Here is a 57,671-nt window from a genome sequence, read left to right on the forward strand (position 1 = left end):
CAGGTGTGTAAGTGCTGCGAGGCATTGAGCTAACTGATACTAATTGCCCGTGAGGCTTAACCATACAACACCCAAGGGGTTTTTCTTCTCTAAAGAGAAGAGACGGACTCTACAAACGCTTGAATGAAGTGTTGAGAATAAACTAGTTAGATAATTTCCAGATTTAGTGTTAGGTCACATCGCTCCTTGCCATCCATGGCATTGCGATATTAGTGAATCCTTTCACGTCGAATTTGCTTGGCGACCATAGCGTTATGGACCCACCTGATCCCATGTCGAACTCAGTAGTGAAACGTAATAGCGCCGATGGTAGTGTGGGGTCTCCCCATGTGAGAGTAGGACATCGCCAGGCTTCAATTTCGTTTTTATCTTTTTATAAAGGTAGAGACAACAAGTTGCATTTATGCTGAATAGACACTGCGGAGTGGTAGTTCAGTTGGTTAGAATACCGGCCTGTCACGCCGGGGGTCGCGGGTTCGAATCCCGTCCACTCCGCCATTATTGAAGAAACCTGAATCGAAAGATTCAGGTTTTTTTTCGTCTGTAGGAAATGGTAACGATAGCGTAGTAGTTCAGTTGGCTAACTTTCTATTGGAGATCTTAGCGGCCTGTCATGCCTATTATTTGATGGAAAATGGACGCGCTGATGCTTTGGTTGCAATGTTAGCGATGGCAAGTCCCGCGTCCACTTCACATTATTGAAGAAACCTGAATCGAAAGATTCGGGTTTTTTTTCGTCTGTAGGAAATGGTAACGATCGTGTAGGTTATTATCCGTCATCTCGGAAGGGAGGTACGAGCTATCCGCGATCTACTTATCACGTGTTTGAGCATTAAAGACACCAATAAAAAATCGGTTAAAACAGCAGTAAAAATAATCATTCTACAAGGTTCTGATCTCGCTCGTAACCTCACTCTATAAAATGATGGCAGAGGCGTTAAATTAAGCTCTGTGGACTATTTAGCAGGTGTTTATTATCAGCGTATTTTAAAATTTTTACTTTAAAAGTAACCAGTTAGGGAAGGTGATTTTTTTAATCACGATATACATTCTTAAAATAATAATAAAGCTAATACTGGTTAGAGTGGCAATGTTTGGATTGATTGAAAATTTGGCTTGAAGAATATAAAGGTAGCAACCAATAATGACCGGGCTGGCATAAAATTCAGTGTTATTGAACATCGTTGGTCGAGCAAGAATGACATCTCGCAGTACACCCCCAAAAATAGCGGTGATCATTCCCATAGTAACGGCAACATAGCCTGCATAATGTTCAGCAACCATATTTTTAGTCACTAGAACGGAAAACATCGCAATACCGATAGCATCGAGGACAACGATTAAACGTTCGGCTTTTAGTTGTCGTAAATGTGGGGCAAGGAAAAAGCCAAAAAAAGAAGCAAGAAGTGCGGTCCAAAAATAAGAGGGATCTCTGATCCAAAAGACTTGATCCGTTGAGAGAATAATATCTCGCACTGTTCCGCCGCCTAACGCTGTGATCCACCCTAACACCATGACACTAACGATATCTTTGCCTATATTAGCTTCACTGATGACGGCACTTAATGCAAAGGCGACGATACAGATAATTTCAATGGTGTGAATTAGCATAAATAAGCCTATAACATATTAATATTAAGGGATAAATTTTATATTTATACTAACATGTCGTGGTATTTGTACGAGAGCGTAAAAATGGTCATAGTGTTTTCAAAAATAAAAAAAGGCCGGAAATCCGACCTTTATTATAATTTTCATGTGACAATATTAGAAATATTATCGGCCGCTATGATCAAATGTTTTTACGTCTTCAGCTATACATTGAGAAGCTGCATGTGAAGTAAGAAATTCAATCGAACGTGTAAAGTCAGCAATTAATAGATTAGCAAGATCAATGGTTAGACCTTGTTTAACTAAAATACGTTGAACGATAATTTCCTTAGCATTTGCAGGCAATGTATATGCAGGCACTAACCAACCACGGGTACGTAAACGATCAGCAAGATCGTAAAGTGAGAAGGATACATTCGCATCGGCTTTTAAACGCCATGAAATTGCAGGGATCCCTTTTTCACGATTACCATCAAAGATAAATTCAAACATATTAAATTTATTAAGCTCTTTGACTAAATATTCGCACACATCGTAACTTGCATTATGAATACGTTGGTAACCTTCAAAGCCTAAACGAAGGAAGTTATAGTATTGAGATATAATTTGACCTGCAGGGCGAGAGAAGTTTAGTGCGAAGGTCGGCATGTCACCACCAAGGTAGTTAACATGGAAAATCAAACCTTCAGGTAAATCTTCTTTGCTACGCCATACGACCCAGCCCACACCTAGTGGTGCTAAACCAAATTTATGACCTGAAGTACTGATTGACTTCACACGTTCTAGACGGAAGTCCCAACGCTCAATATCAGGCGCACAGAATGGTGCCAGCATAGCGCCGCTTGCACCATCAACGTGAATGTCGATAGAGTTACCAGTATCATGTTCATAAGTATCAAGAGCATCTGATAATGGTTTTACTGTTTCGTATAAGCCTGTGAAAGTTTGACCAAATGTTGGAACAACCATAATAGTGTTAGCATCAACTAACTCTAACATATCTTCTGGGGTCATAAAGTAATGACCGTCGTCCATTTTGGTTTCACGCATTTCTACGTCCCAGTAGCGGGCAAATTTTTCCCAACAAACTTGAACTGGACCACAAACCATATTGGGTTTATCGGTTGGTTGACCAAGCGCACGACGCTCTTCACGCCAACGCCATAATGCAGCCAAACCACCTAACATACAGGCTTCACTTGAACCTGTTGTTGAAGTACCAACGGTTGTTACTGACTCAGGTGAATTCCATAAATCCGCTAACATATGGACACAACGTCCTTCAATTTCAGCAGATTGAGGGTATTCATCTTTATCGATCATGTTCTTATCAATGGAAAGATCCATTAATTTATGAACTTCATCTTCTTCCCATGTTTGGCAAAAAGTGGCTAGGTTTTGACGAGAATTACCATCAAGGTAAAGTTCGTCACGGATCATTTGATAGATTACGTTTGGTGCTTGTTCTTGCTGTGGTAGCTTGGTAGTTGCCGCAACGTGATTAATCGCTTCTGAACCAAAGATTGGATCGTTTTCTGATTGACGGTTTACTTCATGAAGAGCCATAATTTTCTTCCTACCTTAATGTTGCGTACTGCTAAATAGGTTCCAAGCCATTGCTTGAGTAACATGCTTGATCATTTGTTGACCACGGATACTATTACCAAATGGGTCTAGTCGTGGTGAAAATGCTGCGAGTGCGCCAATGTTGGGTATTACTGTTAATAAACCGCCACCAACACCACTTTTACCTGGTAGACCAACATCATAGGCCCAATCGCCAGAGGTATCGTAAAGGCCTTCCATCGCCATTTCTGCAAGAATATGGGGAATGTTTTGGGTTTGAATTAACTGCTTACCTGAACATGGATTTTTACCACCATTAGCAAGTGTTGCACCCACTGTTGCTAGTTCTACCGTATTAAATAGGGTAGAACATTGGCGAGTATAAACATCACAAGCTTCAAGAGGCTCTGAGTACATACGACCTGATGACTCTAATAACAATGCAATGGCACGGTTATGAGTATTGGTGGTTTGTTCAGACTGATTCACTTCATCAGAAAGCGTAATCGCACTGTTTGCTAGCAGAGATTGGAAATTTAAAATCTGCTGCCAACGTTGTTCTTTATCTGTTGCTTTAACTAAACTCACTGTTGCCATTGCACCCGCATTGACGAGTGGCGTTAAGGGCTTACCTTGATGTAGTTCAAGCGCAAGCACTGAATTAAATGGCATACCTGTAGGTTCAGTACCGACTTTACTGTGCAGCGCATCAGCACCTGATTGTTCAAGTACTAATCCGAGTGTCATAATTTTTGAAATTGACTCAATCGCAAATTTATAATCAGTATCTTGTAATTGGATAATTTCACCAGTAACAGAAACAAAGGCTAGGCCAGTCAGTTCTGATGGCACTGAGGCTAGAAACGGAATATATGAGGCATTTTCACCGTCCATATTTGTTTTAGCTTCATCTAGCGCTTGCTGCATAACAACAGCAAGCTTTTCATTTAGTTGTGACATTAACGCATCCTTAACTCTTATTGGTTTAATGTATGAGTTACTTTGTCTGATGGGTTGATAATACCAGGGTGAACTTTTTCAATTTCCCAAGTAAAGGGCGCAAAGTCAGTGACCGCTGGATCTTTCCAGTGAGGTTGACGGGCTTTGTAAATGAATAATGGTACAGATACGAAAATGATGGTTAATACGACTAAGAAGCCAATGTATTCTTCAGGACTACCCACAGAAATTTGACTTGGTGGAATGAAAGAGAAGATAAATGCTAATAGTGACCCAGAGAAACCGACACCTGCGATGATCCACATACCCATATCACCACCAGGGATTTTGTATGGACGAGGACGATTAGGTTGGGTGTAACGTAAGTGAATGGCTGCAGCGAACATTAATAAATACATGATGAGGTAAAGTACAACCGTTAATTGGCTCAAGATTTGGTAAGCTGCTTGAACGGAAGGTAATACCACAAACACGGTTGAAATCATGGTTACTAAGAAGGCTTGCGCCATCATGATATGGGTTGCCATACCATTTTTGTTGGTGTATTGCCAAAAACGAGGTAGATAACCACCTTTAGCGACCACAAGTAATGCAGATGAAGGACCTGCAACCCAACCAACAACCCCAGCAAGTACACCAAGTGCTAAACATGCTGCCATAATCGGTGCTGCCCAACTGATACCAGCCCAAGCAAACATATCATCGTAAGCAACTAACAAGCTTTGAGTTAAGTTGATATCTTTTTGAGGAATAATAAAAGCGATAGCTAATGTACCAAGTACAAATACACATACAGTACCAATGGCGGCAATGGCAATTGCTAATGGGTAGTTACGTGGCGCGTCATCAACTTCTTTAACGTGAATAGCGTTCATTTCCATACCAGCATAGAACAAGAAAATACTTGCGGCTAAAACAACGTTATTAAAGTTAGAGAAGTCAGGAATAACATCATGCCAAGATAGTTGAACTTGTGGTGCGTGACCTGAGAAGAATAGATAAGAAAAGCCTAGTATAATTAATATAATACCAGGGATAACCGTACCTACTAAACCACCCCATTTTGCAACTTTTGAAAAGGTGGCCGTACCACGAAGGGCTATGATAGTTGCTAGCCAATAAATACCTAGCACAATGCCAAGAACAAAGAATTTATTTTGTGATAACGCCTGATCCCATGATTGATCTGGGCCAACAAACGCAAGTGAAACTGAACCAAAAGTCAGTGCGGTTGGGAACCACACGGTAACTTCAATCCATAACATAAAAATAGCAACTAATGCTAAACGTGGGCCAAATGCTTCACCTACCCAGCGGAATACCCCACCTTTTTCAGACCAACCCGTTGCCAGTTCAGCGGCAACTAATGAAACTGGAACCAAAAAGACTACGGCGGCAAAAATATAATAAAAAATGGAACTTAAACCGTATTCAGCTTCTGCTGGAAGACCTCGCAAACTCACAACTGCAACGATATTTAACATTGCTAATGCGAATATGCTGATCCCCCCTTTTTTTGCTTTATTTGTACTAGTCATCATTAACCAACTTAATCATTAAATAGATTTCAATTTTTATTGTTAGATTTATGGATGAAAAACAGAACATTTTGTGCTGTTTTTATACATTCATTATATAAAAATAACACTGGCATATATGTATTCACACGTATAAAAAGTGTTGTTAAGGTTGCATATATATCGCTTGAGTATTTTTTATATTATGTTGTTTATTTGTGTATTTAATCGAAAATATTAAATGCTATTTGTTAAAATTGAAGCATTCCTTATTTTTGATAATATTATTACGATAAAAATTATGTAAAAATGAAATTCAATAGATTGATTTTAGGGAACAACCAGTGAAATTTTTTTTCCAGCGTAATGAAATGGATTCAGAGATTAGAATTGAATTAAAAACAGCATCGTTTTATTTATTAGTTGCGATGATTGTAGGTTGGATGGCGATCAGTTTTATTTTGCAGTCAAATGAGGCTGGCTCAGTATTTTTACCGATTTTAATTGGCTTTATGATGTTACGTTTCTTTGCTTTAGTTAAAGTACAAAAAGAAGTGTTAGTGGCAATGCGAGACAAGCGCTTAACCACTCAGGGGAGTAAATTTTCATTTACCAATCCCTTTATTTATATTATCAAGAAAAAGTTACAACCTGAGCCTGAAGCATAATTAAAAACGGCCGCGATGCTATTTGCTATTTGCTATATCAATATATAGCAGCATTGCGGCCGTTTGCGATCATTGAGTAGCAGACACTAATTAGTTATTGCTGTGAAGCTCGCTGTTTAATTCAATTGCTGTTTTATTGGTTAAACATTCAATTTGGCCTGTCATTGAGTTACGACGGAACAATAAGTCAGCTTTACCCGCAAGATCACGTGCTTTAGCGACTTCAACTGGCTTCCCTGAGGCATCCAGCATTTGTACTTTTGAGCCCGCAGTGACATATAAACCTGATTCGATAGTACAACGATCACCCAGTGGGAAACCAAGACCGGCGTTTGCACCTAAAAGGCTATTTTCACCAATTGATACTACGACTTTACCGCCACCTGATAGTGTACCCATAATTGAAGCACCACCACCGATATCAGAACCATTACCGACCATAACGCCTGCTGAAATACGACCTTCAACCATGCTGACACCCGTTGTACCAGCATTGAAGTTAATGAAGCCTTCATGCATAACAGTTGTACCTTCACCAACATGTGCGCCTAAACGAACGCGTGAAGTATCTGCAATACGAACGCCTGTTGGTACGATATAGTCTACCATTTTAGGGAATTTATCGACGCAATCAACGGTGATAGTTTCGCCGTTAAGACGTGCATCCATTTGGCGCTCAGCAAGTTCTGGTAAATCGATAGGGCCTTGGTTTGTCCACGCAATGTTGTGCAGTAAACCAAAAATACCGTCAAGTACTAGACCGTGTGGTTTTACTAAACGGTGAGAGATAAGTTGTAGTTTTAAGAAACCTTCAGCAACCGATACGGGTGAGATATCAGTTTTCAGCATAACCATAACTAGCGGCTGTGAAGACAATGTCGCTTTTGCTGCAAATTGTGCGCTTATTTCATCGTTAGCATCTTCAAATGCAGATGCAATTGCAGCACATTGTTCTGGTGTAACATCGATAGCTTGGTTACCACCGTGGTAATCAACAATTGCAGCAATGTCTTTTACTAGTTGCTCTGATGGATGTAGCGTTGGGGTTGGAAAAAACGCTTCAATAATTTTTCCATCACAGTTTTTAGTTGCAGTACCTAGGGCAAGTGAAAAGCTAGACATGATTACCTGTTCTCCATTTCAAATAAAATAATACGATGCGGTAATTAAAATAATGTAATCACCAATAACCAACGTCAGTGATTGCCTATTGAGTTAATCGATGATTTTCCGCTAATTTATCTATCATAAAGACAGTTACAAAAATAAAGAAGAGCTGAACTGATAATCAGAGCAAAATGATAGTTTATTGACGAAAAACGGACAGAATACAATTCATTTTGGTACTTATATTTGTTCATAATGACATTGAGAGCGGAACATTTGAGGGGAATATATAATAGATGAAAAAAAACCTCCATCAGGAGGCTTTCGACGACAAACTGAATAATCTAAAAATTATGCGGCGTCTTGCTGCTGCTCATCGGCAACAACTTCAGGTTTTACTGTTTTTGGTGCTGGTTTGGCTTTTTTTGCGCCTAAAGCAACCAAGACTTCTTCACGATTTTGCGCCAAGAACATTGATAGTTCTTCTTGCTTAGTTTCATCTTCGAATAAGTCACTTTCACTTAATAAAGCAAACATCTCATCTGCCATATCAAGCATTTTGTCATATGCGTCGGCTTCGGATTTAGAGGTAAAAGTCATCTTTTCTTCCCCGTTGCGCTCTACCACATATTTGACGATAACTGCCATGGTCACCCTCTCCTGAAAATTATTTACTGGACGCTTATACAGTAGTATGGTGAATGAGTCTAGTGCTAAGCGTGTGAATGTGATGACTCAAGAAAAATTTAACCAAATATATCATCGTGCTACAGAAAGAAAAGGCGGTGAATTAAATTTAGAACAACGACTAACAATTCCGTTGAATAATAAGCAATTAACCTTAATTCCAGATCATCGTTGGTTAGCTGAATTTACTCAAAAAGTGTTTCAATGTGGTATTCGATGGCAAGTAGTACGTAATAAATGGCCTGCATTTGAGGCGGCGTTTTTTGAGTTTGATATTGAAAAAATGGGCTTAATGCCAACTGAAATGTGGGAGCGAAAAGCGCAAGATGCGACCATTATTCGAGATTTAAAAAAGGTAATGACGATCCCTGAGAATGCCAATATGATCCATCGCGCGGCATTGGAATATGGATCATTCTCAGCAATGGTAGCCGATTGGCCAGAGCAGAATATCATTGGTTTGTGGTTGTATTTAAAAAAACAAGGATGTCGCTTAGGCGGTAAAACGGGCGCTTATAGTTTGCGCGGGCTTGGTAAAGATACCTTTTTGCTGACACCCGATATTGAGGCTTATTTACGCCATACTCATATTATTGATGGCGGCCGTGATACGTTAAAATCGTTACACGCAGCGCAGAATGCATTCAATGATTGGCAGCAACAATCAGGCCGATCATTAACTCAGATCAGCCAAATTATTGCATTTAGTGTGGGTGATAATCGGGTTTAATCAAACTGCCATTGTTGGCAAAAGGTCAAAAATAGTTTTAATAGTGGGCTTTGATATTTTTCTTGGTGATATAACAGCCAATATTGACGGTTCATATCAAGGGGTATCGTTAATATGGCAACGCGCTGTTCTTCAACGGCATGGGTGATTGCACGTTGAGAAATACAGGTAATACCTAAGTCGGCACTAACACAATTAATGATCGCCTCGGTAGTATTTAACTCAAATGAGGTGGTCCACTTTTCTAATTGAGGTGAAATTCGATTAAGAAAAAACTCTCGCGTACCTGAACCTATTTCTCGTAGTACCCATTCTGAATTTTCGAGATCGGATAACTGTAAGTTTTTTATTTTAGTTAATGGGTGCTGTGGATGACAAGCGATCACCATTTGATCACTTAACCACGGTTGAACAACAAGGTCGGAATGTTGGATCTTTCCTTCAACTAAACCAATATCTAATTCAAATTCTGTTAATTTATGGCAGATCTGAGCCGTATTTGAGATAAATAATGTTTGATCACGATGTTGGGTCTCAAGTCTAAAATCACGCAATAAAAAGGGGGTTACCTGATTACCTACTGTATCACTTGATCCTATCTTTAATTTACCTGTCAGTGGACCCGCTTGATCAAATAAATTTTCAATCGCATTTGAACGAGCTAAAAGTTCATCCGCAAGAGGTAACAATCGTTTACCTTGTTCATTGATTATTAAGCGATTATTGTTGCGATCAAACAGTTTGTGATCAAGTTGTTTTTCAAGTTCAGAGAGCGCCATGCTAACAGCAGGTTTGGATAAAAATAATTTTCCAGCCGCAGCGGTAATTGTTTTTTCTTGTGCCACGGTCACAAAAACGTTGAGTTGTTTTAACGCTATATTCATCATTACCTCATTAAAAGACGCAAGGCGAATCTGGTCACCTTGTTGTTAAGATAATTTTAACACTGTTTTAAATATATTCAATTATTATAAACGAAGGTAAACATGTATACTGTAGTCAACAAAACAATAATTCGCTATTGCTATCCTCTAAGCGGAGAAAAATATGATTACAGCAACAAAAAGAAAATTAGCCAGCGCACCGACACCGATGGCGGGGTTAGCGTTAGGTATTGGCAGTATTTTATGGTGTTGGGAGAGTGGTGCTCAACTTCACGGTTACGGACAGATAACAGGCGCAGTTATTGCAGCATTGATGCTACTCATTTTAATCGCTAAATTTTTAGTGCATCCAAAGTTGTTATGGAATGATTTATCACATCACGTTGTTGGCAGTGTAGTACCGACATTTGCAATGGCATTAATGGTGGTATCTAAAGCGATTAGTGTTTACGGCTCAATCACTGTTGGTGTGTATGTTTGGTTATTTGCGGTTGGATTGCATGTTATTTTTTTAGCTTTATTCTTATTTCATCGTGGCCGTGATTTTCATTTACATCACATGGTGCCAAGTTGGTTTGTACCGCCAATTGGTATTATTGTTGCAGACGTTTCATTTCCAGGTATTGCTGCGTTACATCCATTAGCTTATGCATTACAAATGTTCGGTATGATGGCTTATGCCGTGATGTTACCGATGATGATTTATCGATTTATGTTCCGTGATGAAGTGCCTGATGGCGCTAAACCAACCATTGCGATTATGGCAGCGCCTGCAAGTCTGTCTTTGGCGGGTTATCTAACCATTACCGCTACACCGTCGCCAGTGATAGTCGCTTTACTTGGAGGTATTGCCGTATTAATGACAGCGGTTATCTATTTAGCTTTTTTCCGTTTATTACGCTTAGATTTTAGTCCCGGTTATGCCGCATTTACTTTCCCAATGGCAATTGGTGCAACCGCTTTATTTAAAACAGTCGCTTGGATGCAGAGCTATGGCTTTGATGCGCATTATGTCGCTCAAGTTCATGGTTTAGCGACAATTGAATTATATGTAGCGAGTATCATTATTGGTTATGTATCCATTCGATATTTAGCTTTTTATCGTCCTGTGAGTCGATTATTTCAACGCAATGAAATCTGTCCACACAACATTTGATAGCAATGGTGCAGTAATTTCACGAATGTGTTGTTGTACCTATAAATGTTGAGTGTGTTGCCCAGTCAATTTGGCTGGGCTTTTTTATGGGCGTTTATGTTACTTCTGGGCATAAATTGTGATGCTTTGGGGTGTTTTTAAACTGTATTTATTTACAGTATCTCAGTGATGGTAGACAATTTGATTATCTATTTTTCTGCTGTGGAATATCTGCGTGTTCACTGTCTATCATTCAAATCAGCTTGATCTGCTTAAATCATTATTAGTTGAGTTGATCCGCTTACAGCCATTAGCGAATCCGTTTGAAAAAGAGCAAATTCTGGTACAAAGCCCAGGTATGTCACAATGGCTAAAAATGGAATTGGCGACCTCATTTGGGGTCGCGGCCAATATAGAATTTCCATTACCTGCGACTTTTATTTGGAAAATGTTTACTCAAGTCTTGGCGGATGTGCCCGAGCGAAGTGCATTTAATAAAGAGGCGATGACATGGAAATTAATGCAGGTATTGCCACAACAGTTTGATCAACCTGAATTTGAACCATTACAACGTTATTTAGATAACGACAGTGATTCTCTCAAGTGTTACCAACTGTCTGAAAAAATAGCCGATATTTTTGACCAATATTTAGTGTATCGCCCCGAATGGATCCAGCAATGGGAAGCGGGCGAAACCGTTGCAGAGCTTAATGATGAGCATCCGTGGCAGCCGATCTTATGGCAAGCGCTTTACGATCAAACCTTAGCGTTAGAACAATCACCGTATCATCGTGCTAATTTGTACGATCACTTTATTGAAACGCTGAACAATTATTCCGGTAATGAAGGGAAGGCGGCGTTACTGGCGGCGGGGTTACCGCAACGATTGTTTGTGTTTGGTATTTCTTCATTACCCCCTCGCTATTTAGATGCGTTAGCCGCGATTGGTGAACATATTGATGTTCATTTAATGTTTACTAACCCTTGTAAATATTACTGGGGTGATATTCGCGATCGTAAACATCTGGCACGTTTAGCGGCGAGACAGCGAGTACAGCTACAAAATATCGCCACGACGGATGATGTTGATGCGTTATTGTCAGTGCTTAAAGACAGCGATCAAAATAATTATGACGATGACATGCACAATGACGTTGTTGGTAATAGCTTATTAGCATCGATGGGGAAACTCGGACGAGATAATATTTATCTGTTATCGGCAATGGAAGTTAACGAAGTCGATGCCGGCTTTGTTGATATTGAAGCGGATACGCTATTGCATGCCATTCAAGCAGATATTTTACATCTTCAAGATCGTCAAGACGATACTCAACTCGATTCCAGTGAACACAAATTTCCGATTGCTGCTGATGATCATTCGGTCACCATTCACGCTTGTCATAGCCCAATGCGTGAAGTGGAAGTGCTGCATGATAAATTGCTAGCGATGTTTGAAGCGGATTCTAAGCTAAAACCGCGTGATGTGATTGTAATGGTGGCTGACATTAATGCTTACAGTGCTGCAATTCAATCAGTATTTGGTAATGCGCCGGGTAATCGTTATATTCCATTCTCTATTTCTGACCGTACAGCTGAGCAAGAAAACCCGATTTTATTGGCATTTTTGCGCTTACTCACCTTGCCTGAAAGTCGCTGTCATGCCTCTGAGTTATTGGAGTTGCTAGAAGTACCCGCGGTGATGGAAAAGTTTGGTTTTGATAGCATTAGCTTTGAAAAAATCAAACAATGGATTGAAGAAGCGGGTATTCGATGGGGACTTGATCAACATACCGCCAGTCAGTTTGATTTACCCGAACAACTGCAAAATACATGGTTGTTTGGTATTCACCGAATGCTGCTGGGTTATGCAATGCCGCATGATACCGGTTTATTTGTTGGGATCTCTGCTTATGATCAAGTACAAGGATTAGATGCTGAATTAGCAGGACAATTAGCAGGATTTATCGATAGCTTAATTGAATATCGCAGTGCTTTGGCACAATCACAAACCGTTAATCAATGGGCTGAGTTATTACATCAGTTACTGGATGATTTCTTTGTGGTTGAGTTGGAAGGCGAGTTAATTTTAAAATCGATTCGCGATAACTTGCAGCGGTTGCACCAACAATTACAAGATGCGGGTTATCAAGGGCAAATCACGCCAGCGGTACTGACACAATACTTGCAAGATAAGCTCTCTGGTGAGCGTGTTAGCCAGCGTTTCTTAGCCGGACAAGTCAACTTTTGTACCTTGATGCCGATGCGTTCTATTCCTTTTAATGTGGTGTGTTTATTGGGAATGAACGATGGTGCTTATCCGCGTAACATCGCCCCTGAAGGGTTTGATCTTATGAATGGTCGTACCAAAGCGGGGGATCGTTCCCGTCGAGATGATGACCGTTATTTATTTTTAGAAGCGTTGTTATCCGCTCAACAAACATTATATATCAGCTATGTTGGCCGTTCGATTCAAGATAACGCTCAAAAAGTGCCATCAGTGTTAGTCAGTGAGCTGGTGGAGTATTGTCAACAAGGCTATTGCTGCGCGGGCGATCAACCGTTAGCGGTAGATGTCTCTGCAAACAATATCAAACAACAGTTAATTCAACATCACCCGTTAGTGCCATTTAGCCCCAGTGCGTTTATTGGCGATCACGCCAGTTTTGCGATTGAATGGTTACCTGCGGCTAACCGTGATGGGCAGGCAAGTGCGCCATTTCAGCTTAATGCATTAATGGCTGAACCGATGGCAGATGATCACAGCATGGTTTTAGAACTGGCTGAATTACAGCGTTTTTGGCGTTTACCGGTGCGTTACTTTTTTAACCGTCGTCTCAAAGTGTATTTTGAAGCGCCAATGGGGCTATTAGAAGACGATGAGCCGTTTGTTCTTAACGGGTTGGAAAGCTATTTAATTCGCGATCAATTGCTGGAATTATTATTAGATGCCAAGCTGAAAAATGCGGATCCTGATGTAATTTATAACCAGTTTGCAGCAGAGCAGCGTGCCGCAGGTAATTTACCTGTCGCGGCATTTGGTGAGCTTGATTTAGCGGCTAGTCGCCAAGCGGTGGCGAATTTAACCGATGTGATTGAGCCATTAATTCATGCACCATTAGCGGATCAAGAAGTGGCGATCACCGTGATGATTAAGGGGCATAACGTCTCTTTACAAGGCTGGCTCAAGCAGCGTTATCAGTCTGGTCTTTTACGTTACCGTACTGGAAAAATTCGCCCTCAAGATTTTTTAACGGCTTGGCTTGATCATTTATGTTTGGCTATATCGGTGCCTGAAACCCAACAAGTTACCCATATTATTGGTACTGATAAGCAGTTTGAATTACAAACGATTGAACCACAGCAAGCACTGGCTTATTTACAGCAATTGATTGAACTGTATTACCAAGGTTTAAATCAACCTTTAGCGTATTTCCCTAAAACTGCGATGGCAGCCATACAAGCCCATATCGGCCGTGATGGTAGCTGGAAGAGTGATGAAGAAACCGAACAAAAAGCCCTGACAAAAATGGCAGAATGTTTTAACGATGGTTACTTGTTTGCTGGGGAAGGCAGTGATGATTACATTCAGCGAGTATGGCCGCAATGGAATGACGATGTGGCACAAGATGCGAATCAATTAGCAGCATTGGTGCTACAAGCGGTAGTGGTGAATAGTAAAGAAATTAAGCCAGAATAACGCGGTAGTGAAGTAGTGTGGCCGCCAGCAAATCATTGTTAGTTGTAGGGTGTTCGCTGTGCGGCCACAGGTCCAGAGGTGACCAAGTTTCTGGCGCTGATACTAACTAACCACTGTCGTATAAACCGTGAGTAAGTTCTCACATTATAGGAACACAATAGAATATTAGGTGCCAATATTTACTTATAAGTGTTGGGTCACATAATAACTAGCCCGATCACTGACATTAAAAATTATCGGGCTGGTGCTGTTGTTACATATAGCAACCATGGGATGAGTGACATAATGGCGACTGAAGTACTAACAACGGATGACGTACTAACGAATATTCTGCAACCAATGACGTTTCCATTGCATGGCACGCGTTTGATCGAGGCGTCAGCGGGCACCGGTAAGACATTTACTATCGCGAGTTTGTATTTACGGTTATTGCTAGCGCACGGTAATGAGGACACTCGTCATCAACAGCAGTTGACGGTTGATCAAATTTTAGTTGTAACCTTTACTGAAGCGGCGACGGCAGAATTACGCGATCGTATTCGTGCCCGTATTCATGATGCGCGGTTAGCGTTTAGTCGTGGTATTAGTCACGATCCTGTTATTGAGCCGTTATTAAATGAATATCCAGATCATAAATTAGCCGCAACCCTTTTATTGCAAGCCGAACGGCAGATGGATGAAGCGGCGATTTATACTATCCATGGTTTCTGTCAGCGAATGCTTACTCAAAATGCGTTTGAATCGGGTAGCCGTTTTAATAATGAATTTGTGACCGATGAAAGCCAGCTTAAAAATATTGTGGTGGCGGATTATTGGCGTAGTAGTTTTTATCATTTACCGCCAGCGTTAGCCCATGAAGTGCGTGAAATTTGGTCATCGCCCACGGCATTATTGAAAGAAATTGGCAATAGTTTAACCGGTGCGCCAGTACGATTGTCAGTGGCTGCGATGACCGAATCGTTAGAACAATTACACCAGCAAAATATTGTGCGGATTGATGAAGTAAAAGCGTTGTGGCGTCAGCATCAAGCGGATCTTGAAGCCTTAATTGCCAATTCTGGAATCAATAAACGCAGTTATACAAAAAAAAGTTTACCCAATTGGATTGAGCAAGTCAGTGCATGGGCAGCGCAATCCACCGTTGGTTATGAATTGCCTGATAATTTGATTCGCTTCCATCAGCAGACATTAATTGAAAAAACCGCCAAAGGTGATGCGCCTGAGCATGCGGTTTTTAATGCCATTGCTGAATTATTAGATCATCCTGCTAATTTACGTGAACCATTATTAGCCCATGCGATTGAGCATTGTCGTCAATTATTGGCTGACGCTAAAGCGCGTAAAGGATGGTTATCGTTTGATGACTTGCTGACGCAGTTAGGCGCTGCGATTGATAATGATGTTGATGATCTACTCGCAAGTAAAATTCGTGCTCAATATCCAGTGGCGATGATTGATGAATTCCAAGATACCGATCCACTGCAATACGGTATTTTTAGTGATGTTTATCGTCATCACCCTGAATGCGGCTTGTTTATGATCGGTGATCCTAAGCAGGCTATTTATGCGTTCCGTGGCGCTGATATTTTTACGTATATTCAAGCGCGTCGCCAAGTCGCCGATCACTATACATTAGCCACTAACTGGCGCTCGACAGCTAATATGATTGCAGCCGTTAACGCGGTATTCCAACGACCGCAAAGCCCATTTATTTATGATCAAGATATTGAATTTTTAGCGGTTGATCATAGCCCTAACGCCGCTCAACGTAGCTGGTGGTTAGAGGGTGAGGCACAACATGCATTGACGTTTTGGTTACAAGATAGCCTAGATGGTAAGCCGATAACCAAAGGTAATTATCAAGCGACAATGGCTGCTTCCACTGCGGCACAAATTCAACATATTTTGACTCAATCGCAGCAACAACAAGCGTATTTCTTAGATAAAGAACAACAGCATAGTATTGAAGCGGGAGATATAGCGGTGTTGGTGCGTACGGGTACTGAAGGGCGCTTAGTCCGTGAAGCATTATCTAAACAAGGCATTGCCAGTGTTTATTTATCTAACCGTGACAGTGTGTTTTCAACCCCAGAAGCGGCCGATATTCAGCGTTTATTACAAGCAGTATTAACCCCTGAAGATGATCGTATATTACGCGCGGCGTTAGCCTCAGGGCTGTTTGCGCGCACTGCAATTGAACTTGATCAACTCAATAATGATGAGAATGAGTGGGAAATTGCAGTTAATAGTTTTAAGCAATATCGCCAACAGTGGCAAAAACGCGGTGTGATGCCGATGTTGCGCAGTGTGATGGCAAAAAATCAAATTGCAGAGCGATTATTAGCCGAAGATGGCGGTGAGCGTAAGTTGACTGATTTGCTGCATATTGGTGAATTACTGCAACAGGCGAGTCAAACATTAGACAGTGATTATGCACTGTTGCGCTGGTTAGCTGAACATGTTGCTGAGCCAAACGGCAATGCCGATGATCAAGTGATGCGGTTAGAATCAGAACGTAATTTGGTGAAGATCGTTACTATCCATAAATCAAAAGGCTTGGAATATAATTTAGTCTTTATGCCGTTTGTGTGCAGTTACCGTGAGGTCGATAGTAAAGGTGAAGTTAAATATCACGATGAAGTGGATAACATCACGGTACTTGATATTGCTAAACAAGCGCCCGCAATCGAAAAAGCCGATCTAGAACGATTAGCCGAAGATCTACGCTTAATTTATGTGGCGCTAACCCGTGCTGTTTATGGTTGTTATGTTGGTATGGCTCCGATTCGTAATGGCCGTAGCACCAAAGAGCCAACTGGCTTACATCGCTCAGCAATGGGACATTTAATACAGAATGGTGAGGCGGGCGGTGTCGCTGCACTTGAATTAGCCTTAGTTAAATTGTGTGAGGCGCAAGGGGCAATCACTGTGACTGAACCGCCGCAATTAAGTGATGTGCCATGGCAACCACCGGTGGAAGTAACTGAAGCCTTGGTTAAACGGTCGTTCTCTGCCTCATTAGAGCGTAATTGGTGGATGACCAGTTATTCTAATTTGGTTAAGCAAGGTCATCAAACGGCTCATGATAGCAGTCTAGATTTACCCGGGTTTGATATTGATTCGGTGCAAAATGTGACAGAAGACATCGATGATAATGAGTTGGAATTAGAGCCACAATACTCGATTTATACTTTTCCTCGTGGTGCGCGTCCCGGTACCTTTTTGCATACCGTGTTTGAAGAAATTGATTTTACCGCTGCGGTTGATTGCCCTGAAACGGTCGCGAAATTAACGGAATTATTGCAATTAGAAAATTATGAATTAGCGTGGTTACCTGTGTTGCAGCAGCTAATTCAGGATGTATTAACTTGTGCGCTTGATGGTGATGCATTGCGGTTGGTGGATAAAACAGCGTCGCAACGATTAACGGAAATGGAATTTTTATTGCCGATTGAGATCCTACAAGCAGTGGCACTCAACAAGGTGATTGCAAAACATGATCCGTTGTCAGCTAAAGCGGGTGAGTTAGGCTTTGCAACCGTGAGTGGAATGCTAAAAGGTTTTATCGATTTAGTGTTTGAGCATCAAGGTAAATATTACGTTTTAGACTGGAAATCAAATTATTTAGGTGATGATCCACAAGTGTATCGAGGTGAGCAATTGAAAACCGCGATGCGTGAACACCGTTATGATTTGCAATATCAAATCTATGCTCTGGCATTACAACGTTTTCTGCGCAGTCGTATACCTAATTACAGCTATGAGACCCATTTTGGTGGGGTGTATTACTTGTTTTTACGCGGTATTCAGGCGGGGAGTGATAGTGGTATTTTTTATGCGCGCCCAAGTGAACAATTACTTGATGAATTGGATTTACTCATGAAAGGAGTGTTATCACATGCTTAAGCGTTTACAAACACTGACTAAACAAGGTGGCTTACGTCAGCTTGATTATCAGTTTGCTAAATTTGTGGCGCTACACAGTCCGCAATCGCAACAGGATTTGGCAGCACTAATGGCTGCATTAGTGAGTTATGAATTAGGCAAAGGCCATGTTTGTATTCAATTAGATCAATTGCGCGTGCAGCACTTATTTGGTTTATCAAGCCGATTATCGGTAGCGTTAGTTGATGGCTTACCTGAATTAACCCAATGGGCACCATTATTATCACAATTTGATGTGGTAGCTAATGTTCAATCACAAGGTTTACAAGCGAGTCCTTTGGTGTTTGATCATGGTCGTTTATACCTCAATCGTTATTGGCAATTTGAACAAACGGTTGCAAAGCGGATTGTGGATATGGCGACTAATTACGGCCAAGTCACCCAGTGGCAAGACCAACAATTGAGTTTGATGCATCAAGCGTTGAATGATTTGTTTCAGCCAAGCTATGGGCATTTATACCATGCGCTGCAAGGTGTGACTGACGTTAAACAACGCCAGCAAATAACCTGTGATTATTTGAATATTGTTACACCACAGCAGCTTGATTGGATGGCGATTGATAGCGTATTACAACAAGCGCAGCAAATAACAGATTTACAACTATTAGATAGTTTGGTGCCAACGACGAACTGCTTAAATTGGCAAAAAGTAGCCGCAGCAATGGCACTAACACGTCAGTTTGCAGTGATCTCGGGCGGGCCGGGTACAGGTAAAACCACCACTGTAGCTAAATTATTGGCGGCGTTGGTGATGCAAGCTAATGGTGAACATAAACCGAATATTATGCTGGTGGCACCGACAGGTAAGGCGGCGGCGCGTTTAACGGAATCTATTGGTACTGCTATCAAATCATTAGCCGTACCGCAGGCGATTAAAGATTTAATTCCGACCCAATCAAGTACATTACACCGTTTATTAGGTTCGATTCCAAATCGGGTTGAATTTAGGCATCATAAAGATAATCCGTTGCACCTTGATGTACTGGTGGTTGATGAAGCCTCAATGGTCGATTTGCCGATGATGGCGCGATTATTAGATGCAATGCCACAAGGGGCTAAATTGATTTTATTGGGTGACCGAGATCAATTAGCCTCCGTTGAAGCGGGGGCGGTGTTAGGTGATATCTGTTCCTTTGCAACTCAAGGTTACAGCGCTCAGCAAGGGCAGTTATTAAGTCAGTTGACTGGGTTTGATTTACATTCAAATAATATCGGTTTAAGTGTGGTGACTGACTGTTTATGCATGCTACAAAAGAGTTACCGTTTCCATGCATTATCGGGTATTGGACAATTAGCTAAAGCGATTAATCTAGGTAAACCTGCACAGGTAAATAAGGTCTTTCAGCAAGGATTTAAAGATATTCATCATTCCCCTTTAGGTGCTGAAACTTATGTCTCGATGATTAATCAAGTGGTGACGTTTTATCTTGATTATTTAGATGCGATAAAAATCGATAAAACGCCGGCTGAAGTATTAAAAGCCTTTGCGAATGTCAGATTATTATGTGCCTTACGTGAAGGAGATTTTGGGGTTGTTGGCTTAAATCAACGGATTGAAAAAGAATTGACTCATCGTGGTCGCATTTCACCCAATGATGAAACCTGGTATGTCGGACGTCCGATTATGATCACGCGTAATGATCACGCATTAGGGTTATTTAACGGTGATATTGGTATGACGATGTTAGAACCTGAGGGTGATTCTGATGGTGGTCGGCGTCGATTACGGGTGTATTTTGAAATGCCAGATGGCACTGTTCGCGGAATTTTACCGAGTCGTATTCCTGAGCATGAAGTAGTGTATGCCATGACGATCCATAAATCACAAGGTTCGGAATTTGCGGATACAGTCATGGTATTACCTGCGGAATACACACCAATATTAACCCGTGAATTAATTTATACTGGTATCACGCGTGCTAAGTCGCGGCTGTACTTGTATGCACCGATGGACATTATTACCAAGAGTGTTCAAGTACGAACTGAACGTGCCAGCGGGTTAACACAACTATTAGTGTAATGTTATTGGTTATCTTTGAGTGAACAATGCCAGCATCAGTGCTGGCATTGTGTTATTTAGGTATCGTTTTTGGTTTAACGGATTAGCATTATGAGTATTTTAGATCGACGTTGATAATTATAGAGATCTTTTTTTATCATCGGCAATTGCTCGATATCACATTCATAAAATCCCTGTTCACGAAACCAATGTACACTACGGGTTGTAAGAACAAATATTTTATCAAGACCAGTATCGCGAGCTTGTTGGCATAGTTTATTGAGTAACAATACTCCGCGATCACCATCTCTAAAATCCGGATGAATAGCAACACATGCCATCTCTGCCATTTTTTCATCTGGATAGGGATACAGCGCAGCACAACCAATAATAAGGTTATCAAGTTCAATTACACTGAAAAGGGTAATTTCACGTTCTAATTGTTCTCGTGAACGGCGAACTAAAATTCCTTCTGCTTCTAACGGTTGAATCAAATCTAAAATCCCACCAATATCATTAATATCAGCGCGACGTATTTTCTCTGCGTTTGACATTACAATCTGAGTGCCAATTCCATCGAGCGAAAACAGTTCTTGAATCAGTGCGCCATCTTGTTTATAGCTCAATAAATGGCTGCGAGGTACGCCAGCATGGCAAGCGGTAATCGCGCCGCGAAGAAAACGGCCAGTGCCACTTTGTTGCTCGTCATTATCGATCAGCTGTTGCAATACCTGCTCTGCATCATGGGGTAATAATTCTGAGATGATGTCATTGTTGTTATCAATGACCCCTTGTTCTGAACAAAAGCCAATTAATTTATCTGCTTGTAATCGAATCGCGACTTGTGTGGCAATTTCTTCTGAGGTGAGATTAAAACATTCACCAGTGACAGAGCTGGCAATTGGGCCGAGTAATACGATTGAGCCTTGTTTTAATTGGTTGGCTATGGCGGTGCTATTAATTCGACGAATTTTACCGCTATGACAAAAATCAATCCCGTCATCGATGCCTAATGGTTGGGCAATAATAAAGTTACCACTAATGACATTAATTTGTGATCCAGCCATTGGGGTATTATTAAGTCCCATTGAAAAGCGAGCTGTGATATCAAGTTGGAGTTGTCCTGCGGCTTGTTTAGCGATTTCGAGGCTATGTGTATCGGTAATTCTGATGCCTTTGTGATAAGGGCTATCATAATGTTGCTGTTCTAAGAGGGTGGTTATTTGTGGTCGAGCGCCATACACCATCACAATATGAATACCCAAACTGTGTAGTAATGCTATATCACTCACAATGTTGGCAAAGTTGGGATCAGCAATGGCTTTACCTCCGACCATGATCACCATGGTTTTACCGACATGAGCATTTAAATACGGGGCTGACTGACGAAATCCTTTAACTAAAGGGGTCTTACGTGTATTCACAAGCGATATCCATATCTATGTTTAATTTATAACCAATAAATTAAATCAATTATGTGGTTTCCGCAGCATTTAAATGTGATTTTGACGAAATTAGTAATAATCATTATCGGTGCGTAAATATTCATTTTAGCTATCGAAGGTATTTATGCTTAACGGTTTGTCGTGTGAGTTGTTGGATGGAGGTTTATACGAATAGTATATTTAATTCATTCAATGGAACTTTTGTTACTGCCTATTAGTCTTAGATCTTTTAATGGTGTTATATCATTTATTCAAGATTTTTTTAAATAATTACTTATTTTCAGATGGCGTTTGTTAGTATTGGCATCCGTTTGCTGCTTTTATAAAAGTAGGCGAGCTATCTCTTTTTCATTTTTATAAAACTTTTATAGGTTTATCTATCGTGTTACGTAAAGCAACAGTTGCAATTATTCTTTTTAGCTTGGTGGGATGTTCATCTCCAGAAAGTACGACAACGGAAAAATCGAGCTTAGCGGCAGTTGGTAATCCGTTAGCACACCAATATTTAGGTCAGCATTTTGATCATGTGTTAAATAAAGTTTCACAAATTGAATCAAATAAACCCCATGATTACAGTACCTTTGCCCCACAAGCAAAAATGGTCACCTCTCGTTCGTCATCAATGGCGCGTAAATTTGAACCTTTGTATAACCAAGTAGAAAATTGGGCAAAGCACAGTGGTAATCCAAGCACGTTAGCTAAATACGGCATCCAAGCGGCACAAATGGGGGGTGCTAATGGCGAAGGCAATGTGATGTTTACTGGTTATTATTCTCCAGTTATTGAATTGCGCCATAAACCAATGGGTGCCTATCGTTACCCAATTTATGCAATGCCAACCTGCAAAGGTCGTTGTCCTTCACGCGAGCAAATCTATGATGGTGCGTTGGCGGGTAAAGGATTAGTGTTGGGTTACAGTAAATCGATGCTTGATGTATTTATGATGGAAGTACAAGGCAGTGGTTTTGTTCATTTTAAAGATAATAACCAACTGCAATATTTTGGTTATGCGGGTAAAAATGGTCATCGTTATGTCAGTATTGGTCGCGTATTGATTGATCGTGGTGAAGTGTCTAAAGCGAAGATGTCACTGCAAGCGATTCAAAACTGGGTGGCTAATCACAGTGAAAGTGAAGTACGTGAATTATTAGAGCAAAATCCATCATATGTGTTCTTCTCGCCACGTAAAACATTAGATGTGAAAGGCAGTGCGGGTATTCCACTGTTAGCGAATGCAGCAGTAGCTGCGGATCGTAAATACATTCCAATGGGATCAGTGTTATTAGCGGAAGTACCACAATTAGATGCTAAAGGTAACTGGACCGGTAAACATGTACTTCGATTATTATTAGCATTAGATACTGGTGGTGCGGTGAAGCGTAATCATCTTGATTTATACCATGGTAAAGGTAAGCAAGCGGGTACTGATGCTGGTCACTATAAGCATTTTGGCCGCGTATGGCGTTTAGGTCTTAAAGGTACAGCAACTCAAGATCCATGGTTAATGCCACGATAATAGTTATGGTCGTTGAGATCACGGTTGTGATCTTTTTGGTCTGACTGGACAATTGTTTTGAGAGTGCGTATAAAAACGCACTCTTTATTTATCCATCTCAAGCAGTGTAGAACCAGTATGCGTGAATTAGATACCCCAGCATCCGATAGTTATAATCAACGTTTTGGCGGCACTCGTCGTTTATATGGCAACAGTGAAGTTGAAATTCTTCGCGCTGCACATGTATGTGTGATTGGTATTGGCGGTGTTGGCTCATGGGCAGCAGAAGCGTTAGCACGATCTGGCGTGGGTGAATTAACCTTAATTGATATGGATGATGTTTGTGTAACTAATATCAACCGTCAAATTCATGCAATGACAGGCACTATTGGTCAAAGTAAAATTGAAGTAATGGCTGCGCGTATTCAATTGATTAACCCTGACTGTAAAGTTAATTTAATTGATGATTTTATTAGTCCTGAAAATCAAGCGCAGTATTTATCAAAAGAATTTGATTATGTATTAGATGCGATTGATAGCCTTAAAGCAAAAGCATCACTATTGGCGTATTGTAAAAGTAATAAAATAAAAGTAATCACGATTGGTGGTGCTGGTGGACAAACGGATCCAACTCAAATTCAAGTGACAGATTTAACCAAAACGATCCAAGATCCATTGGCTAGAAAATTGCGTGAAACATTGCGTCATCATCATAATTTCACTAAAAATGCTAAGCGTAAATTTGGGATTGATTGTGTTTATTCCACTGAGCATTTGAAATATCCACAAGCTGATGGTTCTGTGTGTGCGGTAAAAGCGACGGCGGAAGGACCTAAACGAATGGATTGTGCCAGTGGCTTTGGTGCTGCAACCGTTGTGACGGCAAGCTTTGGTTTTGTCGCTGTGGCTCATATTATTAAGAAGCTGATTGAAAAGCATCGTCAATAAAGATGTCGCCTAAACAGTAATGAAGAGTAAAAAGCGGATCATCATTGGGATCCGCTTTTTTGTATCTAGCCGATAGGAATAGGCGTTAATTCGATGAATTATTAGTGCGCAAGTTGTTTTATTTGTTCAACAATCGCTTTTAAACCGTTGCCACGCGAAGGGCTAAGATGGGCCATTAAGCCTAAACTATCAAAGTAGGCATCGATATCAAAAGCGTTAATTTCAGCGGCTGTTTTACCATTATAAGCGGCTAGCACTAAGGTAATTAAACCACGCACGATTCGCGCATCTGAATCAGCGATAAAGTAATAGTGATTATTAACAACTTGATGATGTAACCACACTTGTGATTCACAGCCGCTGATTTTAAGTTGATCTTGCTTATAGCTATCATCCAGTTGTGGTAGTTTTTTACCGAGTTGAATAACGTTACGATAGCGATCTTCCCACCCCATTGCGATTTGCATTTGGGCAATGATATCAGTGGTCGTGATCTCAGAGCCAAAAGGGTGCTGAGGGAGTGTTATAGTGGTGGTCATGTTGTTTTCCTTGGCTGTAACTATAATAAATCACAGGCTTTATGCAGTGCTGCAATAAATCGCGCCACATCTTGTTGATCATTATAAAGTGCTAATGATACCCGTAATGTTCCTGTTAAGCCTAGTGCATCAAGCATTGGATGAGCGCAATGATGACCAGCACGCAGGGCAATCTGTTGTTGATCTAGCAGTGTGGCTATATCTTGATGATGAACGCCATCAACCACAAAAGAAAATAAGCTCGCATTAGGTTGAAGACCAATAATACGCAGTCCATTAATATTCTGAATCCCGTCCAAGGCTTGTTGACGTAAATCGGCAATGTGTTGTTCTGCGCCTTGATGGTCGATATTTTGTAACCAGTCAATGGCTGCTGCAAGCGCTAAGCTACCCGCAACATTGGGTGTGCCTGCTTCAAATTTCCCGGGTAAACCTGCATAGCTGGTACCAGCAAATGATACCTTATCGACCATTTTACCACCGCCGTGCCATGGGGGCATCGCTTCAAGCAGTGCTTGCTTACCATAGAGCGCACCAATACCCGTTGGCGCATAAATCTTATGGCCCGAGAACACATAGAAATCGGCATCAAGTGCTTGAACATCAATGCGTTCATGGACGATCCCTTGTGCGCCATCAACCACGACCACTGCGCCATATTGGTGAGCTGCAGCTATCATTGATTCAATTGGATTTCGAGTTCCGGTAACATTCGTGATATGAGCAACAGCGACAATTTTGGTTTTATTCGACAATAAACGCAGATAAGCATCAATATCTAATGTGCAATCTTTACGCATTGGAATTTTAACGACTTTAGCCCCGGTTTGTTCAGCAACCATTTGCCAAGGTACGATATTGGCATGGTGTTCAAGCTCACTGACTAAAATTTCATCGCCTACTTGCAAATTAGAGCGGGCATAGGTTTGTGCAATGAGATTTAATGCTTCGGTTGCACCACGAGTCCAAATGATTTCTTTAGGACTGGCAGCACCAATAAAGTGTTGTACTGTTGCTCGTGCTTGTTCAAAAGCAAAGGTCGCATTCGCCGTTAAACTATGGCTACCTCGGTGTACATTGGCATTATAACCACGGTAATAGTGACTTAGCGTATCGATAACAATCGCAGGCTTTTGAGTTGTTGCTGCACTGTCTAAATAAACCGCTCGCGGTGCGACATCTGAATGTTGCAGTGCTGGGAATTGGGTTTGAATTTGTTTGATATCGAATGGTATGGTCATAGCAGGTCACATTACAGAAATTTGGATTATTGATGATGCTAATAAATGCAAAGAAGAGCAAGTGTTGCGATGATTTTTGATAAATAAAAAAATAGCACTGCGTTGGGGCGCAGTGCTAAAAATTACTTCAACCTATTGGTCAAAATACAGGAAGTAAAGAGGTAGATAACTACCGATCCGGCAGGATCCGGACAATATGCAAACACAACATCGTAATATTAATTCAGCGGTTAGCCAGAGGGCAAAACACAAAATGTTCATTAATATTACGGAACGAATAATAGGGTTTATATAGCACTTAAACAATGGACAATTTATAATGTTTGAGATGAAAAAAACTAATGCATTAGAGAGCCTCGAAAAGTATGTCAAGACGTTTACCCCCACTCAACTCATTGAAGGTGTTTGAAGCTGCTGCAAGGCATTTAAGTTTCACTCGTGCCGCTGAAGAACTTTTTGTTACTCAAGCCGCAGTTAGCCATCAAATTAAAGCCTTAGAAGAATTTCTTGGGTTAAAATTATTCCGTCGTCGCAACCGTTCATTGTTATTGACTGAAGAAGGACAAAGCTACTTTCTTGATATTAAAGATGTCTTTTCATCAATTTCAGATGCGACGGATAAGGTGCTTGAAAGAGGCTCTAAAGGTGCATTAACCATTAGTTTACCTCCTAGTTTTGCTATTCAATGGTTGGTTCCTAGATTAACCGACTTTAATGAGCAACACCCTGAAATAGACGTTCGTATTAAAGCTGTTGATCTTGATGAAGGTTCATTGACAGATGATGTTGATGTGGCAATTTATTATGGTCGTGGTAATTGGTCCGGCTTACGTGCTGATAAATTATATCAAGAATTTATGATGCCGGTATGTTCACCAATGTTATTGGTTGGGACGAAACCGTTACGCACTATTGAGGATTTAAAATTACACACTTTGCTGCATGATACTTCCCGTAAAGAGTGGAAAAACTATGTTCGTCATTATGATGTGAAAGACGTTAATGTGAATCAAGGACCGATCTTTAGTCATTCGACGATGGTATTGCAGGCAGCGGCTCACGGCCAAGGTATTGCATTAGGTAATAATGTATTGGCTCAACCAGAGTTAGAAGCTGGGCGGTTAGTGTGTCCGTTTGATGAAATCATTGTCAGTAAAAATGCGTTTTATTTTGTGTGTCAGGAAAAACAAGCAGATACCGGACGTATTCAAATTTTCCGTGATTGGATTTTAAATAAAGCTCGTAAAGAGCAAAAGGATATGCCGGATGTCATTGAAGAAGTGTGAATATCTGATTGATGGCCCTGATGCTGAACATGCTGTAGCGACGTTTTTATTTGCCCATGGTGCTGGTGCTGGGATGGATCATGCATTTATGACCACCGTTGCGCAGGGATTGGCACTACATAATATTCAAGTGGTACGGTTTAATTTCCCCTATATGATTAAGCGTGCTGAAGACGGTAAAAAGCGTCCACCTGATCGTCAGCCTAAATTATTACTCGATTTTCAAAACCATATTGAACAATTTGATAATGGTAAGTTAGTCATTGGTGGTAAATCGATGGGGGGGCGAATGGCGAGTTTGATGGTGACTGGTATTGCAGCCGACACGCCAATGGTTAGTAATTGCGCCGCAAAAGTACGCGGTGTTGCTTGTCTAGGTTTTCCGTTTCATCCGCCAGCAAAGCCTGAAAATTATCGCGGCGATCATTTAGCAATAATTACCGTACCTACCCTTATTTTACAAGGTGAACGCGATACCTTTGGGGTGCGTAGTGAAGTTGAACAATGGCCTTTTTCTGCGCAGGTGAGTTACCAGTTTTTAGCTGATGGTGATCACGGCTTTAAACCGCGAAAAGCATCGGGTCATACTGAAGCTGAAAATATCACAATAGCAATTGAGGCATTGGCGGCTTTTATTAAAAATTGTGTTAATAGTGAAGATGCAGAGTAAGGGTTGTACTAATGATGGTTGAATTAACCGTTAAACAGCGTCATCAATCACGATTAATGTTAGTGTGTGCTGCATGCAGTGGTGTAGTCATGGTGGCATTGGGTGCATTTGCTGCGCATGGATTAAGTCGCATATTAACACCCCACTTACTTGATGTGTTTAAAGTTGGGGTTCAATATCAGGCATGGCATACCTTGGCATTATTAGCTTGTGGAATATTGTCACGCTTTTTGCCATCAAAAGCGTTATCATACGCGGCGCTGTTTTTTGGCCTCGGTATAATTTGTTTTAGTGGCAGTTTATATGCGTTAGCTTTAACCAGCATTAAGTGGTTTGGTCCCGTCACTCCGATGGGCGGAATATGTTTTATTATTGGCTGGGTGATGCTTGCAATAGCCACCTGGCCTTCAGCTTGAGGGTTCCAACGTGAATCAAGTTTTATTGTACTGTCGTCCTGGCTTTGAAAAAGAATGTGCCGGAGAGGTTCAAGACAAAGCAAATACGCTGGAATTGTTTGGTTTCCCTCGGGCGAAAAACAATTCAGGTTATGTGTTATTTGAGTTTTACCAAGCAGGTGATGCAAATAAGTTTATTCAATTGCAGCCATTTTCGCAGTTGATTTTTGCTCGTCAAATGTTTGCAACATCAGCAATGCTAACCGGTTTGCCAACAGAAGATCGTATTTCACCTATTCTAGAAGCAATTGGTGAAGGTTTTCCTATCTGTGGTGATTTACGCATTGAAACACCGGATACTAATGAAGCGAAAGAGCTATTAAAATTCTGTCGTAAATTTACAGTGCCATTACGTCAAGCAATGCGTAAGCGTAATATTTTATACGTTAAAGATAACCATAAAAAACCAGTGTTACACGTGTGCTTTATTGCCCCTGGTTGTTGTTTTGTTGGCTATTCTTTCACGCAAAATAACTCACAGTTCTTTATGGGTATTCCTCGTCTTAAATTTCCATCAGATGCGCCAAGCCGCTCAACGTTGAAATTAGAAGAAGCATTTCACGTGTTTATTCCTCGTGAAGAGTGGGATGAGCGTTTAGCGCCGGGTATGTGGAGTGTTGACTTAGGTGCCTGTCCTGGTGGTTGGACGTATCAATTAGTGAAACGTTCGATGTTTGTTCATGCGATTGATAATGGCATCATGGCGCAAAGCTTAATGGATACTGGCCAAGTTAAATATCACGCAGTTGATGGTTTTAAATATGAGCCAGCACGTAAGAATATTACGTGGATTGTATGTGACATGATTGAAAAACCAGCCCGCGTGGCGCACCTTATCGGTGAATGGTTAATTAAAGCATGGGCAAAAGAAGCTATTTTTAACCTTAAACTGCCAATGAAAGGCCGTTATGACGAAGTGCTACAAGATATTGAAAATCTAAAAGTACTACTGATTAAAAATGGGGTTAAGTTTAAGCTTCAGGCTAAGCATTTGTACCATGACCGTGAAGAAATTACGGTACATATTCAACGCTTAGATAATCGCTCTGCATATTAATTTGCATGAAGTGTAACGGATTATTATTAACGCCATCCTTTTGAGGGTGGCGTTTTTTTATGGTTGGAATTTATGCTGAATTAATCTTGATTGACTTCATGGTAACGAATATCTTGTAAATTAAAGCCAAGTTCTAAATCAGTTTTTAGGCTTGCTACCGCTTTTGATGCACGTGCTGTTTCTTCATTACCGATGATTTTTTTGTGCCATTTAGGGGCAAGATCGGTAGCCGTTAAAACTGCCTCAAGAGTGGGGTAGAGACTTAATAGTTCAACAGCAGCTTTGGGGCCAATGCCTGCAATACCCGGGATTTTACTGGAACTGATCCCTGCTAATCCCCAATAGTCAGTTAACAGCTGTGGTTTAACCCCATATTCTTTTTCAATAAATGGGCTATCAAGCCAGCGCTGCTGAAAATAATCACGAATACGTAAGGTAGGTTGCAGTAACTGACAATACCCTTTGTCGGTTGAAACGATAGTGACTTGCTCGTGACGAGACGCAACTTTTAATGCCAAGGTTGCTACTAAATCATCCGCTTCATCACCCTCTGATAATAATGAATCAATGCCTATTGCCATAAATGCATCTTGAATGTTATCCATACCCGTTAACAGTTCTGGCGGCATTGGTTTACGGCCTTCTTTATAATGCGGCAATAATTCTGCTCGCCAACCACGATCATTACTATTATGGTCAAACACAGCGACAATATGGCTTGGTTCGGTACTATTAATGATTTTCTGTAATGCCTGACAACACACCCTGGCAGTATTGTCGATATCGGGTTGCCCTGGTTGCGCTGCATGAACGCGACGAATAAGATTTAATGCATCAATAATAACAAGGTGGATAGCCATAAATTAATTCTATGTAGATGAATAAAAGGAGCGCTTAGGCTCCTTATTGTACGCAAAACTGTAATTAAATGACGATATTATTTTGTTTGGTCATGAGTGTTAACGATTTCATAACAAGGCTCATATTTAGTGCCGGGTAGTTTCATTCGTTGTTGCTCTACAAAATTTTTCAATAGTTTATCCATCCGTTGCATCAGGACTTTATCACCATCGATCTTAAATCGGCCATATTGCTCAATTTCATGAATGCCTTCTTCTTTGACATTACCTGCCACGATACCAGAGAATGCTCGACGTAAATTAGCCGCCAGTTTTTCTTTCGGTTGATCCATGTGCAAATCTAAACTCGCCATCGCTTTATGTGTTGGCGCAAATGGCATCTGGAAATCTTTAGGGATCGTCAGAGACCAGTTAAAGCAATAAGCATCACCCGTGGCTAAGCGGTGTTCTTTTACGCGAGCCATTGATGCTTTCATTACTTGTGCCACCTCGGTGGGATCACCAATAATAATTTGATAATGCTGGGTCGCGGCTTCACCTAATGTGTCACGAATAAAGTCATCTAGGGTACGGAAATAGGCTTCACTTTCTTTAGGGCCGGTGAGGATCAATGGTAGCGGTTGTTCTGCGTTATCGGGATGCATCAAAATCCCTAAAATATAAAGCAGCTCTTCTGCTGTACCTGCGCCACCGGGGAAAATAATGATCCCATGGCCCACTCGCACAAAGGCTTCTAATCGTTTTTCTATGTCAGGTAAAATAACCAGCTCATTGACTATCGGGTTTGGTGGCTCTGCGGCAATAATGGATGGTTCAGTTAAGCCAATAAAGCGGCTGCCAGAGTAACGTTGTTTAGCATGACCAATGGCAGCACCTTTCATTGGTCCTTCCATAGCGCCAGGTCCACACCCTGTACAAACATTGAGTTCACGCAACCCTAATTCATTACCGACTTCACGGGTATATTGGTATTCAATTGGGTTAATTGAGTGGCCACCCCAACACACGATAATATTAGGATCTTCACCTGCATGTAGGGTGCGAGCATTACGTAACAGACTAAATACAAAATCGGTAATGTGCGGGGCGCTGGCTAGGTCAATGTCATTACGACGTGCGATGTGCATATCGACATAAATAATATCGCGTAATACTGAAAACATGTGTTCTTGAATGCCACGAATAATACGACCATCAACAAAAGCATGCTCAGGTGGATTCACCAGCTCGATTTTAATACCACGTTCACGACGTAATAAATTAATCGAAAAATCACGGTGTTTTTCAAGTAATTCTTTGGAATTATCCGTATGGCTGCCCGAGTTTAAAACTGCCAGTGAGCAGTTTCGATAGAGGCGGTATAAATCACTGGATGCGGTTGCTTTTAGGCTGTCGGCTTCTATTTGAGACAATAGGTTCATAGCGCCGATAGGGCTGATATGCGTTATCATAATAACCTCCCTGGTAATGATGAAACAGCATGTTCTTTTATTAATATAAGGCAGAAGCAAGGTGTGTTCACCACAGGACTGGTGCAAAAATCAAATAAAGAACAGTAAGATAATTTGTTTTTCTTTCATTACCATACACAGTGATTTTATCTTTGACCAGTAAATGATAGTAATAATATAAGAACCTAATATCGCGATAGACACGATTGTTGAGGCGGGTTAATTATTGATGAATAACAGTGTTACAACGTTGAATTTGGCTGTGACGCAGTGTGGTTTCAATCTGGTGGATGACATCTTTAGGCGTGTCATTATTATTGAAAAATGAAGTACAAATAGACGCTGACATCGAAATACTCTGACCTTTAAAATGCAATGGTAATTGAGTGATTGCGGTCTGAATATCGTTCATTAATTGCTGACATTGTTGCTGATCAATATCGGTCATTAATAATATAAAGGCGTCTTCATTAAAGCGAGCGATAAAATCGGTTGGATTTAACTGGTGGCTAATAGTTTGCGCGATAATTTTAAGTGCTTTGTCACCCGCATGGTGACCATAGTCATTATTTAACTGGGTAAAATTATCGATATCAATCAGTACTAAAAGTAATGGATTTTGATAGCGTAACCAGCGTTGATATTCGTGTTCAATACGATCATTAAACGCGCAGCGGTTATAGGTTAAGGTTAATTTATCTCGAAAAATATTTTGTTCTTGTTGGCTTAGTCGTTGACGATAACTATACGTTTGTTGTTGTAACTGCTGCACTTTATTATCGTTATGATTTAACTGCTCAATTAACGCTTGTTCCCGTTGCTCTAATTGGCTATTACGCTGTGCTAATTGTTGTAATTCATACGCAATATTTTTCCATGATGAAGTAACCGCCTCTGGTGTATTAAGTTGTTGATCAATATTAGAGACAATTGTTGATATACCAGTATTAAAATCACGTCGATGTTGATGTAAGACAGAAAAAGAACTGGCCGTTTTAGCGGTGTTTTTTTGTAATGAAGCTAAATCGCTATTAAGTATATTTAGAAATTGTTGTGATGCATAACGTTCATTGTGAGTACCAGAGACAATAAGACGTAAAACTTGGACTAATAAAGCCAATAGTGTTTGTTGATCAACACCTTCTGCTAATTGATTGCGAATAGAAAACAGTTGCTGACCTTGATCATTGGTAAAGTCTATTTCGGTGATAATTTGTTGTAATTCAGCAACCAATTCAACACTAAAGTTGGGCTGATTATCATTAGATAGTGTGGTTTTGTTATTGGTGGCGGTTAGTAATTTTATACTGCGCTCATACAGTTCAAGTAAGCGAACTATACGCTGATGATTATCTAATAACGTGGTTGGTTGTTGGCTAACAAGATGATCTAAATCTTGTTGTAATGACATGGGTAAATCTTGGTGTTGTCTCAGGGTATGACTGCGTTGATTAATTTGTTGCTGTAAGTGGTTATTTTGATGTTGGATCACATCAGCTTGTTGAGTAACTAGCCGTTCAACAATCGCTAGTCGAGGAATGAGTCGACTAATATCTAAGGGTTGTTCAAGATCATGGGTTATTGATTGTAATGTGCTATCAAGGTCATTATCGAGTCCACGACAGGCAATGGTTAATCGAGTGATTAGACGTTTTAATATTACAATTTCACGCCGCGATTTTAGATTAGAATCACGGTAAGAAAGTTGAGATCTGTCTAATTGTTGCTTGAGAATACTGACTTCGGCAACAATGGCACTGATATCTGTCATTGGTTATGCATCTGCATTAATATAATTAAAAGTCATTTAATTCATAATGTTACTTTGAACGTCGAAACATGCTACCAAAAATAGAACATAATAGTTAGTGAACTTTTACAAAGTTTTGGCGCATTTATATATTTAATTGATATCTTTATTAAGATTGTGATCGTAGTTCCAAATTATCTCATTGTTAGTCGAACTGTGTACTTTTACTAATCCTTTCTTTATTCCGTCAATACAAGAACGACGAATGTTATCGCTAACAAAACTGGCGGCAGGGGCGGCATCAATCGCGGATAAGTGAACCCAGTGGCTACCTGAATATTTATTATTGAGGCTGACGCCAGCATCAACAGTCATTAGTAAAATATCAATTAATTCGTGGTCATTAATCGCCGTATATGATCGTGGTAAAAAGGGATATTCAGCCATGCCTATTTGTAATGATTTTTCGATACCTAACGGTAAGGTATAATTATCAATTAGCTGCTGGATTGAGTCGGCAAGCTGCTTGGGATCACAGCTCAAACGTGCATTGGGTTCAATATATAAAAACATCGCATCGGAAAAATGATAAATACGCGCGGGTTCTAATACTTGTTGTTGTAAATAATCACCAAATTCCTTTTCAGCAGCAAGCCCTTGTTGGTAACCTTTTTCCAGATAAATATTTTTTAAAAACGAGACTTCAAATAAGGCAAAGCGTAACCGATCGCTTAACGGTTCATTAATAATTTCACCAAGGTGCCATTGTTCAAAGTTGGCACTGCTTTTTTGGAGAGAATTAGCTAAACGAGCATTAAGCATTCGTAGATTACGTAGTCCGCTACGTGGGTGAGTATAGTAATCTGTGGTTAATTTAGTGAGTTGTTGTTTTAATTGTTTATTAATGTGTTGGCGACGCCATAACAGTAAAAACATAATAACTAAGACAGCAATTAAGGATAAAGATATTTGTTGTTGTTTATATAGCGCGTTCTTATTAATGAATTGTTCACGCTCCATTTCTTCAAGTTTAAGTGAGCGTTCCATCATTTTTTGTTGTTGCTTAAATACTTCAGTATTACTTTGGGTAGCACTTTTTTGTTTGCCAGCATACAGTTGTTCATAACGGCGTTGGCTGAGTAAAGCGTTGTAGTAATCATTCTGTTTTTCAAACGCTTTTGATAATATTGACTCGCCCATTAATTGTAAATTTGTTGCACCAATACGGCTTGCTGAAATTAAACCAGCTTGTAATGAGGTAATTGCATCATCTAATTTACCTTTTTCTAGCTCTAACTTACCTTGTAGAATTTGGCTTTCTGCTACAATATTTTCATTGCCACTTTGCAGGGCAAGATTACGTGCCTGAACAATATATTGCTCTGTTTTAGGATAGTTATATAAATGTAAATAAACCCGTGCAATATTAAGCCGTAAACTTGCGGAACGAACATCATGTTTAAGCTGGTTTTCTTGGTCAAGCGCATTAAAGTAATGTACTAATGCAAGGTTATAGCGCCCTTGTTGTTCATAGATAGAGGCAATTAAGGTTAATGTTTTTGCTAATTGTTGAGTACGCTTATAGCGCTCAAAGTACTCTCCCGCTTGAGTTGCATGCTCTAATGCTTTATCAAATACATGGCGTTTTTCAAACAGTAGGGCTAATTCATAATTAGCACGCGCAATTTGTGGTTGATCTTCATTTTCAACAGCTAACCAATAACCACTTAATAAGCGGTCGAGTGCCATATCATAATGATGATGACGTAAATAATGTTGGCCTAAGGTGAGTTGATAGTTAATAGTTTCATCTTTATCGTCAAATGCGATTAAGTAACCTTTGGCTTTGATCAGGAGTTTTTCTGCTGCTTCATCTTTCCCAATACTTGATTCAATTAGGGCGCGTAGCATCAGTGATTGATATTTTAATTTTTGTAGTTGTTTAGTCAGCGTTATGGGCTGTGAATGTTTCATCTCAACGCTAAGAGCATTAAGCATTTTTAGGGCAGTTGCACTATTACTTAAGTTAACCCAGTAAAATTTAGCTAATAAAATACGACTTTCAAAGACACTGAACATGAAATCATTAACAAATGCGATTTTTTCTGCTTTTTTAATAACATTAATTGCTTGTTCTGGGTGTTGTAATAATGATAAAGCTTGAGCTTGGAGTTGTAGGGCATTAACGGTATTAAGTGGCGTTCGTATTGATTGATCGGCCTCACCATTAAGGTGGATGCGTGATGGATCTTGAGGTTGGCTTAAACGTCTTTGCTCTAGATAGTTTTGAGTAATAATGAGTGTTTGCTGTGGCTGATTAACTAATAAACTATATGCTTCAATAAGGGGCGGTGAGCTATAAAGTTTTGCTTGAAGATCAAATGAAGTTGTTAGTAATACTAACCCAGAAAGAAATAGGCCGCGAAAAGTCATATAGTCTCAAAACAGCAGAATAACACACAAGATAGTGTTGATTTTACTGTGTTAAGGCATCAAGTCCAGCAAAGTAAAGGTTTTTACCGGACTTAATGTTGAATTCGTCGTTAGGATCTAATTACTGACGTGCGAGACGGAAATTATCACTTGGGGTTTTACCCATATTAGTACGATATGGATTAATATCTAAACCGCCACGACGGGTATAACGCGCATAGACTGTCAGTAATTCAGGCTGACAAAAACGCATAATGTCGTTAAAAATACGCTCAACGCATTGTTCGTGGAATTCATTGTGATTACGGAATGACACGATATAACGCAGTAATTTTTCACGATCAATACGATTACCTTTATAAGCAATACGTACACTGCCCCAATCTGGCTGATTAGTGATCAAACAGTTTGATTTTAATAAATGGCTGTGAACAATCTCTTCTACAATATCGTTGTTATCAGCAGCACCCTCAAGATATTCAGGTTTAAATACATAATCTTTAATTTCAATATCTTGATCGTCAATGCACTCACCAAAGAAATTAACAATCGGCTGCTCGTTAAAATCAGTCAGAGGTTGAATGGTGACATCAACATCTTCACCTGCGCAGCGAGACAAATCGATTTGGAGGGTATCTGCAATATCTTGCCAGTTATCAAAACGAGTTTGATTAAAGCTGTTCAGGTATAATTTAAAAGATTTTGATTCAATAAGATTTGGGCTTGTCACGGGTAAGCGAACTTCACCAATGGCAACTTGTGGTAAGCCTTTATTATTGAGCCAAGATAATTCGTATAATGTCCAAATATCATAGCCAGTAAATGGCAGTGCATCATTACTGATATTAATATCGGTACGGTTTAAGCTTCTTGGTACAGGTTGCAGTAATGATGGATCATATTGATCTTTATACTCTGTTTTTTTGCCAAGGGTTAAACCTGCTAATTCTTTAGCGTCTTTATATTTACTCATACTGTCTATGACACTCTTGGATTAGAATAGATATCCGTCGAAACGGTTTAAACCTAAAGTTTACTTAATCTTTTATGAGGTTGCGAATGAATCATCCTGTTACCTGCGCTTTATCTGATTTTTCTGCTCGTTATTTACAAGCATGGTGTGATGCAGATCGCGGTTTCCCTGTAAGTGAGCATTTAGTTGGGCTTATTTCACCTTGTGTCGTTGTTGATGACGGTCAAAATGTGACTTGGAAACCGATTGACCGCCAGCCGATAATTAGCTTGGAAGGCGTCGAAAAAGGCATGGATTTATCACTTCATAGTGATATCAATGCTTTTTATGGATCGCAATATAGCGGTGATATGAGCGCTATGTTTGGTGATTTATCACTGGATTTATTACAAGCATTTAATGATGATGATATTGAACGTTTACAGCAAAATATTTTAGGGCATTTGGTGACTCAACGTCGAATGAAGCTGAAACCCACAGTATTTATTGCGGTTGTAGATGATGAATTACAAGTGATTTCTATTTGTAATATGACCGGCCAAGTGGTGTTAGAAACATTAGGTAAGGATATTCGTCAGCCATTAGCGGTTGATGTTGCTACGTTCTTACAACAATTAAAGCCATTAGTCGCCGAGGTATAACACGTGTTTGTTGTTGAGTTACAATTTGAATGTTTTGATAACACAACGTTATCGCAAGTAGATACTGCTATTAATAGCTTAATGGATACGTTGCGCTATAACGGTCAAGTACTTGGACGTGAATTTCCTGTCGTTATTGATGATGGTATCTTTCGGGTTCGTGTTGTGTGTCCCGAGAAAGAAAGCCTTCATTCTCGTTATAATAGCCCTCAAGTAAATCAATGTTATGAGCAATTAACGCGCGCGTGTTTGCTTACACCAAAAATAAAAATATTAGGGGTTGATCTTAATTCAGACTCAGTTGCTGAAAGCTTTTCACCTTCATGGCAAGTGCTTTACACCACTTATGTTCATAGTTGTTCACCGCTTCGTAGTGGCGATACATTATTGCCAATCCCGTTATATCAGACTGGGGCAACGACTGATGATGATTATAAAGCAATCATTAAGTGGCAGACAGAATGGCAAGCTTTTGATGAAATTCAAATGGCGATTAAGAGTCCAACTGCAGTAAGCATGGCATTGGCTGAAATTGGTGATGTAGACAGTGAATTGTTTGTTCGTGGGCGTGGATTATGTCGTCATATCGAAACTATAACTGAGGTACCAACTTATTATTATCAATACCGTGTTGGTGGTGAAAGTAAAGCCGCTGAATTAGCCCGTCGATGTCCAAGTTGTGGTGGCGAGTGGCGAGTGCCAGAAGCGCTGCACGGCTTGTTCCATTTTAAATGCGATCGTTGTCGAATTGTGTCCAATATGTCGTGGAACTTTCAGTGAAGACAAAAAGCACCTTAAAAACAAGGTGCTTTTTTATGATTAACGATCGGCTTCTAATCGTGCTAAACGCGTAGAAAGTGCAAGTACTTGTTGTTCAAGTTGTTCAATACGTTGGTCTGCGGTTAATACTCGTTGTTGTTTTTCTATGTGCGGTACTTTTGCATTTTTTTGCCATGCTTGTAGGGCTTTTATAATCACAGGAATAGGCAGTGATGTGGTAAGGCGAGCCTTAATCAGTGCTATTGATGGTTGCTTATTTTCAGCCACTAAGCTTGCTATCGCCTGTTCTATTTCTTGAGTGATGGTTGACATCATGGTTCCTTGGTAAACAAAGTGATTATTTTCGAAGTAAAGTATCTAGTTGATCAATCACTTCACACCAGTCAGCATCTTGCTGCTGTGCTTCATTAATAAATTGGTGTTGAGCAAAAGTAAAAAAAGGGGCTTCAGATAATTTTTGTTGTTGCTCTAATTGATGCGTTTGTAAGAAATACTCAATAGATTCTGTTGAGTTATCTAAACCTAATTGACTGAATAAATTAGCTAAATTGTGATTAAATGCTTCCATCTCGATTCCTTATTTAGCAATGTATTATCTGACTGTGAGTATAGTGGATCTCAGTATAAATAGTCACCTTAGACAAATTGCTAATGTTGTTGTAAGAGATCTCTCACATACGTGTAAGACATTAAGCTTTTTATTATAGGATATGACTATTAGATTAATATTAACTTATTGATTATTATTATTTTTTTATTTTTATCTTCCAGTGAGATGAAAAAATATATTACAGCATGTTTAAGCATCTATTGTGAATAATAATGAAAAGCGTAATCTTCATGGTGTCGGAAGGAACTGACACAACGGAACAGGAAAGCGCCACGGATACAGGCAGTCTCAGGATGAGATACTGGTAAGCTAGGATGGTTTATCGGACATGGAATGTGAAGGGAACACCGTAGGATGCGGTAAAAAAGGTAAGCAGGATGTTTACCTGTCAGGAAGACGAGGATCACTTCAGGGCGAAGTAAGGAACACCTCAAGGATTTGAGGCATAAAGGATCACTTCAGGACGAAGTAAGGAACACCTTAAGGATTGAGGCATAAAGGATCACTTTAGGATGAAGTAAAGGACACCTCCAGGAAGGAGATGAGAGTCAGAACAGGATGTAATGACGGGTTAGGATGACCATAGGAACAGCTTCAGGATGAAGCATAAAGGACAATGCTGACGGAACATAGCAGTCAAAGGATGGATGCAGGGAGCGACATAGTAGCGGGATTGCTGCACGTAAGACCTAAGGGCGCGACGAAAGTCGCGCCCTCTCTTTTTTGTGCTGTCTATAAAATAATCTATTTTATTACAGTAAGATTAAATTTGATTCTTTCTGAGTGACTTGTTTTTATTCGCACCTCGCACCTCGCACCTCGCACCTCGCACCTCGCACCTCGCACCTCGCACCTCGCACCTCGCACCTCGCACTTATTTATCTGTATAATAACAATATTTTACTTCATATGACTAAGTATGATAAATGATGAATGGCTTTTAACTACTCGTTGTGTGCGAGATCTCTTACAAACCTGTGGGAGATAAGCATGATGGTAATGTTCATATGATCATATTTTAAATGTAACACATTGTTTTTTAGTTGTTTGTTTTTGTTTTTAAGCTGTTTGATTATAAGAAAGTAAAAAAGATATTTTGAGCTATATAGGATTTATTAGGTAATTCACATATTATCAATGGTGTCGGAAGGAACCGACATAAGGGAACAGGAAAACGCCACGGATACAGGCAGTCTCAGGATGAGATACTGGTAAGCTAGGATGGTTTATCAGACATGGAATGTGAAGGGAACACCGTAGGATGCGGTAAAAAAGGTAAGCAGGATGTTTACCTGTCAGGAAGGCTAGGATAACTTCAGGACGAAGTAAGGAACACCTCTAGGATTGAGGCATAAAGGATCACTTCAGGATGAAGTAAGGAACACCTCTAGGATTTGAGGCATAAAGGATCACTTCAGGATGAAGTAAAGGACACCTCCAGGAAGGAGATGAGAGTCAGAACAGGATGTGATGACGGGTTAGGATGACCACAGGAACAGCTTCAGGATGAAGCATAAAGGACAATACTGACGGAACACAGTAGTCAAAGGATGGATGCAGGGAGCGACATAGTAGCGGGATTGCTGCACGTAAGACCTAAGGGCGCGACGAAAGTCGCGCCCTCTCTTTTTTGTGCTGTCTATAAAAGAATCTATTTTATTACAGCAAGATTAAATTTGATTCTTTCTGAGTGACTTGTTTTTATTCGCACCTCGCACCTCGCACCTCGCACCTCGCACCTCGCACCTCGCACCTCGCACTATATAATTATTCGTGATAGCGTTTTTCTATTGGTTTTGTAAGAGATCTCTTACTAAAGTGTAGGATTATTTCGGTATTTTTATCAGTTTATATTGTAATTAAAGATAAATATTATTATTTATCAGTGGCTTATTATTATTCATAATATATGAAAACTTGTTAATTATAATTAATAGATTATTTGTTATTGCGTCATTTTTTTAATGGGGTAATATGAATCTATCAGCTGGAGCTGACAAGGATTAAGGGATAGCCATGGAGTTGGCCGCTCAGGATGAGCAATAGATGGTGTGGATTATCATCTTGCTGGATGCATAGGATCCTCTAGGAGAGAGGGCAATAGATAAGATATCTATTTGTTAGGATAACAACTTTCTAGGATGAAATTGGAACTTACTTCAGAGTGAAGTTAGGAACATCAAGGACACCTCATTACAGAGAGAGAGTCAGTGTTGGATATGCTGATGGGTCAGGGATTACCGAAGAATGACTTCTAGGATGAAGTTAAGATTTATTTGGGGATTTAAGTATATCAAGGATTGATAGCAGGGAGCACGACAGTAGCTGGATTGCTGCAAAAGTAATATCTAAGGGCGTGACAATAATGATTGTCACGTCCTTTCTTTTTTAAAAAAGATAACGATTAATAATCACAGCCTTCTGGAATACGGTGCGGTGGTACATAAAAATAGCTCGCCCGTAAACGTTTCATTTCAATATAGCCTTGATAGACATCCATCCCATCAGCTGAAAACTCAAACACAAATACTGTTCGCCATCCCCACTCACCATGATGATCTTTGAGCTTTTGTTCACCGCGAGCAAAGCTGATCATTTGTAAGCCCATATTTTTGCAACGTTGCTCAATATAATACTGTGCTAATTCAGTTTGACGTCGTTGTTGCCAAAATAAAAAACCGATAATAGCAATAATTAAAATGCCGAACAGATTATCCATATAATAAACAGCTCCTTAGAGACAATAAATGCTATTAGTGATTTTTAGCATGTTGTTGTAGTTTTTGAATCGCATCGATCAGTGCTGGATCCGCCTGACCATGAAGTATTTGTAGCATGATGCCACGTAATAATGGCTGCATGACGAGATCAGTAAATAATTGGTTAAACAAGGTTTGATCTTGGGTTTCAGCTAAACGTAGTAAAAATAATGATGCAACATTGGTATCAGTAAAACCACACCAACAACGCCCAGCAATCGCGATAAGTACTTCTCGGTGACATAAGGAAGGTTGGTTTAAAATGGTGGTCAATGTTTGTTGTAATTGTTGAGAGGAACTCCCTGCGAGAGCACGAACTAAAGCTGAGATCAAAAATAAATCGGGTTGTTGCTGTTGGCATTCTAGCGTTAATCGTTCTGTTATTCGTTGGGTAAGAGGCGCTGGAATTGGACAATGCTCAAGACAACCTAACAACGCATACAGTGGTGTCATTGGTAGATGGTTTAATGCCTTACGTAAAGAGGTCGCATTGTTGTGTTGTGGCATACGGGCGCAGATATCAGCCAATCCTTGCAAACCAATATGTTGCCATTGCTGCCAATCTTGTTGACCTGATAAATAAGCTTGTGCATCAGCATAATATTGGCTAGGTGGTAATGATAATAATACCCGTAGTTGGGCGTTAAATATCGCCATTTTGTCATCATTGGGCTTAAACGTGTAAGGGTTATTGGCGAGCTTTTGTTGTTCTTCTTCTGTCGGGGTACTATTTAAACTAGCACCCATGGCTTCAATGACATACTTAATAAAATCACCGACAGCGGCTTGTTTTAACAGTCCTCGCTCATCAAGCGGTAAGCGTAAAAACCATACCCAAGGTGGTTGTTGATCCTGCCAAAATGAAATTGCAATATGAGCATGCTGTTGAAGTGGCCATGGATAAGGCTGACGATTTTCTTCAACTGCTTTAAATTGGTCGCTATCAATTTTATTTACTCGACGACCTAAATCAAAGATATTGTAACGACAACCTGCGTTATCAAGCAATTGGGTTAAAGTATGAAATGTTTCCATGGACATAATAAATAAAGCTCCTTCAATTTAGCGCGTTCAATATAAGTAATCGTATTAACTCAGCATACCTGTGAATAGGTAGCTAATCACCATAATATAGTTGGGGCTGTTGAGTCAAAATGCTATCCTGCGCCGTTTTTATTATCAACAAAGATGAGGGGTTATGATGGATAAGTATCATCAAAGTCAGCAATTACTCACCCAATTAGAAAACATATTACAACATCATCACTATTGGGAAACTATTACGCCTGAACCACAAGCGTTGGCGAGTACAGAACCATTTGCGATTGATACTTTAGATTGTCATCAATGGTTACAATGGATTTTTATTCCAAAATTACATTATTTAATAGTACAACGCTTACCGTTACCGACTCAGTTTGCTATTTCTCCTTATGTTGAAGAAGCAATGAAAAATCAGGAAGGGATAATAGATATTGTGGCGATTGTTCGTGAAATTGATCAACTGTTTAAATACTAAGTGAGTAGAATGGAACTGGAAATTTTATACCGAGATGATGCGTTAATTGCAGTTAATAAGCCTGCGGGTATGTTGGTTCACCGATCTTGGTTAGATCGCCATGAAACCGTGTTTGTAGTGCAAACATTGCGAGATCAAATTGGTCAGCATGTATTTCCATTACATCGTTTAGATAGACCAACATCAGGGGTGCTTTTATTTGGTTTATCCAGTGAAATAGCAGCAATGATGATGCCAGTATTTGCTGGGCGAGAAATGCATAAAACTTATCATGCGATTGTGAGAGGTTGGATCAAAGAAGCGGCAGTGTTGGATTACCCACTTAAAGTCATGTTGGATAAAATTGCCGACAAAAAAGCAACTGAAGATAAAGAGCCGCAAGAAGCTATAACTGCGTATACACCACTAGCAACAGTAGAAACTGATATTGCAGTGGGACGTTATGCGACCAGTCGTTATAGTTTGATCGAGTTGAAACCAGAAACAGGACGTAAACACCAATTACGTCGTCATATGCATCATTTAGATCATCATATGATTGGTGATGTTAACTATGGTGATGGTAAGCATAATCGTATGTTCCGTGAAAGCCTTGATTGTCATCGTTTGATGTTGCATGCGTCACGATTACAATTTAATCATCCGCTCACTGGTGCTGCAATTGATATTCGTGCTGAGGTTGATGATGTCTGGTTGCGTGTTATGACCATATTTAATTGGTCACCTTCATTACTGTTAAATGTGTAATATAAAATAGTGATCAATGGCGATGAATGGGCGATAGCGCAAACTTATTAGCTTAAATTCACTCCAGTACTTGCTTTTCTTTAGTGTAATTGCCAGATTGGTAATAGTCCCTTATTGAGGACGTCTGACAGCAAAGGAGAGCGGACAATGAATAAGTTAGGCATATTTGTAGGCTCTGTATATGGTGGAGCAGAAGAGTTAGCAGAAACATTAGCCGCTAAATTAACATCGGCGCAAGTTGAGATTTTTTTTGACTCAACGTTAGATGATTTTATGGCTTATGATGCTGATACCGTGTTAGTGATTTCTTCGACAACGGGGCAAGGTGAGATCCCCGAGAATCTATTGCCTCTGTACGTTGCATTGAAAGATCAATTCCCGTTATTGCCTAAGCAACATTACGGTGTAATAGCATTAGGTGATTCTAGCTATGGAGAAGATCGTTTTTGTGGTGCCGGACGTAAATTTGATGCACTACTCGCTGAGTTGCATTCTCAACCAGTGCAGCCTCGATTAGATATTGATGCTGGGGTGCATTTTGATCCGTTAGACGTTGCTGATTTATGGTTTTCTCAATTTGTTGCTAGTGCTCAGCAAGCTGCTGCATAGGATAATTACAGTTGTAACTATCATTAAAAAAGAACAACACCGTAGTTGAATACGGTGTTGTCTCAGTATTATTTAAGCATGCTTATTGATCATAAGAATCAGCGTTTCGCGTAATAACTGTTGCTGCTCTTTAGTTAAACGACCACCAATATCATTAACAATAATAAAAAAGTCTTCAGCACGCTCACCGATAGTGGTTATTTTTGCAGCTTGTAAACTGACATTAAGATCTGCAAATACCGCGCCTATCTTAGCTAATAAACCTGGCATATCTAGCGCAACTAGTTCCATCATGGTTTTACGTCCAGTTTTAGTTGATAAAAACTCAACCTTTGTTGGCACATTAAAATGGAGCAGTTTACGTGGCGCGCGACGAATTTTACGTTCAGATTTCATTACTGTTAGTGCTTTAGTTAGATTTCGAATGATCCCCATATGACGATTTTCATTAATCGCTTTGCCGTTAGGATCAAGCACCATAAATGTATCAAGCGTATAACCATCTTTACTGTTCATGATTTGGGCATCATGGATACTGAGATTTTTCTTATCTAACTCTGAAACTACAATCGCAAATAGCTTGGCTTTATCTTTGCTATAGATAAATACTTCCGTGCCACCCCGAGTGGCTTTTTTGCTGATTAATATGATTGGCTTATCGCCGGTGTGCTTTAATAATGCTTGAGCGTGCCATGCGAGTTGTTTATGAGTATGGCGTAAGAAGTAATCGGCTTTAAAGCGACGCCATAACACTTCAATATCTCGGGGCATAAAACCTTTACCGCGTAATATTGCCGATGCTAACTGTTGATTATGACGAATGCGATCGCGCATATCAGGTGTTTTTTCTAACCCTCGACGCAATGTCTTTTGGGTTGAGTAATAAAGTTCTGCTAATAGAGTTCGTTTCCAGCTATTCCACAAATCTTGGTTAGTGGCACAAATGTCAGCCACGGTTAAACACACCAAATAATCTAAATGTTCTTCATCACCCATTTGTTTCGCAAATTCTGCCACCACTTCAGGATCATAAATATCACGTCGTTGAGCCGTAACTGACATCAATAAATGTTTTTGTACTAACCATGACACCGTTTCTGCATCGGGGTGAGATAACCCATGTTTAATACAAAAATCATAAGCATCAACTGCGCCTAATTTAGAGTGATCCCCGCCGCGACCTTTTGCTATATCATGAAATATTGCGGCTAAGATTAAGATTTCTTTTTTGATTAAACGCGGATAAACCTCACAACAAATTGGATGCTGTGAATGCTGATTAGGATCATTGAATTTATGTAGATTTTTAATCACTCGAATACTGTGTTCATCAACGGTATACACATGAAATAAGTCAAATTGCATCTGACCCACGATGTGGCTCCATTGGGGTAAGTAGGCGGCAATAACCCCGTGACGATGCATTAATTGAAATGCCTTTTGAAGTGCATTAGGTTGACGCACTAATTCCATGAATTTTTCACGGGCTGCTGGGATCTCGATAAGAAAACGATTGAGACGACGTCTTGCCGTGCGTAATTGACGTAGGGTAGGCGCGGCAATACCTTCAATATCAGAATTTTGCGCAATATGAAGAAACATATCGAGAATGGTTTCTGGCCGTGCTTGGAATAAGGCCGGTTTGGTGGCTTCGATTAAATTGCCACGTAATTGAAAATCATCATTGAGTACAATGGGCGCAAGCCGAGAATCTGGTTTTATGATCGCCTCATCAAACAGCTGTAATAGCATTTTATTGAGTTCTGCTACGCGACGTAAAATGCGATAAAAAGCCTTCATCATCATTTCGACTGCTTGATTACCTTCACCATGATAATCGAGGTTTTCTGCGACAGATGTCTGGTGATCAAAGGTGAGCCGATTATCATAGCGACGCAATTCAATATGCAGTGCAAATCGAATTTGCCATAACGCATTTTGGCATTCAACCAGTTCGCGGTATTCAGCATCAGTTAAAAAACCGTGGTGACTCATTTCTAATAAGCTGGTGGCACCAAAATGACGCCGTGCGACCCAACTTAAGGTATGAATATCCCGTAACCCGCCGGGACTTGATTTTATATCGGGTTCAAGATTATAGGTAGTATCGTGATAGCGGGCATGGCGTACCCGTTGTTCTTCACATTTTGCTTGAAAGAATATTTCGCTTGGCCAAAACTGCGGTGAGTTAATCGCCACCGTTAATTGATGAAAGGTTTGCTGGTTACCACATAAAAAGCGTGATTCAGTTAAATTCGTCGCGACAGTAAGATCATCTTTACCAACTGCGATACATTCATCAACTGTTCGTACGCTTTGACCGACTTCTAAGCGTAAGTCCCATAATAACGTTATTAGCGCGCTGACATTAGCTGCGACAGCCTCTTCTAATGGGTGCTGACTTAAGATAAGTAGATCGACATCAGACAGCGGGTGTAATTCACCTCTGCCATAGCCGCCAACGGCAATTAAGGCTAAATCCGGTTGTTGTTCAAACCCATAAAAGCGCCATAGTCGAATCAATAATTGATCGATAAAGTGACTGCGTTCGGTCACTAAATCAATAATGGACTTTTGCTGTTTAAATTGTCGTTTTTGTTGTTCAGCAAAATGGGATAGGGCACTACGTAAGCTGTCGAGAGTAATGGCCTCGTCGAGGTAATCAGAAAGTTGAGTCGCTGAAATATCTGTCATGGCTGTCCGTGCGGTAAGGGTATCTTATATTTACTATAACCATTTCGAATCATGAACTGTATCGTTAGGTATAAAAAAACCGACACAGAAGGTCGGTTTTTTTGATTTCAGCCGCTGCAATAATGCAGATGACGAATTATACGTTATGCATTAGACGAGGCAGTGTTTCTTCTTTACGTAGTGTTAATATTTCACAGCCATCTTTAGTAACAAGTAGAGTATGTTCCCACTGTGCTGATTTTTTACCATCAACAGTATAGACAGTCCAACCATCTTGCTCGTCTGATTCACAGCTGAATTTACCTGCGTTAATCATTGGCTCGATAGTGAAACACATGCCTTCTTTCATTACAGTGCGATCACCATTTTTGTAGTGAACTACTTGAGGTTCTTCATGGAATTCGTTACCAATACCATGACCACAGTAATCTTTCACGATAGAAAAACGGCTGCTGCCTGCTTTGATGAATTTTTGAATGGCAGTGCCAAGATCGCCAATTTTCGCGCCAGGTTTTACTTTTTTGATTGCTAAATAAAGGCTTTCTTGAGCAACGCGACAAAGGCGTTTGTCTTCAAGAGATACTTCACCTACTTCAAACATTTTTGAAGTATCACCGTGGTAACCATCTTTAATCACTGTCACGTCAATATTAATGATGTCGCCATCTTTCAATATTGCTGGTTTGTTATATTTGCCGTTAGCTTCTACAACAATCTCATCTGCTGCTGCAGGGATACCGTGACAAACAACGTGGTTAATCGAAGTACACACAGATTTAGGAAAGCCGTGGTAGTTCAACGGCGCTGGAATCGCTTGTTGAACTTGTGTGATGTAGTCATGACAAAGTTGGTCTAGCGCTTCTGTCGTCACACCCGCCTTTACATGCGGTTCGATCATTTCTAATACGTCAGCAGCTAGTTGGCCAGCAATACGCATTTTTTCAATTTCTTCAGCCGTTTTGATCTTAATGCTCATAAAATCGTCTCAATCTGTATGTTTCTGTGTAGGACTATATTACCAGTCGCAAGGGGTTAAAGGAAAGATAAGATTAGTTCTCATATCCAATTTTGACTGGATTTTATTGGCTGTTCTATGATATAAAGCGCGCCGTAAACAGTGATTTTGTTTCTGTTATAAGCAATAATTTAACCACTCGTTGGTGAATTAATGTGTGTAATGGTGCAATTTGATTGGATTACACATACTTTTATTTATTATTCACACATATCGACACATCTGCCGGGGTGCTCAGTTATCTATACTAGATAACGATGGTTATACGCCATCATAGGGTCGGTTTTAAGATGGGATATGTGGACGCCTAACCCCATTAGAGGATTATTCAATGGCAACTGTATCAATGCGCGACATGCTTCAGGCTGGTGTACACTTTGGTCACCAAACTCGTTACTGGAACCCAAAAATGAAGCCATTCATTTTCGGCGCTCGTAACCGTGTACACATCATCAACCTAGAAAAAACTGTACCAATGTTCAATGCAGCACTAGCTGAAATTGAAAAAATTGCTGCACGTAAAGGTAAAGTTCTTTTCGTTGGTACTAAGCGCGCAGCTAGCGAATCAATCAAAGAAGCAGCAATCAGCTGTGATCAGTACTACGTAAACAACCGTTGGTTGGGTGGTATGTTGACTAACTGGAAAACTGTTCGTCAATCAATCAAGCGTCTTAAAGAACTTGAAGCTCAATCTATTGATGGTACTTTCGAGCAGCTAACCAAGAAAGAGGCGCTTATGCGTACTCGCGAAATGGAAAAGCTTGAGAAATCACTAGGTGGTATTAAGAACATGGGCGGCTTACCAGACGCAATGTTCGTAATCGGCGCTGATTGTGAGCACATTGCAATCAAAGAAGCTAATAACCTAGGTATTCCAGTATTTTCTGTTGTTGATACTAACTCTGATCCAGATGGCGTTGATTTCGTTATCCCAGGTAACGATGACGCAATCCGCGCGATTCAGCTTTATACTGGTGCTGTAGCTCAAACTGTTAAAGAAGCTCGTAACCAAGATATCGTTGTTCAAGCAGAAGAAGACGGTTTTGTAGCTGAAGCTTAATAGCCTGCTGCTTTACATAAGCATCTTAAGTTACCTTGCGTAAACTAAGAATGGTTACCAGGGGCCGATTTGGCCCCTGATTTTTACTTAACGAATTCAAATCTGAGGATTATCACATGGCAACAGTTACAGCTGCCCTAGTTAAAGAACTGCGTGAACGTACTGGCGCAGGCATGATGGATTGTAAGAAAGCACTAGTAGAAGCTAACGCTGATATTGAGCTAGCAATCGAAAACATGCGTAAGAGCGGTGCTGCTAAAGCTGCTAAAAAAGCAGGTAACGTAGCAGCTGAAGGTACTATCATCATTAAAGATGCTGACGGTAAAGCAGCTCTTGTTGAAGTAAACTGCCAGACTGACTTCGTTGCTAAAGACGGTAGCTTCCTTGCATTCGCTAACTCTGTTGCTGATGCAGCACTTGCTAGCCACGCTACAGTTGAAGAGCTTCAAGTACAGTTTGAAGAAGCACGTATTGAGCTAGTAGCTAAGATCGGTGAGAACATCTCTATCCGTCGCGTAGCATACATTGCTGGTGATAAAGTTTCTGCTTACACTCACGGTACTCGTATCGCAGTAGTTGTTGCTGGTAACGGCGACGCAGAAACACTTAAGCACATCGCAATGCATGTTGCAGCTTCTAACCCTGAATACGTTAACCCAACTGACGTACCAGCTGAAGTTGTAGCAAAAGAGCGTGCAGTTCAAGTTGAAATCGCTATGAACGAAGGCAAGCCTCAAGCTATCGCAGAAAAGATGGTTGAAGGTCGCATGAAGAAGTTTACTGGCGAAGTTTCTCTAACTGGCCAAGCTTTCATCATGGAACCAAAGAAAACTGTTGGCGATATTTTGAAAGAAACAGGCGCTACAATAACTAACTTCGTACGTCTAGAAGTTGGTCAAGGTATCGAGAAAGCTAAAGAAATGAGCTTTGCTGAAGAAGTAGCCGCTGTTCAAAAAGGTTAATCCTTTTTAATCAGAATATCAAAGACCGCAACCGACGTTGCGGTCTTTTTACAACTCCATATCTCAAAATCAGCCTGGAAGGTAAAAAACATGACCACAAACCCTAAACCAAGTTATCAACGTATTCTTCTTAAACTAAGTGGTGAAGCACTACAAGGTAAAGAAGGATTTGGTATTGACGCTCAAGTTCTTGACCGTATGGCTCAAGAGGTAAAAGAACTCGTTGAATTAGGTGTTCAAGTCGGCCTTGTTATCGGTGGTGGTAATTTATTCCGTGGTGCTGGTTTAGCTGAAGCAGGTATGAACCGAGTTGTGGGCGACCACATGGGTATGCTAGCAACGGTAATGAATGGCTTAGCAATGCGTGATGCGCTGCATCGTGCCTATGTGAACGCGCGAGTAATGTCTGCTATTCCTTTGAACGGCGTATGTGATAATTATAACTGGGCTGATGCGATTAGCCAGTTACGTCAAGGTCGTGTTGTTATTTTCGCTGCAGGTACAGGTAATCCGTTCTTCACAACAGATTCTGCTGCATGTCTTCGTGGTATCGAAATCGAAGCTGATGTAGTATTAAAAGCAACAAAAGTTGAAGGCGTGTTTACGGATGATCCAGTTAAAAATCCAGATGCAACGCTTTGTGAACAGCTGAGCTACCAAGATGTACTTGAAAAAGAACTTAAGGTAATGGATTTGGCTGCATTTACTCTTGCTCGTGACCACAACATGCCAATTCGTGTATTTAATATGAATAAGCCTGGCGCATTACGCCGTGTTGTAATGGGTGAGCAAGAAGGTACGCTGATCACTAACGCTTAAGCCTTGTAAATTTAATATGGCGCTGACGATCAGTGCGATGATGACAGCATAATTTAAGGTATTTATCGTGATTAACGAAATTAAACAAGACGCGCAAACGCGCATGGAAAAAAGTGTTGATGCACTAAAAGGTCAATTAGTAAAAATTCGTACTGGCCGTGCACATCCAAGCCTACTTGATACTATCTATGTTGAGTATTACGGCGCAAGTACACCGCTTAAGCAAGTTGCTAACGTGGTTGCTGAAGACTCACGTACATTAGCGATTACTGTATTCGATCGTGAATTATCAGCGAAAGTTGAAAAAGCAATCATGATGTCTGATTTGGGTCTTAACCCAATGTCAGCAGGTACTGTTATTCGAGTACCATTGCCACCGCTAACAGAAGAACGTCGTCGCGATCTTGTTAAGATTGTACGTGCTGAAGCTGAGCAAGGTCGAGTTGCTGTCCGTAATATTCGTCGTGATGCTAATGCTACAGTTAAATCTTTACTAAAAGATAAAGATATTTCTGAAGATGATGATCGTCGTGCACAAGATGAAATTCAAAAACTAACAGATGAAGCTATCAAGAACATTGAAGCGGTTCTTGAAGTTAAAGAAAAAGAGCTAATGGAAGTTTAAGACTCTAGTCTTAATTTAGCGAACAAAGTTAAGGCGCTGTGCGGCAGCACGGCGCTTTTTTTTTGAGGGATAAATATGGCACAACCTTTAATAGATGCTGTTCTTTCAGCCGATTGTCTTCCACAACACATTGCAGTGATCATGGATGGTAATGGCCGTTGGGCGAAAGCCAAAGGTAAAGCGCGAGTATTTGGCCATAAAGCAGGGGTAGATGCGGTTCGTAAGACTGTTTCTACTGCAAATCGACTCGGAATTAAAGTCGTTACATTATTTGCCTTTAGTAGTGAAAACTGGCGTCGCCCTGAGGACGAAGTTTCGGTACTAATGGAACTATTCATGACCGTTTTAGGTTGTGAAGTAAAACGACTACATAAAAATAATATTCGATTATGTATTATCGGAGACAAAAGTCGCTTCAGTGCTCGACTGCAGAAAAAAATTATTGCGGCAGAATTATTAACTGAAGGCAACACTGGGTTAGTGTTAAATGTGGCAGCTAACTATGGTGGTCAATGGGATATTCTTCAAGCAACCAAGCAAATGATGCAACGTGTTATTGATCAAAAACTTGATATTGACTCTCTGACTGAACAAGATTTAGCGCAGGGTTTAGTGACTCAAGGTTTACCAGATGTTGATTTATTAATTCGTACTAGTGGCGAGTGTCGCATTAGTAATTTTATGCTATGGCAAACGGCTTACGCTGAATTGTATTTCACTGAACAACATTGGCCTGATTTTGATGAACAAAGTTTGGCGAATGCTGTGGCATGGTTTGTAAATCGTGAGCGCCGCTTTGGTTGTACTGGCGAGCAGATACAAGCTTTGTTAAAATAAAAAACATTATTTTCGCCAATACGCAATGTTGTGTGTTGGCGTTATTGTTTAAGTAGCGGTTTTTTCCGATACTCAATATTATATTTCCTATATAAAAGAGGACGCAGTTTGCTCAAGCAACGAATTATTACCGCGTTAATCCTCGCGCCACTTGTCATCGCAGGAATCTTTTTTCTGCCGTTGCCTGCTTTTATTATTGCTATGGCTGCAATAACCTTAGTTGGTTTCTGGGAGTGGACGCAATTTGTTAACGCATCATCACGTATTAATGCGATGATTTTACCGACTATCATGCTGGGAGCAAGCATTGCGCTGTTACCCACAGATCCTGCGTCACTCTCTCATCCTGATGGAATCTATCGTACAATATTACTTCTTGGTGGTTTATGGTGGCTAGTGGCATCTGCATTAGCGATTAGTTATCCTAAAAGTGCTGATTTTTGGTCAAAGAAACCGTTTCTAAAACAAATTTTTGGTTTGCTCACATTATTGCCTTTTTTTTGGAGTATTTTAATGCTCCGCGCTGTGGGTTATGACAATAATCCTTACCATGGGGCCTGCTTAGTTTTACTTGTGTGCTTATTAGTTTGGGCTGCCGATACTGGCGCTTATTTCTCTGGCAAGCGCTTTGGTAAGCATAAGATGGCACCGGCAGTGAGTCCAAATAAAACCATTGAAGGGTTAGTCGGCGGAGCGTGTTTAGCTATTTTTGTTACTTGGCTTGGATCGCATTTATTATCGATTGAGTTTTCATCACTAGGCCAATTATTCTTTATTGCTATTATTACCGTGATCATTTCGGTTCTAGGCGATTTAGTTGAAAGTATGTTTAAGCGAGTTTCTGGTATCAAAGACAGTGGCAATATTTTACCAGGACATGGTGGGATTTTAGATCGTATTGATAGCTTAACAGCCGCAATCCCCGTGTTTGCATTACTCTATCTGTGGCTAATCTAATTAAGAGTAGCCATCTTTCTTAAAGGCAGCTATTTTGCTGCCTTTTTTGTAATTGTAAGTGATTTTATGCGTAAGTTAACGATTCTTGGTGCTACAGGTTCAATTGGGCATAGTACTTTAACAGTAGTCGCTCAAAACCCTAATTCATTTGAAGTCATCGCATTAGCAGCAGGCTCGAATGTCGACAAAATGTTTGATCTGTGTCAGCAATGGCACCCAAAATATGCAGCGATGGCATCTGTTACGGCTGCATCTCAACTTAATGACTTAGTACAGCAGGCAAATTTAGATATTATCGTCTTAGGCGGTGATGACGCTATTTGCCAAGTGGCAGCGCTGGATGAAGTTGATACGGTTATGGCTGCGATCGTTGGTGCGGCAGGTTTATTGCCAACCATGGCGGCGGTTAAAAAAGGTAAACGTATTTTATTAGCCAATAAAGAAGCATTGGTTATGACAGGGCAGATGTTTATTGATGCTTGTGAAAAATATGGTGCTGAATTATTACCCGTTGATAGCGAACATAATGCTATTTTTCAAGCATTACCTGCTGAAATTCAACGTCGTATGGGACGCTGTGATTTAGCGGCACATGGCGTTACTAAGGTATTATTAACCGGCTCAGGTGGTCCATTCCGTTATACTGATATTAATGCCTTAGATGCTGTAACACCTGCAATGGCGATTGCTCATCCGAATTGGTCTATGGGCCCTAAAATTTCAGTTGATTCAGCGACCATGATGAATAAAGGGTTGGAATACATTGAAGCGCGTTGGTTATTTAATGCCAGTCGTGAACAAATGCAGGTGATTATTCATCCGCAATCAATGATCCACTCAATGGTGCAATATAAAGACGGTTCAGTTATCGCACAAATGGGATTACCTGATATGTGCACGCCAATTGCATGTGCGATGGCATATCCACAACGGGTTGAATCTAGTGTTGCTCCACTTGATTTTAGTAAGATCGGTGAGTTTACTTTCATGGATCCTGATTTTGATCGTTATCCGTGTTTGAAATTGGCTATTGATGCTTGTTATAAAGGACAAGCAGCAACGACCACTTTAAATGCGGCCAATGAAATTGCTGTTGCGGCTTTTTTAGCTGAAAAAATTCTTTTTACTGATATTGCGAAAGTGAATAAGTTAGTGTTAGACGTCGCAGTATTAACTGAACCTAATGATATTGATGCCGTAATGGTGTTAGATAAGCAAGCCCGTGATCTTGCTTTAGACATTATTGCGAAGGAATTTGCATGATTGAATTTATCCGTAATTTAAGCGCTTTTTTAGTTGCTCTTGGTATTCTTATCGCCGTTCATGAGTTTGGCCATTTTTGGGTTGCTCGTCGTTGTGGTGTTTATGTTGAACGCTTCTCTATTGGTTTTGGTAAAGCCTTATTTAGTCGCGTTGGCAAAGATGGTACTGAATATACATTAGCGCTAATACCACTAGGTGGTTACGTTAAAATGCTTGATGAGCGGGTAGCTGAGGTTCCGCCTGAGAAACGTCATATGGCGTTTAATAATAAGAAAATTTGGCAACGCAGTGCTATTGTTGCGGCAGGACCAATGGCTAACTTTGTGTTTGCTGTTTTTGCTTATTGGGTAGTGTACTTAATCGGTGTGCCAGCATTAAGGCCAGTTATTGGTGAAGTTGCTCCCCAATCTATCGCGGCAAAAGCGGGAATTATTCCCGGAATGGAACTAAAATCAGTTTCTGGACTCGAAACATCTGATTGGGAATCTGCCAATATGGCATTGATATCTCAAATTGGGGATAAGCAAGTAGTAATAACGGCACAAGAGCCTGATAGTTCAATTGTGGTTTCCCGGACACTTGATTTAACCGATTGGTCTTTTGATCCTGAATCACAGCGTGTATTGACGACATTGGGTATTTCGCCATTTACACCGCCAATTACGCTAACTGTTTCACAACTTGTTGATAATAGTGCAGCAATTGATGCAGGATTTAAATTAAATGATAAGATTGTCACGGTTGATAATAAATCAGTAACGCAGTGGCAGCAATTTGTTGATGCTGTTCGTACTCATCCAGGAAAAACACTACAAGTTGAAGTTTTACGTGATGATGAACCAGTGATGTTATCATTGACCCCTCGTGTAAAAGTTGAAGCTGACGGTAAAGAAGTTGGCTATGTAGGATTGGCACCAAGTATTGAACCTTGGCCAGCATCGTACAAAGTTAATTTAAAGTTTGGTCCCATTGAAGCGGCGATCAAAGCGACTGAAAAAACCGGTCAATTAGTGTCATTAACGTTTGATATGGTCACTAAGCTCGTTACTGGTGATGTTGCAATGAAAAACCTTAGCGGACCGATATCTATCGCAAAAGGGGCTGGAATGACTGCCGAGTTTGGCTTGGTATATTTCCTTGGTTTCTTAGCGTTGATCAGTGTTAACTTAGGTATTGTAAATCTATTACCTTTACCTGTGCTTGATGGCGGACATTTAATGTTCTTTGCTATCGAGGCAGTAACTCGTCGTCCTGTATCTGAACGAATTCAGGATATTGGCTATAGAGTGGGATCAGCCATTTTGGTTGCGTTAATGGCGGTTGCGCTATTCAATGATTTTACCCGACTTTAATAAATGCGTATTTAGCAAGGAATAATCAGTACAGTAATGGCGATTAAAAAACTGTTAGTCGCATCGCTACTTTTAACAAGTAGCGTTGCGCATAGCGCGGAAAATAAATTTGTAGTTGATAACATTCGTTTTGAAGGTCTTCAGCGAGTCACTATGGGCGCAGCATTATTAAAAATGCCTGTTCGAGTTGGCGACACTGTTGATCCACAGGATATTTCAACGCTGATCAAATCTCTTTATTCTTCCGGCAATTTTGAAGATATTAAGGTATATCGAGACGGTAATACGTTACTGGTCGATGTAAAAGAACGTCCAACCATTGCTGACATTACTTTTGCTGGCAATAAAGCAATCAAAGATGAGCAGCTAAAAGAGAACCTTGAATCATCAGGCTTACGTGTTGGTGAAGCGCTAGATAGAACAACCTTATCTAAGATTGATAAAGGTCTAGAAGACTTCTATTACAGTGTGGGTAAATATAATGCCACTGTAGAAGCGGTTGTTACGCCTTTGCCTCGTAATCGTGTTGATATTAAATTTGTATTTACTGAGGGTGTATCCGCTAAAATTAAGCAGATTAATATCCTTGGTAATCATGTTTTTAGTGATGCTGATTTGGTCGGTAAGTTCAAACTTAAGGACAGTGTGCCTTGGTGGGACTTTATGGCCAATGAAAAGTATCAGAAACAAGTACTGCAAGGTGATTTAGAAACATTGCGTTCGCAGTATTTAAATAATGGTTATTTAAAGTACCGCTTAGAATCAACGCATGTTGCTATTTCTCCTGATAAAAAAGGCGTGTACATCACTTTAAAAATTCATGAAGGTGAGCAATACAAGGTTAAAAACGTTAAGTTCCAAGGTGACGTTGCTGGCCGTGTTGCTGAATTTGATAAGTTAGTAACCTTTAAATCTGGCAGTGTTTACAATGGTGCTGAAGTCACAGCATTAGAAGAAGCCGTTAAGCGTGAATTAGGTAAGGCAGGTTATGCTTATCCTAAAGTTACCATGATGCCTGAGTTTGATGATGCAGCACATCAAGTATCCTTGATCGTTAATGTTGAACAAGGGAAACGTGTGTATGTACGTAATATTGAATTTAGTGGTAATAACACCACTAAAGATGAAGTGTTACGTCGTGAAATGCGCCAAATGGAAGGTTCGTGGCTTAATGCTAAATCGATTGAAACAGGTAAGCAACGTCTAAACCGTACTGGTTTCTTTGAAAATGTTGATGTACAAACTGTCCGTGTGCCTGGTTCTGATGATCAGGTTGATGTGAAGTACAACGTTAAAGAAGCGAACTCTGGCAG

Annotated in this window: 47 protein-coding genes, 1 tRNA gene and 1 rRNA gene (1 of these 49 running past the window's edge); 28 read left to right on the forward strand and 21 right to left on the reverse strand. The window is 40.3% G+C overall.

From position 1 onward, the window contains the following. The first annotated feature begins 236 nt into the window (after nucleotides 1-236). A 5S ribosomal RNA gene (rrf, locus tag CIK00_RS15615) occupies nucleotides 237-352 on the forward strand. 69 nt (nucleotides 353-421) lie between these two features. After that, nucleotides 422-498: transfer RNA gene (locus CIK00_RS15620), tRNA-Asp, on the forward strand. Nucleotides 499-996: 498 nt separating this feature from the next. Here the strand turns inward: CIK00_RS15620 and CIK00_RS15625 are convergent. The 4 genes from CIK00_RS15625 to gadC form a co-directional block, all read right to left on the reverse strand. Beyond that, a complete protein-coding gene (locus CIK00_RS15625) occupies nucleotides 997-1,611 on the reverse strand; it encodes a trimeric intracellular cation channel family protein (protein WP_101769601.1) in 615 nt (204 codons plus the stop codon). 165 nt (nucleotides 1,612-1,776) lie between these two features. Continuing rightward, complete coding sequence (locus tag CIK00_RS15630; protein WP_101769602.1) at nucleotides 1,777-3,177, reverse strand: glutamate decarboxylase; 1,401 nt, start codon at nucleotides 3,175-3,177, stop codon at nucleotides 1,777-1,779. 15 nt (nucleotides 3,178-3,192) lie between these two features. Beyond that, the gene (gene glsA, locus CIK00_RS15635) at nucleotides 3,193-4,137 is read right to left on the reverse strand and encodes a glutaminase A (RefSeq protein WP_101769603.1); all 945 of its coding nucleotides are present in this window, start codon (nucleotides 4,135-4,137) and stop codon (nucleotides 3,193-3,195) included. Nucleotides 4,138-4,154: 17 nt separating this feature from the next. Next, nucleotides 4,155-5,675 carry a putative glutamine/gamma-aminobutyrate antiporter GadC gene (gadC, locus tag CIK00_RS15640; protein WP_101769656.1) on the reverse strand — a complete coding sequence of 507 codons (1,521 nt, stop codon included), beginning with the start codon at nucleotides 5,673-5,675 and terminating at the stop codon, nucleotides 4,155-4,157. 323 nt (nucleotides 5,676-5,998) lie between these two features. On the opposite strand from gadC, the gene CIK00_RS15645 reads away from it, so the two are divergent. Beyond that, the gene (locus tag CIK00_RS15645; protein ID WP_227990483.1) at nucleotides 5,999-6,322 is read left to right on the forward strand and encodes a hypothetical protein; all 324 of its coding nucleotides are present in this window, start codon (nucleotides 5,999-6,001) and stop codon (nucleotides 6,320-6,322) included. 90 nt (nucleotides 6,323-6,412) lie between these two features. Here CIK00_RS15645 and dapD read toward each other — a convergent pair whose 3' ends face one another. Both dapD and CIK00_RS15655 read right to left on the reverse strand, forming a co-directional pair. Beyond that, on the reverse strand, nucleotides 6,413-7,444 hold the full coding sequence (dapD, locus tag CIK00_RS15650; protein ID WP_101769604.1) for a 2,3,4,5-tetrahydropyridine-2,6-dicarboxylate N-succinyltransferase: 1,032 nt from the start codon (nucleotides 7,442-7,444) through the stop codon (nucleotides 6,413-6,415). A 336-nt stretch (nucleotides 7,445-7,780) separates the two neighbouring features. Further along, nucleotides 7,781-8,077: a YebG family protein gene (locus CIK00_RS15655; protein ID WP_101769605.1), complete on the reverse strand. Its 297-nt coding sequence runs from the start codon at nucleotides 8,075-8,077 to the stop codon at nucleotides 7,781-7,783. Between the two features lie 82 nt (nucleotides 8,078-8,159). On the opposite strand from CIK00_RS15655, the gene CIK00_RS15660 reads away from it, so the two are divergent. Beyond that, a complete protein-coding gene (locus CIK00_RS15660) occupies nucleotides 8,160-8,846 on the forward strand; it encodes a DNA-3-methyladenine glycosylase I (RefSeq protein ID WP_101769658.1) in 687 nt (228 codons plus the stop codon). Here CIK00_RS15660 and CIK00_RS15665 read toward each other — a convergent pair. Beyond that, nucleotides 8,843-9,730, reverse strand: a complete 888-nt coding sequence (locus CIK00_RS15665; protein WP_101769606.1) for a LysR substrate-binding domain-containing protein — start codon at nucleotides 9,728-9,730, stop codon at nucleotides 8,843-8,845. The genes CIK00_RS15660 and CIK00_RS15665 overlap by 4 nt on opposite strands. A gap of 163 nt (nucleotides 9,731-9,893) precedes the next feature. Between CIK00_RS15665 and CIK00_RS15670 the strand changes: the two genes are divergently transcribed. The 4 genes from CIK00_RS15670 to recD all read left to right on the forward strand — a co-directional run bounded on the left by CIK00_RS15670 (nucleotide 9,894) and on the right by recD (nucleotide 20,527). Then, the gene (locus CIK00_RS15670; RefSeq protein ID WP_101769607.1) at nucleotides 9,894-10,886 is read left to right on the forward strand and encodes a TDT family transporter; all 993 of its coding nucleotides are present in this window, start codon (nucleotides 9,894-9,896) and stop codon (nucleotides 10,884-10,886) included. A 214-nt stretch (nucleotides 10,887-11,100) separates the two neighbouring features. Beyond that, complete coding sequence (gene recC / locus CIK00_RS15675) at nucleotides 11,101-14,562, forward strand: exodeoxyribonuclease V subunit gamma (RefSeq protein WP_101769608.1); 3,462 nt, start codon at nucleotides 11,101-11,103, stop codon at nucleotides 14,560-14,562. A gap of 285 nt (nucleotides 14,563-14,847) precedes the next feature. Continuing rightward, nucleotides 14,848-18,468 carry an exodeoxyribonuclease V subunit beta gene (gene recB, locus CIK00_RS15680; protein ID WP_167388571.1) on the forward strand — a complete coding sequence of 1,207 codons (3,621 nt, stop codon included), beginning with the start codon at nucleotides 14,848-14,850 and terminating at the stop codon, nucleotides 18,466-18,468. Next, complete coding sequence (recD, locus tag CIK00_RS15685; RefSeq protein ID WP_101769609.1) at nucleotides 18,461-20,527, forward strand: exodeoxyribonuclease V subunit alpha; 2,067 nt, start codon at nucleotides 18,461-18,463, stop codon at nucleotides 20,525-20,527. Before recB ends, recD begins: the two co-directional genes overlap by 8 nt. 74 nt (nucleotides 20,528-20,601) lie before the next feature. Here the strand turns inward: recD and argA are convergent, their stop codons facing one another. After that, nucleotides 20,602-21,939 carry an amino-acid N-acetyltransferase gene (gene argA / locus CIK00_RS15690; protein ID WP_101769610.1) on the reverse strand — a complete coding sequence of 446 codons (1,338 nt, stop codon included), beginning with the start codon at nucleotides 21,937-21,939 and terminating at the stop codon, nucleotides 20,602-20,604. Between the two features lie 394 nt (nucleotides 21,940-22,333). On the opposite strand from argA, the gene mltA reads away from it, so the two are divergent. Both mltA and tcdA read left to right on the forward strand, forming a co-directional pair. Next, entirely contained in the window at nucleotides 22,334-23,467 is a 1,134-nt protein-coding gene (gene mltA, locus CIK00_RS15695; protein ID WP_101769611.1) for a murein transglycosylase A, read from the forward strand. A 117-nt stretch (nucleotides 23,468-23,584) separates the two neighbouring features. After that, entirely contained in the window at nucleotides 23,585-24,394 is an 810-nt protein-coding gene (gene tcdA / locus CIK00_RS15700) for a tRNA cyclic N6-threonylcarbamoyladenosine(37) synthase TcdA (protein ID WP_045037489.1), read from the forward strand. A 101-nt stretch (nucleotides 24,395-24,495) separates the two neighbouring features. Here the strand turns inward: tcdA and csdE are convergent, their stop codons facing one another. Together csdE and csdA are read right to left on the reverse strand one after the other, a co-directional pair. Continuing rightward, entirely contained in the window at nucleotides 24,496-24,933 is a 438-nt protein-coding gene (gene csdE, locus CIK00_RS15705; protein WP_101769612.1) for a cysteine desulfurase sulfur acceptor subunit CsdE, read from the reverse strand. Nucleotides 24,934-24,953: 20 nt separating this feature from the next. Next, complete coding sequence (gene csdA / locus CIK00_RS15710) at nucleotides 24,954-26,174, reverse strand: cysteine desulfurase CsdA (RefSeq protein WP_101769613.1); 1,221 nt, start codon at nucleotides 26,172-26,174, stop codon at nucleotides 24,954-24,956. A 365-nt stretch (nucleotides 26,175-26,539) separates the two neighbouring features. Here csdA and CIK00_RS15715 point away from each other — a divergent pair, with 365 nt between their 5' ends. From CIK00_RS15715 to rlmM, 4 genes are read left to right on the forward strand one after another with little or no spacing between them, the layout of a single operon-like run. After that, nucleotides 26,540-27,460, forward strand: coding sequence for a transcriptional regulator GcvA (locus tag CIK00_RS15715; RefSeq protein ID WP_101769614.1), 921 nt, complete (start codon nucleotides 26,540-26,542; stop codon nucleotides 27,458-27,460). Further along, nucleotides 27,441-28,130 carry an alpha/beta family hydrolase gene (locus tag CIK00_RS15720; RefSeq protein ID WP_193435479.1) on the forward strand — a complete coding sequence of 230 codons (690 nt, stop codon included), beginning with the start codon at nucleotides 27,441-27,443 and terminating at the stop codon, nucleotides 28,128-28,130. Before CIK00_RS15715 ends, CIK00_RS15720 begins: the two co-directional genes overlap by 20 nt. 14 nt (nucleotides 28,131-28,144) lie before the next feature. After that, entirely contained in the window at nucleotides 28,145-28,546 is a 402-nt protein-coding gene (locus tag CIK00_RS15725; RefSeq protein WP_101769661.1) for a DUF423 domain-containing protein, read from the forward strand. Between the two features lie 10 nt (nucleotides 28,547-28,556). Continuing rightward, the gene (gene rlmM, locus CIK00_RS15730) at nucleotides 28,557-29,642 is read left to right on the forward strand and encodes a 23S rRNA (cytidine(2498)-2'-O)-methyltransferase RlmM (RefSeq protein WP_101769615.1); all 1,086 of its coding nucleotides are present in this window, start codon (nucleotides 28,557-28,559) and stop codon (nucleotides 29,640-29,642) included. A gap of 80 nt (nucleotides 29,643-29,722) precedes the next feature. Here the strand turns inward: rlmM and xni are convergent, their stop codons facing one another. The 5 genes from xni to queF form a co-directional block, all read right to left on the reverse strand. Next, nucleotides 29,723-30,502 carry a flap endonuclease Xni gene (xni, locus tag CIK00_RS15735; protein ID WP_101769616.1) on the reverse strand — a complete coding sequence of 260 codons (780 nt, stop codon included), beginning with the start codon at nucleotides 30,500-30,502 and terminating at the stop codon, nucleotides 29,723-29,725. A 77-nt stretch (nucleotides 30,503-30,579) separates the two neighbouring features. Then, entirely contained in the window at nucleotides 30,580-31,953 is a 1,374-nt protein-coding gene (gene ppnN, locus CIK00_RS15740; protein WP_101769617.1) for a nucleotide 5'-monophosphate nucleosidase PpnN, read from the reverse strand. 223 nt (nucleotides 31,954-32,176) lie between these two features. Next, nucleotides 32,177-33,724, reverse strand: coding sequence for a GGDEF domain-containing protein (locus CIK00_RS15745; RefSeq protein WP_101769618.1), 1,548 nt, complete (start codon nucleotides 33,722-33,724; stop codon nucleotides 32,177-32,179). Between the two features lie 132 nt (nucleotides 33,725-33,856). Next, on the reverse strand, nucleotides 33,857-36,136 hold the full coding sequence (locus CIK00_RS15750) for a tetratricopeptide repeat protein (RefSeq protein ID WP_101769619.1): 2,280 nt from the start codon (nucleotides 36,134-36,136) through the stop codon (nucleotides 33,857-33,859). A gap of 121 nt (nucleotides 36,137-36,257) precedes the next feature. Next, the gene (gene queF, locus CIK00_RS15755) at nucleotides 36,258-37,109 is read right to left on the reverse strand and encodes an NADPH-dependent 7-cyano-7-deazaguanine reductase QueF (RefSeq protein ID WP_101769620.1); all 852 of its coding nucleotides are present in this window, start codon (nucleotides 37,107-37,109) and stop codon (nucleotides 36,258-36,260) included. Nucleotides 37,110-37,195: 86 nt separating this feature from the next. Between queF and syd the strand changes: the two genes are divergently transcribed. Both syd and CIK00_RS15765 read left to right on the forward strand, forming a co-directional pair. Further along, complete coding sequence (syd, locus tag CIK00_RS15760) at nucleotides 37,196-37,750, forward strand: SecY-interacting protein (protein ID WP_101769621.1); 555 nt, start codon at nucleotides 37,196-37,198, stop codon at nucleotides 37,748-37,750. A gap of 3 nt (nucleotides 37,751-37,753) precedes the next feature. Beyond that, on the forward strand, nucleotides 37,754-38,530 hold the full coding sequence (locus CIK00_RS15765) for a Zn-ribbon-containing protein (protein ID WP_101769622.1): 777 nt from the start codon (nucleotides 37,754-37,756) through the stop codon (nucleotides 38,528-38,530). Between the two features lie 39 nt (nucleotides 38,531-38,569). On the opposite strand, the gene CIK00_RS15770 is transcribed toward CIK00_RS15765, so the two are convergent. From CIK00_RS15770 to CIK00_RS15795, 4 genes are all read right to left on the reverse strand, one after another. Continuing rightward, nucleotides 38,570-38,842: a hypothetical protein gene (locus CIK00_RS15770; protein WP_101769623.1), complete on the reverse strand. Its 273-nt coding sequence runs from the start codon at nucleotides 38,840-38,842 to the stop codon at nucleotides 38,570-38,572. Between the two features lie 25 nt (nucleotides 38,843-38,867). Further along, a complete protein-coding gene (locus CIK00_RS15775) occupies nucleotides 38,868-39,098 on the reverse strand; it encodes a DUF2789 family protein (protein ID WP_101769624.1) in 231 nt (76 codons plus the stop codon). A gap of 2,446 nt (nucleotides 39,099-41,544) precedes the next feature. After that, nucleotides 41,545-41,859: a DUF3301 domain-containing protein gene (locus CIK00_RS15790; protein ID WP_101769625.1), complete on the reverse strand. Its 315-nt coding sequence runs from the start codon at nucleotides 41,857-41,859 to the stop codon at nucleotides 41,545-41,547. Between the two features lie 34 nt (nucleotides 41,860-41,893). After that, entirely contained in the window at nucleotides 41,894-42,934 is a 1,041-nt protein-coding gene (locus CIK00_RS15795; protein WP_373322850.1) for a DUF3549 family protein, read from the reverse strand. Between the two features lie 166 nt (nucleotides 42,935-43,100). On the opposite strand from CIK00_RS15795, the gene CIK00_RS15800 reads away from it, so the two are divergent. The 3 genes from CIK00_RS15800 to CIK00_RS15810 all read left to right on the forward strand — a co-directional run bounded on the left by CIK00_RS15800 (nucleotide 43,101) and on the right by CIK00_RS15810 (nucleotide 44,774). After that, a complete protein-coding gene (locus CIK00_RS15800; protein ID WP_101769662.1) occupies nucleotides 43,101-43,418 on the forward strand; it encodes a YqcC family protein in 318 nt (105 codons plus the stop codon). A 9-nt stretch (nucleotides 43,419-43,427) separates the two neighbouring features. Continuing rightward, the gene (gene truC, locus CIK00_RS15805; protein ID WP_101769627.1) at nucleotides 43,428-44,165 is read left to right on the forward strand and encodes a tRNA pseudouridine(65) synthase TruC; all 738 of its coding nucleotides are present in this window, start codon (nucleotides 43,428-43,430) and stop codon (nucleotides 44,163-44,165) included. A 147-nt stretch (nucleotides 44,166-44,312) separates the two neighbouring features. Further along, complete coding sequence (locus CIK00_RS15810) at nucleotides 44,313-44,774, forward strand: flavodoxin (RefSeq protein WP_101769628.1); 462 nt, start codon at nucleotides 44,313-44,315, stop codon at nucleotides 44,772-44,774. A gap of 72 nt (nucleotides 44,775-44,846) precedes the next feature. On the opposite strand, the gene glnD is transcribed toward CIK00_RS15810, so the two are convergent. Then, on the reverse strand, nucleotides 44,847-47,468 hold the full coding sequence (gene glnD / locus CIK00_RS15815; RefSeq protein WP_101769629.1) for a bifunctional uridylyltransferase/uridylyl-removing protein GlnD: 2,622 nt from the start codon (nucleotides 47,466-47,468) through the stop codon (nucleotides 44,847-44,849). Between the two features lie 136 nt (nucleotides 47,469-47,604). After that, nucleotides 47,605-48,444, reverse strand: coding sequence for a type I methionyl aminopeptidase (gene map, locus CIK00_RS15820; protein WP_101769630.1), 840 nt, complete (start codon nucleotides 48,442-48,444; stop codon nucleotides 47,605-47,607). 370 nt (nucleotides 48,445-48,814) lie between these two features. Between map and rpsB the strand changes: the two genes are divergently transcribed. The 9 genes from rpsB to bamA all read left to right on the forward strand — a co-directional run. Next, nucleotides 48,815-49,543 (forward strand): 30S ribosomal protein S2, encoded by a 729-nt coding sequence (gene rpsB / locus CIK00_RS15825; RefSeq protein ID WP_101769631.1) that lies wholly within the window; start codon nucleotides 48,815-48,817, stop codon nucleotides 49,541-49,543. A 116-nt stretch (nucleotides 49,544-49,659) separates the two neighbouring features. Next, complete coding sequence (gene tsf, locus CIK00_RS15830; RefSeq protein ID WP_101769632.1) at nucleotides 49,660-50,505, forward strand: translation elongation factor Ts; 846 nt, start codon at nucleotides 49,660-49,662, stop codon at nucleotides 50,503-50,505. A 90-nt stretch (nucleotides 50,506-50,595) separates the two neighbouring features. After that, a complete protein-coding gene (gene pyrH, locus CIK00_RS15835) occupies nucleotides 50,596-51,324 on the forward strand; it encodes a UMP kinase (RefSeq protein ID WP_101769633.1) in 729 nt (242 codons plus the stop codon). Nucleotides 51,325-51,391: 67 nt separating this feature from the next. Further along, entirely contained in the window at nucleotides 51,392-51,949 is a 558-nt protein-coding gene (gene frr, locus CIK00_RS15840) for a ribosome recycling factor (RefSeq protein ID WP_036793412.1), read from the forward strand. A gap of 75 nt (nucleotides 51,950-52,024) precedes the next feature. Continuing rightward, nucleotides 52,025-52,786, forward strand: a complete 762-nt coding sequence (locus CIK00_RS15845) for an isoprenyl transferase (protein WP_101769634.1) — start codon at nucleotides 52,025-52,027, stop codon at nucleotides 52,784-52,786. A gap of 108 nt (nucleotides 52,787-52,894) precedes the next feature. Further along, entirely contained in the window at nucleotides 52,895-53,743 is an 849-nt protein-coding gene (locus CIK00_RS15850; protein WP_101769635.1) for a phosphatidate cytidylyltransferase, read from the forward strand. 66 nt (nucleotides 53,744-53,809) lie between these two features. Continuing rightward, on the forward strand, nucleotides 53,810-55,006 hold the full coding sequence (gene ispC / locus CIK00_RS15855; RefSeq protein ID WP_101769636.1) for a 1-deoxy-D-xylulose-5-phosphate reductoisomerase: 1,197 nt from the start codon (nucleotides 53,810-53,812) through the stop codon (nucleotides 55,004-55,006). Further along, nucleotides 55,003-56,358, forward strand: a complete 1,356-nt coding sequence (rseP, locus tag CIK00_RS15860) for a sigma E protease regulator RseP (protein WP_101769637.1) — start codon at nucleotides 55,003-55,005, stop codon at nucleotides 56,356-56,358. The genes ispC and rseP overlap by 4 nt, the downstream gene beginning before the upstream one ends. Nucleotides 56,359-56,394: 36 nt before the next feature. After that, nucleotides 56,395-57,671 carry the 5' portion of an outer membrane protein assembly factor BamA gene (gene bamA / locus CIK00_RS15865; protein WP_101769638.1) on the forward strand. 1,129 nt of this gene lie beyond the right edge of the window, so 1,277 of the gene's 2,406 nt are visible here — the first part of the coding sequence; its start codon is at nucleotides 56,395-56,397; its stop codon lies beyond the right edge, outside the window.

The organism is Photobacterium carnosum, assembly GCF_002849605.1.
Classification (GTDB): domain Bacteria; phylum Pseudomonadota; class Gammaproteobacteria; order Enterobacterales; family Vibrionaceae; genus Photobacterium; species Photobacterium carnosum.

Excerpts from the sequence above, each read along its gene's own strand:
- rpsB (WP_101769631.1), top strand. The coding sequence starts at position 48,815 with ATGGCAACTGTATCAATGCGCGACATGCTTCAGGCTGGTGTACACTTT.
- dapD (WP_101769604.1), bottom strand. The coding sequence starts at position 7,444 with ATGTCTAGCTTTTCACTTGCCCTAGGTACTGCAACTAAAAACTGTGAT.
- CIK00_RS15790 (WP_101769625.1), bottom strand. The coding sequence starts at position 41,859 with ATGGATAATCTGTTCGGCATTTTAATTATTGCTATTATCGGTTTTTTA.
- CIK00_RS15845 (WP_101769634.1), top strand. The coding sequence starts at position 52,025 with ATGGCACAACCTTTAATAGATGCTGTTCTTTCAGCCGATTGTCTTCCA.
- CIK00_RS15660 (WP_101769658.1), top strand. The coding sequence starts at position 8,160 with ATGACTCAAGAAAAATTTAACCAAATATATCATCGTGCTACAGAAAGA.
- CIK00_RS15750 (WP_101769619.1), bottom strand. The coding sequence starts at position 36,136 with ATGACTTTTCGCGGCCTATTTCTTTCTGGGTTAGTATTACTAACAACT.
- tsf (WP_101769632.1), top strand. The coding sequence starts at position 49,660 with ATGGCAACAGTTACAGCTGCCCTAGTTAAAGAACTGCGTGAACGTACT.
- csdE (WP_101769612.1), bottom strand. The coding sequence starts at position 24,933 with ATGACCACCACTATAACACTCCCTCAGCACCCTTTTGGCTCTGAGATC.
- map (WP_101769630.1), bottom strand. The coding sequence starts at position 48,444 with ATGAGCATTAAGATCAAAACGGCTGAAGAAATTGAAAAAATGCGTATT.
- CIK00_RS15665 (WP_101769606.1), bottom strand. The coding sequence starts at position 9,730 with ATGAATATAGCGTTAAAACAACTCAACGTTTTTGTGACCGTGGCACAA.
- glsA (WP_101769603.1), bottom strand. The coding sequence starts at position 4,137 with ATGTCACAACTAAATGAAAAGCTTGCTGTTGTTATGCAGCAAGCGCTA.
- queF (WP_101769620.1), bottom strand. The coding sequence starts at position 37,109 with ATGAGTAAATATAAAGACGCTAAAGAATTAGCAGGTTTAACCCTTGGC.
- ppnN (WP_101769617.1), bottom strand. The coding sequence starts at position 31,953 with ATGATAACGCATATCAGCCCTATCGGCGCTATGAACCTATTGTCTCAA.
- rseP (WP_101769637.1), top strand. The coding sequence starts at position 55,003 with ATGATTGAATTTATCCGTAATTTAAGCGCTTTTTTAGTTGCTCTTGGT.
- truC (WP_101769627.1), top strand. The coding sequence starts at position 43,428 with ATGGAACTGGAAATTTTATACCGAGATGATGCGTTAATTGCAGTTAAT.
- recD (WP_101769609.1), top strand. The coding sequence starts at position 18,461 with ATGCTTAAGCGTTTACAAACACTGACTAAACAAGGTGGCTTACGTCAG.
- CIK00_RS15810 (WP_101769628.1), top strand. The coding sequence starts at position 44,313 with ATGAATAAGTTAGGCATATTTGTAGGCTCTGTATATGGTGGAGCAGAA.
- CIK00_RS15745 (WP_101769618.1), bottom strand. The coding sequence starts at position 33,724 with ATGACAGATATCAGTGCCATTGTTGCCGAAGTCAGTATTCTCAAGCAA.
- csdA (WP_101769613.1), bottom strand. The coding sequence starts at position 26,174 with ATGACCATACCATTCGATATCAAACAAATTCAAACCCAATTCCCAGCA.
- recB (WP_167388571.1), top strand. The coding sequence starts at position 14,848 with ATGGCGACTGAAGTACTAACAACGGATGACGTACTAACGAATATTCTG.
- CIK00_RS15630 (WP_101769602.1), bottom strand. The coding sequence starts at position 3,177 with ATGGCTCTTCATGAAGTAAACCGTCAATCAGAAAACGATCCAATCTTT.
- CIK00_RS15715 (WP_101769614.1), top strand. The coding sequence starts at position 26,540 with ATGTCAAGACGTTTACCCCCACTCAACTCATTGAAGGTGTTTGAAGCT.
- syd (WP_101769621.1), top strand. The coding sequence starts at position 37,196 with ATGAATCATCCTGTTACCTGCGCTTTATCTGATTTTTCTGCTCGTTAT.
- CIK00_RS15795 (WP_373322850.1), bottom strand. The coding sequence starts at position 42,934 with ATGGAAACATTTCATACTTTAACCCAATTGCTTGATAACGCAGGTTGT.
- xni (WP_101769616.1), bottom strand. The coding sequence starts at position 30,502 with ATGGCTATCCACCTTGTTATTATTGATGCATTAAATCTTATTCGTCGC.
- CIK00_RS15670 (WP_101769607.1), top strand. The coding sequence starts at position 9,894 with ATGATTACAGCAACAAAAAGAAAATTAGCCAGCGCACCGACACCGATG.
- CIK00_RS15800 (WP_101769662.1), top strand. The coding sequence starts at position 43,101 with ATGGATAAGTATCATCAAAGTCAGCAATTACTCACCCAATTAGAAAAC.
- CIK00_RS15655 (WP_101769605.1), bottom strand. The coding sequence starts at position 8,077 with ATGGCAGTTATCGTCAAATATGTGGTAGAGCGCAACGGGGAAGAAAAG.
- CIK00_RS15625 (WP_101769601.1), bottom strand. The coding sequence starts at position 1,611 with ATGCTAATTCACACCATTGAAATTATCTGTATCGTCGCCTTTGCATTA.
- CIK00_RS15775 (WP_101769624.1), bottom strand. The coding sequence starts at position 39,098 with ATGGAAGCATTTAATCACAATTTAGCTAATTTATTCAGTCAATTAGGT.
- CIK00_RS15720 (WP_193435479.1), top strand. The coding sequence starts at position 27,441 with ATGTCATTGAAGAAGTGTGAATATCTGATTGATGGCCCTGATGCTGAA.
- pyrH (WP_101769633.1), top strand. The coding sequence starts at position 50,596 with ATGACCACAAACCCTAAACCAAGTTATCAACGTATTCTTCTTAAACTA.
- CIK00_RS15725 (WP_101769661.1), top strand. The coding sequence starts at position 28,145 with ATGGTTGAATTAACCGTTAAACAGCGTCATCAATCACGATTAATGTTA.
- gadC (WP_101769656.1), bottom strand. The coding sequence starts at position 5,675 with ATGACTAGTACAAATAAAGCAAAAAAAGGGGGGATCAGCATATTCGCA.
- CIK00_RS15770 (WP_101769623.1), bottom strand. The coding sequence starts at position 38,842 with ATGTCAACCATCACTCAAGAAATAGAACAGGCGATAGCAAGCTTAGTG.
- tcdA (WP_045037489.1), top strand. The coding sequence starts at position 23,585 with ATGCGTGAATTAGATACCCCAGCATCCGATAGTTATAATCAACGTTTT.
- glnD (WP_101769629.1), bottom strand. The coding sequence starts at position 47,468 with ATGACAGATATTTCAGCGACTCAACTTTCTGATTACCTCGACGAGGCC.
- ispC (WP_101769636.1), top strand. The coding sequence starts at position 53,810 with ATGCGTAAGTTAACGATTCTTGGTGCTACAGGTTCAATTGGGCATAGT.